Raw genomic sequence first — 51,625 nt, 5'->3', positions numbered from 1 at the left:
AGGGAGCTGGATGCACGCCGCGTCCCGGGTGGACCGGGCAGTGGTGCCGCGGATGCGGCACCTTCCTCGAAGGCGACGGGGCTAACTGCTGCGCCAGGGATTGATGCCCGTCAGGGGCGAGACGCGGAACGGGGCTCGACGCGCAGCGCGAAAGCCCGGTCACGGCGCGTGAGCGGCGAGGGGCGCCCGACGTTGACACGGGTGGCGTGGCGAGCGCAGGCGCCAGTTACGATCCATTGCCAGCGGACCAGGCCGCAGGTCTGAGACGAGGCAGTGGTCAACGCCGGTTCCCGTGTCTGCCGCGCGGTACGGCGCGGGTATCTGGCCGCATGCGCACGCGACGAGATCGCGGCGCGCAGCCAATGCAAGTGCGATGGGTCCGTGAGGTGGTCATCCGGGCTTATCCGGGGGCCATTCATCGGTATTGACGGTCCGGCCGTCACGTCTTGGTGCGCGACGAACCGGTGGCGGATCGCGGGTAGCTGTTGCAGCCAGATCGCGCCCGTGCGGCACCCGCCGCGGTGCCTTCGCGTGCAGGATGAACAAGCGCGGAGACGGTCTGAGGCGAGCCCTGCTCCAGCGGCGCGGAGGCTGTCCGGCTCGCGGATCCGCTTTCCCGCAAACATTCGGTGTCATTGCACAAATCCGGCGCGCAAGCCGGTCATGCCGATGGATCTCGCATCCGTCTTTCAGGGAGGTTTGCGCGGGTCGTGCCCGGCGCGATTTACCACCGGCGCTGTCGCCGGCCAGGCTCATGGGTCCGCGCGGTACCTTCGCCACAGGTCGTTATTTCAACGTTGCTGTTGCGCGCACATCGGCGTCTTGATGGGATAACATGCCTATTCCTGACAGTAAAAGATTCAGAACGATGGGAAAAGGAATCAGGATGCGGTCCGCACTGGATCGACGGGGAAAGGCGTGGACCGTTGAGGCGTTGCAGGCGCTTCATGACGCGCAGCGGGAGATACCGGATCTTGTCTGCGATCATCCGCCGTGCGGATGTGCGGTGCGTTTCGTGCATCGTTACCAGCAGAACCGCTCCAACCGGATCGAGCCAATCGATGTGCCCGCCTACATCGGCCTGACCAGTGATTCCGGGCATGTCGCCGGATGCCGCTATGACGCGCCGGGACGGTTGACGGCTATCGTCGCGCAGTCCGATCCGGATTTCGTGAAGGCACTCGACACCGGCAAACGCGAACTGCGACTGCTCGTGCTTCACAATGGCCTGCGCGGCAAGGGGCTTTCCGGCACGACGCCCGTCCCTCCCGGTTCGGGTACCGGGACGCCGGGCGGGAATGCCACCATCGATGTTGTCCAGTCAGAGAAGAAGCTCTCGGGTTACGTGCGAACGACGGCCGACGTCGTCGCCCTTCGCGCGTTATGCGAATCGGATACGTTCCTGGCGTCGGAACTGATTCTGCGTTTCGGTACGCGACGCATCGCATGGAAGGACTTCTTTTTCGAGCGTGAGCGGTACGACGAAGCGTGGGAGCTGGTGAGGCAGGGCGGGACGAACGCTTTTCCGATCGCACTGGCGGCGACCGTGCGCTCGCACTACGTTCCGTCACCGGGAGACAGGTTCAAGAATGCTTTTCTGAACTGTGACGCGCTCTACCGGAAAACCGCTGCTCCAGACCGTGTCGAGACGTTCGAAGTCAGCATTGCCCATGAAGACGCGAACTGGCTTTTGAGCTTTCCAGTGGGTGCCGCCATCGTCATGTTCGGCATCTGGCGGGCGCAGGACAAGGTGGAAAAGACGGCTAAGGACCCGCGTAATCCGTCCGGGGCCGTCACCTATGTGACGCACAAGTTGATGCTTGAGCCGAAATTCCGGCGCCAGGTTACAGGAGCCGAAGATTGACAGGCAAACGCCATAGCGTTCGTTCATGTCGTAGGCGAACCGGGGCATGGAGCAGGCCATGGCGGTTTATTGGCGCGCGGGCGTTATTCCAAAGCGTCCAGGAAGGAGCGGCGCAAGCATTGAAACTGTGTTCACCCTGCAGTGTTGTGCGTGCGAACACGTAGCGAGATTGCCAAAAATTTTTCGGAAATAGGGGCTTGGTGACAATGATGAGTCGGGGGTCAGAATGGCGCAGGTGGGAGCCACATATTCACGCGCCCGGTACCGTCATGAACAATCAGTTCAACGGACCGACAGCATGGGAGGACTATCTTGCCGCCCTGGAAAATGCGACGCCCGCTATCGAGGCGATTGCCGTCACTGACTATTACGTTACCGATACGTATGAGGCAGTGTGCCGGCACAAGGTTGCAGGCCGCTTGCCGGGGGTGAAGCTCGTTTTCCCGAATGTCGAGCTTCGACTCGACGTTGCCACTGCCAAGGGGGGCTTCGTCAATCTTCACCTGTTTGTGAGTCCCGACGACCCGAAGCATCTGGAGGAACTTCAGCGGCTGCTGTCCCGTCTTCAGTTCAATGTGATGCTGGATCGCTTTGACTGTACGCGATCGGAGCTGATCCGCCTCGGGAAGAAGGCAGATCCGAATATCACTGATGATCGGGCAGCGCTCGCCTACGGAGCTAACCAGTTCAAGGTGAATTTCCAGCAGTTGCGCGAGGTCTTCAGCGAAAGCGGATGGGCAAAGAAGAACATCCTGGTTGCCGTTGCGGGCGGAGCAAACGACGGCACATCCGGCGTTCGTGAGGCGGCCGATCAGACGATCCGGCGCGAGATCGAGCGTTTTGCTCATGTGATCTTCGCCAGCAGCGCTTCGCAGCGAGAATTCTGGCTCGGCCAGCGTGGCCTCGGACCCGCAGAAATCTACGCTCTGTATGGGGGCCTTAAACCGTGCATGCACGGAAGTGACGCGCACAAGCTCGAAGACGTCGCCACTCCATTCGGCGATCGCTTTTCCTGGGTCAAGGGCGGACTGGAGTTTGACTCGCTCCGGCAGGCATGCATCGATCCCGGCGGACGCGCCTATGTCGGCTCGGAGCCTCCGGCGACCGCGACGCCATCGCAGGTCATCGCTCAGATCGAGATACAGGACGCGCCTTGGGTCAATACGCCGGTCATCCCGCTCAATCCAGGACTGGTGGCCATCATCGGCGCGCGCGGGTCCGGCAAGACCGCGCTCGCAGACATGATTGCGGCCGGCTGCGATTCGATTTCCAGCGAAGCGTGGCATGCTAATGAATGGGCGAATCCTTCTTTTCTCGTCCGCGCTCGCGAACTGGTCGGAAACGGGAAGGTGAAGATCAGTTGGGCGGCGGGTGAGCCAAGTGTCCGGAGGCTCGATGGGACCGATGCAGATGGTCCCGCTGTTTACGAGCGGGTGCGCTATCTCTCCCAGCAATTCGTGGAGGAGCTGTGCTCGTCAAACGGATTGACCGACGGGCTCCTGCGGGAAATCGAGCGAGTCATTTTCAACTCGCACCCCGACGAGTCGCGCGATGGGGCATTGGATTTCGAGGAGCTACTCGAACAGCGCGCATCACGGCATCGCCTAGCGCGAGAACGCGAAGCCGAGGCCGTATCTCAGCTTTCCGATCTGATCAATAATGAGCTGGAAAAGGAGAAGCTCCTCTCCGGCTTCGAGAACCAGGCCGCACAGAAGAAAAAGCTGGTTGACGCCTATACGGCAGACCGGGCGAAGCTTGTGTCGGCGGGCAGTGAACGGCGCGCCCAGCGCCACACGGAACTCGGAACAGCCGCAAACGAGCTGCGATCAAAACTACGAAACCTTTCCAGCCAGCGGCAGACATTCCTCGCCATGCAGGACGAGGTGAAGGATCTCCGCGTCAACCAGGCCCCTGACGCTTTGCGCCAGGCTCAGGTGCGGCACCCTCACAGTGGTATGTCGGACGAGCAGTGGGCCTCGTTCCTGCTCGATTACAAAGGTCCGGTGGACGACAATCTTGCCGGCTACGTGAAGTGGGTCGATGGGGAGATCGCATTAGTCAAGGGAGTCGCCCCGGCGCCGGGTGATCCCAACGAGCCCTTCTTCCCGGATGACGCCGATCTCAGCAAGCTGTCGCTCGCGATGCTCGAGGCGGAGATGGCGCGCCTGGAGAAACTGGTCAGCGCCGACAAGGAGACACAGCGGAAATATACGGCGCTATCCGGTCGCATCACGAAGGAGACGGCGGCCTTGCAGGCGCTCAACAACAAGATCAGGGACGCTCAGGGTGCGAAGGATCGTGCGCGCGAACTCCAGAAGGAGCGCGAGCAGGCCTATGGCCGGGCATTCGACGCACTGATCGCCGAACAGACGGTGCTGGGAGAGTTGTACGCGCCGCTTATGGCGCGGCTGGCCGCTGCGTCCGGTACGCTGAAGAAGCTGTCGTTTTCCGTCGCACGGGTGGCGAACGTGGAGGGGTGGGCGGCAGAGGCGGAGGACACCCTCATCGATCTCCGGATGGCAGGTGCATTTCGTGGTAAGGGCACGTTGCTCCAAAAGGCGAACGAGATACTAAAGGGAGCGTGGGAGACGGGTGATTCCGCAGCGGTGCGCGGCGCGATGGCCGAGTTCCGCCGTCTGTATCAGAAGGATCTTCTTGAGCATTCACCGGTGGCACAAAGCGAGCAGGCGGAGTTTCGTGCCTGGTCCAGGCGCTTCGCGCAGTGGCTATTCAGCACGGACCATGTCGAGGTGCGCTACGGAATCGACTATGACGGCGTCGATATCCGCAAGTTGTCTCCTGGCACCCGCGGAATTGTGCTGCTTCTTCTCTATCTGGCGCTTGACGACAGCGATAACCGACCGCTGGTGATTGACCAACCCGAAGAGAATCTCGACCCAAAGTCCGTTTTTGACGAACTCGTTCATCTCTTCGTCGAAGCGAAGGCGTATCGCCAGGTCATCATGGTGACGCACAATGCTAACCTCGTGATCAATACGGATGCAGATCAGATCATCATTGCAGAGTCGGGACCCCATCCGCCAGGAGCGCTTCCGCCCATTACCTACAAATCCGGCGGGCTGGAAAACGCAGAGATCCGGAAAGCGGTGTGCGACATCTTGGAAGGCGGAGAGGGTGCGTTCCAGGAACGGGCCCGCCGCCTGAGAGTGCGCCTTGAACGATGAGATTTGCAGGACGCACTGACACTGGCTACCCACGTCGCCTCAGCGCTGTGAGGAGACGGTCCAGGCTTGCAGGTTGTCTGGCCGGATTTTTTTTGGCGAGTGGCCGTCCGGGGTGGGTATGCGTTACGCGTGTCGTACTCCGGGAGCGCGGTTTCCATCAATAAACCGCAAGTCGCCTCGTTTTCGCCCATTGAGTCGCGAGCTTCGTTTGGTTCCCCCGAAGCCTGATCTTTAACGATGGTGAGGAATGGTGGCGGGGGGCGTCAGAGCTGCTGCTCCCGAAAGCGGACGCGGCATTCCCGCCGCAGGATTCAATGTATTCCGATAAATGGATAAACAAATTCTCATGGTGACGGGCAGTCATGATCGAACCTGTGACTACCTGATTCAGCGTTACCCGAACGTCCGGTTTTTCCGGTTGAACCTTGACCGCATCTCGACCTATCAGATCGTCATCTGTGAACATGGCTTTGAGATCATCGATGACGATTCAACTATCACGACTTCAACATGCCATTCGATCCTGTACCGCAAACCGATCCCGGAGGATCTTGGCGGGATCCTTGAACCCCAGTATCACGCCTTCGCTCATACAGAGATGTTTTCAATGATCGAAGGTATCGTCGAGGGTTTTGAAGGTGTTTGCCTGTCAAAGCCATCAATTATGCGAAGGGCCAACAACAAGATTGTGCAACTGCAGTTGGCCGAAAGAATGGGGCTTAAGCTACCACGAGGGTTGATCACCAATACGGCATCTGCCCTGACCCGACTTGGTAATGGGAAACTCATCGTCAAGCCACTGGCAACCGGCGTCGTTGAATACGACGGACGTAAGGAGTTTGTACAGACCAACCTTCTGGATCCTTCAATCGATACTTCGGGTCTCAGATATGTATCCGCATACTTTCAGGAATATATCAAGAAAGATTACGAATTCCGGGTGACTATTGTTGGAAACGATTGCCACGCTATCAGGATCGACTCACCCGACAAGGTCGATTGGCGAAAACCGGGTAACAACCCCACGTACTCGCTCGAACCGTTACCGCACTTACTCGAGTCGAGAGCAAAGGACTTCATGTGCGCGCTCGGTATGCAGTTCGGCTGTTTCGATTTCATGCTGAAAGATGGGGTGCCGTACTTTCTGGAAATGAATGCCAACGGGCAGTGGGCCTGGCTGGACAACGTGGCGCAAGGCCAGATATCGCGTTCTATGATCCATTTTCTGACGGGAACACACGGGTGAACTTTCTGCTCTATTTCTTCAACCGGATACCCGTATGTCACATATCGTGCGACGACGCATACGGTGCTTACAGGTCTGGTTTGCCACGCCGTTTCTCACTGCTCGTGCTGGTTCTTGGCAGGGCGAAGTTTTACCTGCTAACTTTCTATAAAGGACGCCCTGGTCTGGTCAAGCTTCTCAGATTCAGTGAAATGAGCCTGCTTGATTCGCAGCAGACCATAGACACATTGACGGCGAACTACAGGACCAACACTGGCGCGCTCACGAACGAACAGCTTGAGATTCAGTATGAATTCCTGAAGGAACGATTCAACAATAACGAAGACGCCAAATCTTCATTGGAAGCACGGATTGCAGCACACATCACGAGCTATTTCGCACTGGTCGGCTTTTACGGTTACATACTGACGATGATTTTGCCGATCTCGTCGAGAAGTGCGTGCGTCGCTGGATTCGTCTTTGGAATCGGATGCCTGTTTATGCTCGCGTGCGGCGCTTTTATATGGTCCAGCATGCAGGTCAAGGGCATCGTTCGATCCACCTTCAAGGATCTTGCCGCAGACACCTCGCCTTGCACCCAGGCCGTACTTGCTTATACAAACTGGTATGCGTCAAATCAGGAAGTTCGCGCGCTGGCAAGCGAGGTGAAGAATGTTGAGTCGAATATGATTCTTGCCTTGTGCGTGGCGGTTCCGTTATGGATCGCTGCGCAATTCATCATGTCACACCCAGAGCGAGAGCAACCAACCACAGACGGCGGGTCCGGGATGGGCGCAAAAGTAATAAACGCCAACGGATCATTCGCCACCAAAGAGCTCGCCGCGCTGCTTGCCGAGCTTGGCAAACATTTGTCCGACGGCGGTGAAAAATTCGTGATCGTCAGCGGGCAACATGCCAATCGCAACAGAGACAGGATCGTTGGCATACTGAAGCTTGCCAGTGGCGACGAGAACATTCGTGACATCAGACTGCCACAGTCTGATTGGGGCGATGCGAGCGTAGTAGTGAAACTGGACGAAGGAACCCAATGAAACCATACATATTTAACTATAGTGACTCAGTCAGGACGATTATCCCGGAATCGCCTGATCACCGTCTGCAACAACATCGCCCGAACGCGGGTTCCGTACTGGACAGTACCGTGCTCACGGCCACCGTGGAGCCAGTTGATCCGGATAGTGCCGTTTTGTCTACAGTCATTACCCGTAGTGTCGAGCCAAACGACACGGATCAATTCATGTCGGACTCGACTTACATGACGGAGTCGACCGAACCGGCTGATCCCGACATGATCCGGCTGGATTCAACCATCTTTACGAAGTCGCTTGAACCAGCCGATGAAGATGGCATCTATCCAATAGCCGGCACTACAGACCATTAACTGATTCTGTCGGAATCGAGCCGCGCGCAGTCTGCTGATCGTGCGCGGCATTCCGACTTCGTTGTTTCGTTGCACAAGCGGTCAGTCGAAAATTGGACCGTGACGGAACAGGTCCGTTCCCGTCTGCCAGCAGGGCAACGCAGAGGACAAACTCTGCCGCCGGGTCTGCCATGCCGACAAGGGTGGTGTCCTGCCGGAGCATATTCCTCGCACGATGACGACCCAACGAACGAGTCCTCTATTGCTGTTTCTGCAAAGCGTGTGGGCGTTCCGCAAGCGAGCCGACGATGAGTTCCGCCCATCGCAGGCAGTCGAACACCAGCGACCTCAAGATCGGTTTGGTGCCGTGGACATCGCCCATGTGAGAGCGAAGTGTTTGCATCACATAGGCTCCCTGGTTGAGCGCGCCTTCAAGGTTCTTCCTGAACGGAGAAACCTCCGTTTGTGTCCATCCTAGCGCAGTGAGCTGGCGATCAAGTTCAATCATCACTCCTTTGGCCAGGGCGGCTCGTTTGCACCGTTCCTGGAAGGATGCTTTTGTCGGATCCCCAAGACTTCGCTCTTCGTAGACTTTAGACGTGGCAGCGTCCACTGCACCGCATGCGGCAGAGATGGCGCCGCCCAGGTCGCCGTCGCGCAGGCGTTGCGCTGCCTTCAAAAGGTCCTTGTGGGATTCGCCGGGTGTGTCTGCCAGCGTACTGGTGTCAAACACGTTCAGCGGCACGAGCGTCTGATTCACGAATGACCAGCCCAGTCGGCTCAGATACTCGGAGAGCTTCTCCTGCATCTCTGAGCGTCGTCGAAGTATTTCTTCGACCAGGATTGTCAGAAAGTGGTATCTGGCATCTGAGTCCATCGTTCCGACCTGCTCGTCTATTGCCGACATCAACTGGCCCTTGGTAGCGCCACCCTGCGACTTCTGGACCAGATGAGCAGTGGCCGTGACATCGAATCCGGCAAGACCGGCTATTTCCTTGATGTCATCGAAACGAAACTCCTGCAGGCAGGCCCGAGCCGCAGGCCACGCTCGAATGACGTCATCCATTTGTTTGATCTCCGTGGGTTTTGTCGACACCTGCACGACGGTGAGTCGACGAACCTCAGGAACGATGAAGCTTTTCACGAGCTCCATCGCTTCAACAGCGTTGCCCCGCAGAGGCGTCAACGCTCGCAGTCGTCCAGCCAGGCCGCGCCAACCGATTGTTTCGCAGTACATGCGCAGCGTATTGATTTTCCCGGTGAGTACTGAGTCGATGACGCCTTGGGGTTCAAGGTCGTCGTAGTACTCGTTGAGGCCGAAGTTCATGCCTTCAAGGTCCGAACTTACAGATAGTAGTGCTTCAGCCTGTGCCGCCGGCAGCGCGCGCTCCACGTCACGCTCCGGTTCGCGGTCGCGGAAGTCAATCGTTGGAATGATCTCAAACGGTTCGAAGGAGGCGCGAGGCGCGCTCCAGCTACGCACTTCATCAAGAAGCTGTACGTAGGTTTCGTTTTTCAGGATGCCTTCTCCCGGGCAGACATAGGCGTCCTCTTTCCGGATATCGGTCGTCCAACCGGCGCACCAGCAAGAGGTATCCAGCATCATCTGCAGCGCTGAAGCCACTTCCGGGACTGAAAGTCGAGCTTGCGCAGCCAATGCCGTAACTGGAACCTGTGCCTGCTGGGTTTGCCGATACTGCAGACGAAGAGCGGCATACACACGCTCGATGTTTGACAACAGGCGCTGTGCTGGTTCGGCGTCCAGGAAAGACAGGGCAGACGATCGAACAACATAGTTATCGTTCTCTCGTCTGATCAGATCACCCGCTTCGAGTTGATCAAGCGTGGCGACTTCCGGGTAGTTTTCGGCACGGAACTTGAGCGCGGGCACACCCGCATCCAGGAGCAGCATCTGTTCGAGCAGTCGATTTAACAGTGATCGCTGAGACTCGGGCAGTTGGCTGGCGCTCGCACCACCCTGTACGGTACTTGTGGAGGAGGACGAGTGTATATTCATTGGGGCAGAGCGCATTGCTCAATCCGTAGGTCGAAAGTTTGAATCATTTTATGGCAAGCGGAAGCACGGAGGACAAAGGTGGAAGCTGGTCGAGCAGCAGTTTTAATCGACTGCGCCAGCTGCGTGTATTGTTCCGTATAGCCCTCAATATAGTCAGCCCAGATCTGCATCACGTGGCGATAGGCGGGTTGAATAACACGCCAACGGTTGCAGGCTCCGCTCGGGCGTTCCACTTCCCGCTATCCGAGCAGCGCTCGCAGATTGTCACGAATGAGGCTGGCGATGTCGCCAGCAGATACCCGATGGAAGCGCCCCAGTTCTTCGACGACACTTGCTACATCGCTCGGCTGCGAAGGTCTGTCGCCTGTCCGGGTGAAAGGACCATCAGTTTCCGTCAGTATCCGATCCAGGGGAATCGCCTGCACCATCGGTGCGTGCCTTTCATTGCCAAGCATTGCCGCATTGATAGAGAAGTAGCAGCCTAGCGCCAGCGCGCGCTTCGCCTCGCTTTTTGTTCCCGTGAACCAATGGAGAACGATTTTCCCGCGTTCGGGCGGCAGATATGCTTCGACAAGATCAAGCACTGCCTTGGCTGATCTGACGGTATGCACAGTAATGATCTTGTCGCCTGCCTGCGCGGAACGCTGCAACACGTGCTGGAACACACGCTTCTGCGCGTCGAGCGACTTGTAGAACCGGGGGCCTGCGTCCAACCCGACTTCGCCAACATATCGCGTCTCCGCGAGGTGCCGATCCCAGAGCTCGATCTCGCTTTCACGCTCCGCAACCAGCTGGGGGTGGAGCCCGAGCGCGGCTCGCACATGCTTCGTACGCTGCGCAAGTTCGTGATTGCGAGGCCACGCGCGCGGTGTCGTTGTCACCGCGAGTGTGAACACGCCGGCCGCATCGGCATCGCGAACAGCCGCGGCGTGGTCCGGGTAGAGATCAAGATGGCAATGGAAGTCGACCAGGCCCGTAGTGGCGATCATGCGCGTACCCTTATCAACTTGGCCTCGCCTTGGCACCGTCGATAAGCCGCGCGACTTCGCCCAGGCCCCGCCGGTAGACGTCGGCAAGCTGGTCTAGGTGTGCAGCTTCATCCGCAAGCGAGCCGGGCTTGTGGATCAAGAGGTTCGCGAGCTGGGGCTTGCCCCTCAAGCGCTCGATCGCGTACTGGAACGATCTGACCTGCACTCCCATCGCCTGGCGTGTGTCTAACGGCTGCGCATGAAGATCGGGTACCGTGTACGTCGTCGGATCGTTCCCGCTTCCCCATGCTGCTGTCAACGCTGCGCGACGGATGAGGCATGGCAGGCAATAGCCACATTGCTCGATTCCATGGCCAAGCCATCTGGCTTTGGCGGGGGACGAGCACGACAACGAATCCGTCGCCAGCTTTTTCAGGAGGTCAGGGTTGAGACACGCTGCGGCCATCTCACCCTTCGTCTTGTCCCAGTAAGGGTTCCGAATCTCGCCGTTTATGCCGAGCGCGACGAGCAGGTCGTTCCACCTCGCCATGTAATACGGATGCGTAGTGCGGGTGCTGTTTGATCCCAGTCGCAGGGGGTCCAAAGGCACATTCAACGCGATCAGCCCATTCTCGGGGACACGCAGGACGAAACGGCGCCCAAGCCCGGTACCCGCGAACACCCCGAGAGCGAAGAACAGGAACGACCTGCCGCGTGTGCTGTTCTCGCCGCCGACGCCTTCCACAAGACCATCCACAAAGGTCATGCCGACCCGCAAACGCTCAAAAGATGACTTGACGTAGTGCTTCTTCAAACCTGCGAACAGCTTGTTTTGAGCGTCGCTCGTCGCGCCCTCGCCGAAGTGGCTGACCAGTAGGGGAGTGGCGCCGTCGTCCAGCAGATCGATGGCCCCGATCAAGCTGTCCAATCCACCAGAGAACAGGCTGACGGAATCAAAGGGCGGTGCGATCAGACTCGGATGTGCTGCTTGGGTGATCGTCGCGAACCGATCTGGACGCGCCCTGAACCCGATCGTCCAGCGATCGCCCGTCAGGAAATCCAGAGACTTCTTGAGAGTCGGTGCGGCAGCGGCCCAGCGAGACGGATCGCTTACCGGCACAACCAGTCGTATCTCGCGCGTCCACGAGTCTTGCGACTGCTCGGTGCGAGAGATGCGTGTGTCCGCCGCATGGACATGGGCGGCCAGGACCAGCAGGTCAATGCCGATCTCAGAGGGAAACACGCCGATTTTCTTTAAGCTGGTCAGCGCGCCACCGATGCCATGATTCAAAGCCTTCTCGCCGGCAACGAGTTGCAGGTAGGTCCTCTGTTCGTCGGCACCCGCCGTCACATCGAAGCTATCGTCAGGACCGAAGCGGCCCGCCAGGAGTTGTCTTTTCATTGGTCCGCCTCCGAATCGCCCAGGGCTTGCAGGATTGCAAATGCAGACTCGTATACCGCATCGACGAAACCCTGGATTCGCTCGGGCGTGAGGTTCGGCGTTTCCGCACGTGCTCGACTCAGCGCGTCACTCACCCCGCCGCGGATGAAATCGCGTAACTGCTGTTCGACACGGTGTGCAGCTTGCGTGTCCGCAGGCATGGTCACGGCCTTTGTGCCAATGTCGTTGCAGATGCGCGCTTCTATCGCGTGGGTGGCATACAGTTCGAAGACTGTCTGCATCTGATCCGGCGTGAAGGTGGTCAGATCGGTCAGCCCTTCGCTTGCCAGTTCGACGATGGTTTCAATATACGCCTCGCGGGCGATGCCTTCATCGACAGTGCCCGCGCCTGGACAGACGTAGTCGGCGAGGCCAACGAAGATTTCGGTGAGCGGTCGTCCGGCCAACGACTCCAGGTCGAGTGCCCGCAGCGCCTCACGTATGCCCCTTGCCTGTGCATCGGCGAGAAAGCCGAGGAGCCGTGCACCGGCTCCGCGCGAGGCACCCATGCGTCGGGCCGCCTGGCGCGCGCCGCCGGCCGATGTTGAGACGTATCTTGATACTGCGCGGCCCAGGTTGGCGCGGTCGCTGCCACCAGAACCGGCAAATCGGGTGAAACTGTTCCGAGCACCGGAGAAACGCTGCGGGTCCGCCGTCTTGGGGATGGGTGGCCGGTTCGGCGGCACCGGCGGCGCGGTGCCATCCGCCGGTGGCTGGCCGTTCGGGACTGCGTCATCGCCAGGCGGGGCTGCGGGTGCGCCCGTGCCATCGGCGTCACCCAGCCATGACGGAACAAGCGGTGTTCCGCCACCGGGGCCACCGTAAGCCGTCGAGGTTCCCATTAACGTCCTCGCTTCACATTGTTGAGCGCCGCTTCGGCGCTGGCCTTGAGGCCTGGGTTATTGGTAATGGTGCTCCAGTCTCGCAGCAGCTTCGTCAGGCGAGCGGTGCATTCGCTGTCCTTGATGACGCCTTGCCAGCCACTGACAGCCCAAGGCCCGCACTTGCCATCCGGCAATGCCTCCAGAAAGTCCATCAACCGACTCTGGAGCGCAGGCTGCGCCTTCGCAAGAACGGCGAGGCCATCGATGCCTGCAGGCCTGGTGTCGAAGGCGCCCGTACTCATGATCTTGCTGCGCACGGCCTCGAAGACCTTCTCGGCTTCGGGTTGCACGAGCTGCTTCAACTCGGCTTCGTAGCCCTGGACGGTCATCCTGCCGCCGAACAGCTTCTCGACCACGCCAGCGAGGTGGCCGAGTACCGACACCGGGCCAAAGTAATCCTTCTTGTCCTTTGTGACGAACAAGTAGGCGCGCAGATCGAGTCCTGACAGCTTCGGGGAGAGCTGCGCCCAGTCGCGCACCGTCTCCGACGACTTCCACTCGTTCAGCACGACGTTGTCGGTGGCTGGCGCCGCTTCGGCGGCCTTTTGCCCCTTCGACTCTCGATCCTTGCCGCCAGCCGACACCAGGCTCTGCTCCAGCGTCTCAAGGTCTTCGCACAGGCCTTGCGGATGGACTGCTGCGACGAACGCGATCTGCTCGAACAACCTTGGGATGAATCGTTCTGCGAGCATGAGCTTCGCGAGCACGGGTAGCTTGATGTCGTCGCCAAAACCGCGTGCAGTCGCGGTCCGCTCGCGCAACAGCAGCGTGTTGAGGAAGCGCTTGATCTGGCGCGGGTTGCCCTTCGCGCCGCTTGCTAGGATGGGGCCGATCTGGTCGCTGAGCGCCAGCGCATTGTTCGCCTTCTCGGCCTGCTGGCCGAGTGCGGTCTTGATCGTCGCGGCATCCAGGCCGCCGCTGGTCCACGGCCGTTTCAGTTTCTCCCGCGCTACGGCGATCAGCTTCCCATAGTTCTCGTCGTTCTCCCCGACTTCGGCGCCAGCGAGCAACAACGTGACGTAGATCCGTGTCTCGGTTTCGCCCAGGGCCGGGATGCGGAACGGAACCTGGATGAGCTTTTCGAGATAGTTGCGGGCGTAGTCTCGCGGCCCAGTACTGTCAGGTAGATCGGGAAAGTGCTTGCGCACAGCATATTCGATCATCGCCTCATCAGCCGCGACGACGAACGCGGTTCGCGCGGTGAACACGAACAGCCGGATGGCTTCGAGCGTTTCGATGGCGGTGTCGGGCAGACATCGATCGAGGTCGTCGATCAGGACAACAAGCTGTTTGATTCCTGCATCTTTCAGGAGCTGATCGAATGCCTTGCGGAAGGCCTCCACTTCCTCCGGCACATTCTTGGACTCGCCCGGCTTCAGTACGGCCTTCGCCTCGTCGATGGCTGCCGAGAGGTTTTCTTTCGTGAGGAGCTTGGCAGGGTCTGCCATCAGCCCTTCGAGCGAGCCGATAATGGTTCCGATTTGCTCGGGCGTTGGAATGCCGGTGAATGCAGTCAGGGCTAGGCCGCCGGCCCGCTTGGCGACCTTCAGCCAGTCGATGCGACGGAAGACATCCTTAACGGCCACTGCCGCCTTTTTTAGCGCCGGACGTTTTTCGACCAAGCCTGTGACAATTCCCTCGATCAAGGCGATTTTCGCGTCCTCGAAACCTTGGAAGCGCCATCCGTTGAACTTGAGGCACAGGACATCGTCCTGATCGGCGAAACCAGCCTCGATCATTTCGAGCACGCTGGACTTTCCCGCCCCCCAGTCACCGTGCACGCCGATCGTCACCGGATGGTCGGGCTTCGCGCGAAGCAACCCGATGATCGTAGTAGCAATGGCCTCGTTGTTTAGCAGATCAACTTTGGTTTCGTTATCGGTCAGGATCATTCGTCTCTTCCTTGCTTTTCTAGTCGTTCCTACATCACTTGAGACCCTCTCTTACGTCGGCTAGATATCAACAAAGTCATCTGGTCCGAGATACCTGAGGTCGAGTCGGCCGATATCTTGAGCAACCTGCGCGAGGAGCAAACCGGCTCTCCTGGGATTCAAGGCATGCAGCAGCGTGCCCACCGGAGTACCATCAGCCGCAAGCACGCTGAGCTGACCATTCCAATGATGAACTTGAACGGGAGTGCCTGGTGGCAGCGGTGCCCCAAGCCACTGCACACCAGCCCAGTAGCGCCGATCGGCCCAGACACGATTCGTTTGTGGGATGAAGCTTTGCGCGAACTCTGTCCACATTTTCCTCGTTTCTGGTGTCGGCCAGTCAGGTCTTTCGCGCCACGCCGCCAGGGCCTCCGATTTGAGCCAATGCCGGAGTTCGTGGGCCGTTTGGAAAGTCGCTCCGGTGTCTGTCGCGACCTTGATGGCAGCGCGCCTGGAGTTGAAGCCGGCTTGAATGAGGATCGTGGCCGGGCGATTCATAGTTCCAGTTTCGACTGCGGCCACCGCCAAGCGCAGTTCGTAACCGTCCATCGGCATGCCGTCCACGGTATCGCCGTTTGCTACTGCGCGCACACGTATCGCTTCCATCGCCCAGGGAAGACGATAAACCAATCCTCCCTCGATGAACTGCAGTGTGTCGGATTCTTGGCCGGGGGCGATGCCGGCAAGAGACTCTCCAAACAGCCAGGCGTGCAGGATGTCGCGCCAGTTTGCTGGCATCGGGTCGGGCGTGAAAGGATAGAAGGTGAAGACGCGTTCCGCGAGGGCGGCGACGGCAGCAATCGCCGCCTCGGCGTCGCCTTGAAGGATGGCACCATTGGCCTGAATAAGAAGGCGATTGGCGTCCTCTGCGATCGCATCGAGCGCATGACCGGTCGTCAGTCCGACCCCTGCGAGGAAATAGCCCCGACGGCGCGCTGCTGTCGATTGACTCCAGATAAGCTGCCCTCGGGAGCGAAGACCCGCCTTGAGAGCCTGCTGAGTTTGCTCGTTCTGGCGCAAGAGCCGGCGGTGCCACAAAGAGGACTGAAGCACGTCATCCAGTGCCGCCTCGACGCCTTCGTCGGGGATGTCGTTGTCGCCGATCAAGCTGAGGATGGCGGTGTCGAGCGTTGCGATGTGCCGCTCCCAGTCGGCAAGAGCGCGCTGGCGGTCCTGGGGCTCTTCGTTTGCGATTTCCGGGAACGCCCAGGCAGCGGCATTGTTGACGACGTACTCGATCAGTTGATTGAGGTCGCCGCCAATGCGTGCATGCATGCGCGTCAACAAGGCAGCGACCAGCCTCACCAAGCCACTTTCCATCTCTCTGGCGCCGAGATCGGTGATGAGCGCTTCCCAGTTGCGTCGCTTTTTTGCAATCTCGTCGAACATGGGGAAAAGCACAATGCCCTCGACATCGACATAGGCGCGTCCTGCTCGGCCGATAACATTCTTGAACTCGGAGATTTCGATCCTCTCACCGTTTCGGTGAAGAGAGTTCATGACGACGGCCGTGGCTGATAGATTGAGCCCTTGTGCGAGGGTCGGCGACGAGATGGTCACCCTTAGCACGTTGTCGCGCAGCAAGCGCTCGACCTCCTTGCGATAGGCGGTTGGGAGGGCTCCGTGATGAAGTGCGACGCCGATGCGCAGGCATTTGAGGATCGCGCTGTCTGGCCCGAGCCATTCCTCGCCAAGCGCGATCGCGGTGTTGAGGATCGCGGGATCGGCTTGGAGCAACGAGCGAAGGGCGCCGCGCTCGTGAAGATCGACAATGACGTCGGCGAAGGGTTCGACGCTGCGCCGCTCCGGGCAGAAAATAAGTACGGTCTGGCCATCCTCAATCAGTCGCCAGGCTGTTGCCAGGCAGAGTTCGCGCTGATCTTTGGGAAACAAGGTCGTACGACGGCGCTTCGGCGGAATCCAATTCGGGGGCGTCTCCCCGGTGAGGAAGCGTTGTACCCAGGGGCGTTCGTCGCCGACGCGAAGGTTCAATCGGGCTGTGGGCGACGTCCACACCACCTCGCCGAACCGCAGGCGGGTCGGTCGCCAATCGTTTTTGATCAGTCCGCCAGGATGGTCTCGTCTCAACCAGCCCGCGAAGTCGTCGAGTTGATCGCCATCCGGCAGGATCGCTGAAAGACAAACGATCCGCCGCTGATGCGCGTCCGGACGGCGAAGAAGCCGCTGGATCTGCACCTCGTAGCGAACCTCGCGCTCGTTGAGCCCGATCATGTGTCCTTCATCGAAGACGAGAAGACCGACGTCATCGAGAAGGGCAGGGTTGTTCCGCAGCGCAAAGTCGAGCTTCTCCGGGGTGGCTACCACGATGTCCCTCTCGCCGATCGCATCCTCGTCGAAGCCGCTGACGCCGATGCTGCCGTAGAGCGCCGAGATGGTCTTGCCAAGCGGGCCAAATGTGCGTTGAAGGGTCGCTTCGGTCTGCGCAGACAGCGCTCTCAGCGGAGTGATGAAGACCACTCGCTTCTTGCCGGCGAGGCATCGCAGTATGCACAGTTCGGCGATGCGGGTCTTGCCAGCGCTGGTGGGCAAAGAGACAACCAGATCATCTGACTGGTCAATAGCGCGGTTGGCGGCCTCTATCTGCGAAGGCCAGAGATCTACTTCGGCCTTTGGGCGGCTCTGCAATAGCGCGAGGAACAATACGCGAAGCGCGGGCCAGTCGGCCGCTTCGCCGCCTGCAGGCTGGAACGGAACCCTCTCATGAAAGGTGCTTGACCACAGGTCGGAAAGCAGATGAATCGCGATTCGATTCACCCACCATTGTGGGAGCATGTTCATTTCGCTGCAGACGGAGAGGTTCGTGCGAAGCCGCTCCAGCGCCTGGTCAACCAACGCCCGCTCGCCTCGTTCGAGAGCCAGCAGGAATAGCGACATCCCTGCCATGAATATGTCCGTCAGCGCTTTGTCCAGGCCTTCGAAAAGGATATCTTCGCCGTCGCCGGCCAGGTTGATCCACGCCCCGACCCTGTCGAGTCTGGCCCGCATCCGTGCGGCGATCTCGGTGTCACTGCCTTCACCAGAAGCTCGGAAATCGAGAACAGTGGTTCGCAGCGTACGGAAGTCCCGCCTCATCAGCAACGTCAGGACTCGTTCCGTGGGGGCGAAATTCGCGTCCCCCGCGACGATCGCCAGCAGAGAGTAGGCGCGCGCGGAAAGGTGCGCAAGGTGGTAGCTCGCCGCCGCCATCGCAAAGTGAAAATCGCGATCGGCCTCATCCGGATTACCTTTGGCGATCACCGCCTCGAGGGCCGTCGCGGCTTGCTCGAATGCGATCCGCGCCTGCGCATCCGATCCGCCCAGCTCGCGCAGGCGAAGGCCAAGCCCGAGAAGGACGTAGCCATAAGAATGCAGGTCGTAGCTAAGCTGTGCTGCGAAGGCCGGAGCGTCGGGGGGAAGCACCCCGCCGCGCCAGATGATTGCTCTCGCCTGGCCTCGTGCAATGAGACTTCCACGGAAACCGGCAGTTGCCGCTTCTGTGATGTCTGCCGCAATTGCCTCAGGTGTTGTTGGCATCAGCGATCACCCGGTCATAGACCGCTCCGATGAAATAGGCATGACCCTCGACGCGCAGCCCAACGCCCCATTGGGTGATCGCTCCTGGGTACGCTTGGAGAGCGGCAGTCAACAGGGCGTTCGGCGGACTTCCTGAGAACGTGAAGAGAAGATGCCGGACGTTTTGAGCCGGAATCCCATGCTTGAGCAACGCATCGTCGACGGCGTCGGCAAGCGGTAGATTGCCCAGTTCGAGCAATCGCGCGGAGATGAACGAAAGCGCATGTGCAGAGGGCAGGCCACCATCCTTGTCGAGAGCGGCCCTCGCATCCGTAAGGACCTGAGCCGTCAAGGCGGCACGGCTCTTAGCTTCCGTCTTCAGAAAATGCAGCCTTTGAGTCTGAGCATCCTGGAGGATGCCGATGACGTCATCGCCGCGCATGGCCATGTTGCGATGGTCTTTCCAGCGCAATCGCTTGATTGGCGCGCGATACCCGCTATGCGCGTCGATCCATTCAGTCGCATAAATCTCTCCGAGGTCTCCGGATCGGATTGCTTTGGTGGTCGGTAGCCTGCCTTGAATCAGCGCAGCCGCCGCTGGTTTGCCCAGACGCACAAGTGCCCGTGCGACCTGTTCTTCCGATGCATAGTGCGCCGGAACAATGGCAGCGGTAGCCTGGACGCCCACCGGAAGGTGCTCCGGCTGTCCCGTCATAACTCTGATGAAGTGGTTGCCTACTGGCGTATCGACTGCTAAGCACCAATCGTTGAATTGCGCCATGCCTGCCTGTCCTAGAATTTTTTCTCGACGCCAGAGATCGGATGGACATAGATGAGCCCTCTGGTTTGCGCCTCCTTGACCTTGCGATCGATCATTTCGCGAAGACTCAAATGACCCTCCAGGACAAGGATCAGATCTTCTCCGTCAATGAAGAGAGTCTGGATCTCTTTGCCCATCACGAGGCTGCGGATGACTTCGGGGCTGAAGCCATTCACAGAAATGAACAGGCCGCGCCCGTACAGTTTCCCTGCGACCTTGCCAGCAAACTGATACACGGGTTCATTGCTCGCCGAGCGCTCCTGCCACTTCGCTTCGATCAGATAGTGCTCTCCCTCGAACTTGACCGCGCCATCAATCTGTTCCCCGTGCACGCGGAATGCTTCGGTAGCCTCAAGATTCGAGAGGCGCGAGAGTTCGATCAGGATGCGCTCCAGTGCGTATCCGCGCTGCTGCCGCGAAGTCTTGTTAGCGAGCAGATCGAGGTACTCGGCGCGTAGTTGATCCAGCGATGCCGTCGGTTTCTGTTGTACTGCCTCTTGGGCGGCCCGGCGCTCACGATCAGCCTTGATCTTCGCGTCCCGGATTTCCTGCAGTTGGCGTAGATGCTCGAGGTTTTTGTTCGCGGTGCCCCGGTCGAGCTTGCGCAGCTTGTCGAAGTAATACGGATCAAAGTGCGACCAGTTGAGCAGCGACTGCAGCATCGCACGGAATGGGCCGAGGCCTTGATCAGAGCGTACTGCGAGCGCTGCAAACAGGGCGTCGACAACTTCGGGGCGCTTGAGCGCGTTTTCACCCTCAAGCTGTGGAGGCGCAATCTCTGCCTTGGTGCATCCGTGCTTTTCAAAGAAGCCTACGATGTCCTTGCGAGGCCAGAAGAGCGAAAGGATGCAATCCTTCATGCAGCCCTTGATGTCTGCGGGGAAGCTCATGCGGTGCTCCCCTCGGCGAGCCGGGCAAGGAGTTGTTCAATCACGTCGTTGACTTGACGCTGCCGCAACGCCCGCGCTTCGCGCTGGTCGGGTTCATCGCCTTCGCCCAGCTCGAACTTGGCGACCGATACGGGGCCATCCTTGCGATAGCCCTCCGTCTTCTCGTCGTTGGCGAAGCGGCTGCGCAGGATTGCCAGCGAGGCCTCGATGATGGCGCCATGCTTGCCAGCGCATTCTTTGCGGAAGGCTTCGGCCGCGGCGTCCATGCCTTCGGGCGCGTGCTCGATGCAATAGATCAGATCGTGTGCGTCTTTGCGTTCGAAGCGCTGGTCGAACGCGAAGGACTTTAGGCACGTAAAGCTGACGAGATTGGCATGCTTGATCTTCTCGGTGGCGATGCCGTTGCCGCGCAGCAGCTCCGCCTGGATTTCGGTTACCTGATGCAGGTCGAAGACGATCGACGAGTGCGGGATGTTCAGGGCCGAGATCGTGCCCTCGGTCGGCAGGGGCTGTACCTTGCCGCCGGCGAGATCCGGCGCGTCCGCCAGTAGTTCCCAGGACCATCAGCGCACCGTGTTCGGTGCGGGTCTGCCAACGCCACGAGAGTTTCTTCCCGGCTTCGTTTTCGGCGCGCTCGAAGCCCATCTTCTTAAGGTTGTCCTCCAGCGTGTGATACGCCTCGGTATCGGCCAGGATTTGCAGGTCGATCACGATGTCCACGTCCAGCGTCCCCGCGTGCGCCGGCACCACAGGAGGCCGCGCGGCGACGAGATACCGCGGTGTGAGCCCACCGATCAGGTAGACCGAATCCTTCCACGGTCCGAGACCTCGCAGCAGTGTCACGAGGACACGTTCGCAGTCCACCGTGTATTGGTCGCTGTAACCGTCGAGCGTTGCGGGCTTGGCCATCAGAAGCCGATCCTTGCTTTGCGGAAGTGCTCGGCCATTTCCTTGGAGCGGCCTTCGCCGCGCAACAGGTCGAGATAGATTTGGATGGGGCTGGCGAGCCATAGGCCATCGACTCTGTCGCGAAACAACAGTTCTCCCGATGACTTGGCATCAATGATGCCCAAGTTGGCGCCTTCGTTGACGACGCGCGCGCCTAGGTCACCAATCGCGGCATCGGTGTTCGCACCGGTTAGCGCCCGCACGCGGACCTGGGAGACGTTGGAAAGAAATGGTGCATAACGTTGCGCGGCCGCCTCGTGGCTGACTTCGTACTCGACGTCGTGCATGTCAAAGACTTCACCAATCCGCATCGCCAGCATTTCGGCCTTTGTGCCCGACACATAGTACCGTCGCAAGTTTGGCGAGCGGATAGTGGCAAGCTGCTTGGCCCATGCGTCTAGCAAGGCCGTCGGCTCGCGAAGATGACGCTCCTTGCTGGGGCCTTGCCCACGCGCCACCAGCCAGTCGAAGCGCTCCAGTTCGGTCAACACTTGGGAGGCGGTAGCGGGCGACACAATCGCCTGCTGTGCCAGTTCCGTGACGCCAAACCAGTTCTGATGCTGCACCAACAGTGCGTGGAGCACCTGGGCGCGCCGTCCGGTAAACAGCGTGCGTACCGACTTCGCAAGGGCCTTGGGCGGCGGCTTTTCGATGTAGAGGTACGCACCGGGCGCTGGCAGGTACAGGCTGCCGCCGCTGTCGTAATAGCCGATGCGCTCGCTTCTGAGCAGCTCCTTCGCGCCGGGGGAGAGGGATTCGGCGACGAGGAGCGGCAACGGCGCTTGCCCTTGCCCTGCAGGTCGTCCATGACTCGCTTCCCGAAGTTGCCAGGCCACTTGACGGACATCTCGGGGGAAGACGGATTTTTTGACTTCGATCAGCAAGACAAAGGACTTGCCGGCGACGTGCAGATCGACTTGGGCGTCGTATCCACGGTCGCCGTGCGTTCTCACGGGCTCCCAGTGGTCGAGATCGGCGTCCACTTCCGGAAGCTCCTGTAGCGCGTCCACGAACTGGGTGATGAGCTGTCGTCCGGTCAGAGGAGACTCAAACATAGGCGCCAAGACCTTCTTTACTGTTCAGTAAATATACGCATTATAGTGAATATTCGGTAAAATGCCAATATTTACTGAACAGTGAAAAAAGGCCCCTTCCGGCCCGGCGTAGGTTGAACATCCGGTCGGGCATCTTGGCGTTCCGACGTAGGGTTCGTGGGCTATGCCTCGCGCCTCGCTGACGCCTGCAGCCGACTCGTCTACGCCAGTCAAGAAGACAGAGCCCACCAGTCGACTGCAACTCGATGTCAATCTAGCCAAGACCTTTATGCGCATTAGCGCTCGGGTGGACTCCAATAATCGTCATCCGAATCGATCTGATCCGAACTAGTCCCCGGAATTTGGACAGGAGAGGTTGAGTAGTCGACCCTTTTGACTAACACGGCTTCGACAGTATCGGGAACTACGCGAAGCGGATCTGTTGACCATCCGGTGTCAGCGTGAAATGCACCGAGCGCGCGTCCGAAAATGACGATATTTTTCCCTTCCTCGTGTTGCACGGATCCGAACACGACGGCGTCCAACGGTGGTTGATGTATTGCAGTCAGATATTCGGCTAGGACCTGTGTGGTCAGATATTCGTGTTCTTCCCCAGGACGAATCGGCGTCTTGATACGGTCGTGCAGATGGCGCAAGAGACGAAACAGCATTGCGCGATTGCGGAAATCGTCCTGAAAGTAGCTTAGCGCCATCCCGTGGGATTTCTCGAGGAGCGTGAAGTCGAGAACACGCAGCGGCCGGACGGTTCGAAATTCGACAGAGCTGACCTGTACACCGAGCGGAGGACGGAGTTCGGCGACACAGGTTGGACGTTCGAAGGATCCATAGAAAACCGAAACGCCTTCCGGATTCATCCGCCCAGCCTTCGCGACACTTGGCGGCGGTGCATGCAGTTCGCGGGCCGGGTTGGCGGCAAATTGACGAAGCTGTTCGAGGGACGTTACTTGGCGACCGCGAAAGATTGACTGGTCTGTGAGTTCATAGATGACCGTGGGTTTGCCTTTCGAGTGCCGTTGCCAAGTGCGCAACATGTCGACGTCTTGAAAGAGCTTGGCGAGGAAGTCTCTCGCATCATCATTGAAGAATCTGTATCCCGATTTGACGCCACGCCGGAAATGTTCCCACGCATCATCGGCGTATTCGTCGATGTTCCAGCCGGAACGGATTTCGTAATTTTCAGTGTCATCCCAGTACGGCTCATCGCCATCGCTGGGATCACCGTTGAAATTGTCGGTGAGCACTTCAAGGATCGCCGGTACCACTCGCTCCTCTGCATCCTCTCCGAGGATTTCCGTGACAACGTCGGATAGTGGATCGCCTGAGGTTTCCCCATCGTAGTGCTGGTAAGTGCCCTTGACGAAGTATTCTTCCAGGACATCGTGCACGCGCGTCGTGGCCGTCAACAGATCCCACGTTTTGCGACGTTTCCGACAGAAGTCGCACTCGTCTACTTTCCCTGTTGCTTTTATTTCTTTATCTAAATGGATGTCGTCGAGACATGTCCCACAGATTCTGCTGTCCCGATCAAATTCGTTCAAGGTGTTTTCTGTCATGGCTGAGTGTCGCCCGCTTCGGAGATCCCCTTCTGCAACACAGGCTGATCAGAAGGCCTCAAGCGTTTGCTGCAGCGTCTGGACCCTATCGGACGTCGAGGCTTTGGCGCTTGCGGGGGGGGCGTGGCGAGGAACATAGATTCTACGCCGTCTCTATATAGTAAAGAAAAGCCCGCGAGGGCGATTCGACGGATCGTGAGCTGGGGCAGATTGGGCGTCAGGCATGTGCCGCACTGCCGGCTCGGGTACGGCTCTTCGAGGTCGTGCTGCCCGCTCGCTTCGCGACTGGCCGTGCTTTCTTCGCCACAACGCCCTTCGTCGTGGTTTTGGCTTTGGCGGCCGCCTTCGGCACTGCTTCGGGCTTTGCCAGCGTGAGATGTAGGCCCATCTCCTCGCTTTGGCGGTGTGCGCTGGGAGCCCGTGACCTTGAACATCGCAGCATCTGTTGGCTTTGAGCGGGCCGCGTCGGAAGGAGCCTGACGGTACTCGTGACGGTATTACCTTTGTGCAATGCTTTGCGGTACCCTTTCTCCCCGGGTGTGGTGAGGAAAAGAGGCGTTATCTTCCATTGCAATCGACCGGAAGCCGAGAAGTGCTGGACGGATTTGTCGGCATCGCTGGCGGTATCGTTGCAATGCCAACCCGCGGAAAGGCCGTCTACACAAGGCTCCAGCCCAATGGTTGACAATCGAGTGGGTATGCCGCTCAGGTCCGCTTGCTCGATCCCGTTTCTGTCGTTGGCATGCTTAGGCGATCAATATAGTCGGCCCACTCCTGCATGACCCGGCGACGATCATCGTCAAACGTAGTTCTATCGTAGGCCTTTTGTACATCGCCACGTTTGGCGTGTGCCAGTTGCGCTTCCAGTACATCGATATCCATACCGAGTCGTTCTCGCGCGACGGTGCGAAGCATGCCCCGGAAACCGTGCGTCGCGTGCTTCCCTTGAAAGCCCATCTCTCGCAGTGCTTTGCTCAATGCATCTCGATGTAGATGAGGGGTCTTTTGACGGGCAGGGGACGGAAAGACATAGTGCCCCTTACCGGTAAGTGACTGCAACTCGTTCAGGACGGCGATGGCCTGCTTCGGCAATGGCACGATGTGATCGTGCCGCATTTTCATCCGCTCGGCTGCAACATGCCATTCAGCTGTCTTGAGGTTCACCTCATCCCACGGTACCGCGGCAACCACACCTGGGCGAAGGCCGGTCAGCATGGTGAGCTTGAGGGCGGCGCGGGTAATAGGCGACTTGTAGGCATCGATAGCAAGGACGAGCGGAGCGATGTCCGCAGGCTTGGTGATCGCTGGTATGTGGCCTTTCTTGTGGCGAGGCACAACGCCGCGCAGTGTCAAGGCGGCGCCATCTTCGCGCAGTCCGTTCTGGACGGCGTACGTTACGATGCCACCGACATACTGCCGTGCCTTGGTCGCGAGGTTAGGCGCATGAGCTGCAATCGCTTCAAGTACGGGCTTGACCTCTGGCGTCGCAAGCGTCGAAATGGGCTTGTTGCGGAGTGCGGGAGTCAGGTATTCGCGCACGACAAACTCCGCCTTCCGGTAGGTTTCGTCGGCCCATTCCTTCCGTTTGTAGTCGAGCCAGCGCTGGGCCACGAGATGGAAGGCGCCTTCGGCCACGCGTTTGCGGGCGATGGACTCGGCCTGGCGATATGCAACCGGATCGATGCCTTCGCGTACGAGATTGCGTGCGGTAGTGGCCGACCGTCGCGCATCAGTGAGCGTGATATCGGGGTAGGGGCCGAGGCTGTGGAAGTTCTCCTTGCCTGTGCTCGGTCGTCGATAGCGGAACAGCCAGGTTTTGGTGCCGTTCGGCTGGACCCTCAGGGCGAGTCCGTTTCCATCCGCGAGAAGGTAGGAACGGGCGCGCGCTTTGGCGGCACGGAACACTAACTCTGACTTCGGTTCGACGCGTCTGGGCATGGGTTTGCCCCCGAATCTGGTATACGCAACAGTATACGCAAAAATCGTCGATGTCAGTGGAACGCAGGGGATCTGTAGAGAACAAAAAACCCCGTAAGACGTTGATCTTACGGGGTTTCTCGGACTTCTTCGGCTTGCGCCGGAACAACTGTTGGTGCCCAGGAGAGGACTCGAACCTCCACGGTGTTGCCACCGCTAGGACCTGAACCTAGTGCGTCTACCAATTCCGCCACCTGGGCACGTCTTCAAGCTAGACCGCTATTTTAGCGTGATGATTTAGCGTGTCAATCCCCACCTGCAAACTAACTTCGCTTCAATCAACCGCCCGGATATCTCGTGTAATGAAGGGATACTTCACCGCTCGACAACCGTCCCGCCGACTGCTCATTTCCACCAGGTAATCCGCGCTGATAAACAGAATCGGATCACCTGGCTTCACACAAAAAATAAAGCCGCTCGTAAGCGGCTTTACTTTTGAATCTGGTGCCCAAGAGAGGACTCGAACCTCCACAGTGTTGCCACCGCTAGGACCTGAACCTAGTGCGTCTACCAATTTCGCCACCTGGGCAGGTGATGAACAGCGAAGAACGCCATTATAGCGACAGATTAGAACCTGTCAAGCGTTTCCCAAAACTCGCCTGAACATCGCGATGACGAGCGCGCGCGCGTCGCACGGTAAGCGCCCAGCGACTATTGACGGGCCGCTTGGCGCGCAAGACGGGTGTTAGAATGCCTCGCAGTAGTTCGTTGGCACGGTGCACACGCCCGTCGGACTCAGCCTTGAACGAGCCGGACCCGAGCAGTCTTTTCTGTGCATTTGCAGGTGCAATTCAAGCGCAACTGAAGCGCACCGTAATCGCTTCCTAAGCCGAGCCACATCGCCGACCGACGTCCATGCAACGAGAAAAAATCATCGACAAGCCCTTGAGCAAATTTCCGTATCCGATTCCAAGCCGCGAAGAAATCCTGGGCGTCCTGCGCACGAGTGAAGCGCCGCTTGCAGCGAACGACATCGCCGAAGCCCTGTCGATCAAACGCCAGGAGCGCGAAGGGTTTTTCAAGCGCTTAGGCGCGATGGAGCGCGACGGCCAGATCCGGCTCGATCAGCGCAATCTCTACCAACTGACTCATCCGTCGAACTTCGTCGCGGGCCGCGTGCAAGGCCATCGTGACGGCTACGGCTTTCTGATTCGCGACGACGGCCAGGACGATCTGTTCCTGCCCACCGCCGAAATGCAGAAGGTCATGCACAACGACCGCGTGCTCGCGCGCATTGTCGGCTATGACCGGCGCGGCCGTCCGGAAGGGCATATCGTCGAGGTCACGGATCGCGCCAACAAGCGCGTGATCGGCCGCCTGCTCAACGAGAACGGCGCGCTGATCGTCGCGCCCGAAGACAAGCGCATCGGCCATGACATTCTGATCCAGCAGAACACCAAGAAGGCCAAGGTCGGCCAGGTCGTGGTGGTCGAGCTGACCGATTTCCCGAGCCGTCATTCGCAGCCGCTTGGCCGCGTGGTGGAAGTGCTCGGCGATATCGACGACCCCGGCATGGAAATCGAAATCGCGGTGCGCAAGTACGGTGTGCCGCACGAGTTCAGCCAGGCCGCGCTCGACGAAGCCTCGCGCCTTCCCGACGAAGTGCGCCCGGTCGACGCGCGTCATCGCATCGATCTGCGCGACGTGCCGCTCGTCACGATCGATGGCGAAGACGCCCGCGACTTCGACGACGCTGTGTACTGCGAGCCGGTTCAGGTCGGCCGAGGCGACGGCTTCCGCCTGATCGTCGCGATCGCGGACGTCTCGCACTACGTGCACCCGAAGAGCGGACTCGACGCCGACGCGATCGAACGCAGCACCTCGGTGTATTTCCCGCGCCGCGTGATCCCCATGCTGCCGGAGAAGTTGTCGAACGGTTTGTGCTCGCTGAACCCGCACGTCGACCGTTGCGTGCTGGTGTGCGACATGATCGTCACCGCGCGCGGCGAAGTGAAGGCGTATCAGTTCTACCCCGGCGTGATGCACTCGGCCGCGCGTCTGACTTACACGGAAGTCGCCGCGGTGCTGAAGAACACGAAGGGTCCGGAAGCCACGCGCCGCGCCGCCTTGTTGCCGCAGCTGCAGAATCTGTACGGCGTGTACAAGTCGCTGTTCGCCGCGCGCCAGAAACGCGGTGCGATCGACTTCGATACGACCGAGACGTATATCGTTTGCAATGCGCAGGGCAAGATCGAACAGATCATTCCGCGTACCCGCAACGACGCGCACAAGCTGATCGAGGAATGCATGCTGGCCGCGAACGTCTGCGCGGCCGACTTCCTCAAGCGCAATAAACATCCGGGGCTGTTCCGCGTACACGCCGGACCGACCGCGGAAAAGCTCGAGAATCTGCGTACGTTCCTGCGCGGCATGGGCCTCACGCTGGCCGGCGGCGACAAACCGCACGCGAGCGACTACGCCGCCCTGATGGCGCAGATCCGCGACCGGCCCGACGCGCAGATGCTGCAAACCATGCTGCTACGCTCCATGCAGCAGGCGGTCTACAGCCCGGACAACATCGGCCACTTCGGTCTCGCGTACGAGGCGTATGCGCACTTCACGAGCCCGATTCGCCGTTATCCCGACCTGCTCACGCACCGCGCGATCTACGCGATTCTGCAAGGCCGCAAGTATCAGCCGGAGCCGCCGCAAGGCATCGAGCTGAATACGGCGCTCTCGCCGCGCGCTCGCGCCATGCAGCAGGCCGACGACGAAAAGCGCGGCCGTCAGCGCGGCAACAACGTGGCGATCTGGGAAGAGCTCGGTCTGCATTGCTCGGCCAACGAACGCCGCGCCGACGAAGCCTCGCGTGACGTCGAAGCGTGGCTGAAGTGCTACTTCATGCGCGACAAGCTCGGCGAAGAGTACGGCGGCATGGTCAACGGCGTCACGTCGTTCGGCATTTTCGTGCAACTCGATTCGCTCTTTATCGAAGGCCTCGTGCACGTCACCGAACTCGGCTCGGACTACTTCCAGTACGACGAGATCAAGAACGAGCTGCGCGGCGAGCGCACCGGAATTCGTTATCGTCTGTCGGATCGCGTGCGGGTGCAGGTGAGCCGCGTCGATCTCGATGCACGCAAGATCGACTTCCGGCTCGTGCGCGACACGCCGATCAAGCCGCCTTTGGTGCGTGGGCCGTCGGCCGACAAGTCGTCCGGTGAAAACGGTGGGGCACGCGTGCGTGCGTTGCCGCCGGTCGAAGGTGGCGCGGGAGCGCCGGGCGCGCGCCGCAAGAAGGCTGCGCCCGCGCAAACCGCGGCGGTCAAGGAAGCACGCGCTGCGCGTGGCGCGGCGAAGAAGCACGGCGCCGCGACCAAATCGGTGTCGAAACCGCAGGCACGCAAGAAGCGCTGAAGCCGCCTGCTTGCTTAAACCGCGCGCATCGGGCACGTAGCAACGTGCCCGATGCGCGCGGTCTGCGTTTCATCACCGTCAAGCATTCGAACACAGCAGCCGCAGTGCATCCATATAAGCACGCAAAGCACGCAGGTTCGTATTCATCACAGCAGCGCGCGTCGAACGCGCGCTCAATCAAAGGTTGTATCAGTCATGGCACGTCTCAAGGTTTTATACGGTTTCCACGCAGTGACCGCGCGTATCCGGCACGATGCATCGACGGTCGAAGAGGTCTATTACGACGCGACGCGCAAAGACCGTCGCATGACCGAATTCCTGCACGCGGCGAAAGAAGCCGGCGTGCGTCTGATCGCCGCCGACGAAACGCGTCTGTGGGGCCTCGCGCACACCGAGCGTCACCAGGGCGTGGTCGCGCGCGCGGGCGACATGCCGCTCGCGCAAAACCTGGCCGAACTGCTCGACGGCATCAACGGCTCGCCGCTGATTCTCGTGCTCGACGGCGTGACCGATCCGCACAATCTCGGCGCCTGTTTGCGCGTGGCCGATGCCGCCGGCGCGCACGCGGTGATCGCGCCGCGCGATCGCGCCGTCGGTTTGAACGCGACGGCCGCGAAGGTGGCGAGCGGCGCGGCCGACACCGTGCCGTACATCACCGTGACGAATCTGGCGCGCGCGCTGCGTGAGTTGAAGGATGCAGGGGTGTGGGTCGTCGGCACGGCTGGCGAGGCCACCAAGAGCCTCTACGACACGGAGCTGGACGGTCCGGTGGCACTGGTGATGGGCGCCGAAGGCGAGGGCATGCGGCGTCTCACGCGCGATACCTGCGACGTGGTCATGCAGATCCCGATGGCGGGCACGGTCGAAAGCCTGAACGTCTCGGTGGCGAGTGGCGTGTGCCTGTTCGAAGCGGTGCGTCAACGGGCGGTGAAGAAGTAATCCCGACACGACCGGCGCCAGCCTGCCACTCCGGTAAACTACCGTTTTTTACTGCTCGCCAGCCTTTCCCATGACTCAAGACGAACTCAAGCAACTGGTCGGCCAGGCCGCCGCCGACTACGTGAACGCCACCGTGCCCGAAGGCGCGGTGATCGGTGTCGGCACCGGCTCCACGGCGAACTGTTTCATCGACGCGCTCGCCGCCAACAAGGCGCGCTATCGCGGCGCGGTGTCGAGTTCGCTCGCCACCACCGCGCGGCTGCAATCGCACGGCTTCAAGGTGCTCGACCTCAACGAAATCGATTTGCTGCCGGTGTACGTGGATGGCGCCGACGAGATCGATCACAGCGGCGCGATGATCAAGGGCGGCGGCGGCGCGCTGACGCGCGAGAAGATCGTCGCGTCGGTGTCGGACGTGTTCGTATGCATCGCGGACGCCAGCAAGCTGGTCGAGACGCTCGGCAATTTCCCGCTGCCGATCGAAGTGGTGCCGATGGCGCGTACCGCGATCGGCCGCCGCGTCACGGCGCTCGGTGGCGTGCCGGTAGTGCGCGTCACGAAAGAAGGCGTGCCTTTCATTACCGACAACGGTAACGAAATCATCGACGTCAAGGGTTTGCGTATCAGCGACCCGCGCACGCTGGAAATGCATATCAACGCATGGCCGGGCGTGGTGACGGTGGGCCTGTTCGCCGGCCGTGGCGCGAATCTGTGCCTGCTCGGCACCGACACCGGCGTCGAGACGATCGAGTACAGCAAGGGCTGAGCAACGCTGCCCGAACGTCGCGAGCGGGCCTGGGTCGACCGGCTCGCGCGGACATCGAATGCGGAGCGCGCATCGACATGCCGCGTCGAGTTGCAATAGCGGGCGGCTTGCCTGATTTCCAGCGTCATCCGCTGCAAATACTGCTCCACTGAAGATTCCGTTTGTGCATCGGCCAGCGCCTGTTTTGCAAGACGCTGCGCCAATGCCGAATCGGCACGCAACGTGCCGATCGCATCAGCCAATGCCGTGACATCCCCGGCTTCACCAACCAGCCGTTGCGTCCGTGCCGCACGATCTCGGTCACGCCGCCGGGCGCATGGCAAGTCGAAGCAACGGGACACGCAGGTTCGCAATAGGCGAATCGCGACGTTTATTATTCGCGAGCTGTCACGCGTCGAATGTGGGCACGCGCACGCACAGCAGACGAGGCGCCACATACACTCGTTGCTAAGCCTAAGAGGCGTTAATTAAAAAACGAGGGGATCATGAAAGTGGCGATCGTGCACGACTGGCTCGTCGCGCCGGGCGGGGCGGAGAAGGTGCTTGAGCAGATCATCGAATGCTTTCCCGACGCCGATCTCTTCAGTCTTGTCGATTTCCTCGAAGACCGTCGGCCGCTAGGCGGCAAGCCCGTGACGACTTCATTCATTCAGCGCCTGCCATTCGCGCGACGTCGCTATCGAGCTTATTTGCCACTGATGCCGCTTGCCGTCGAACAATTCGATCTGTCCGGCTACGAGCTAATTATTACGAGTTCTTATGCGCTCGCCAAGGGCGTATTGGTCGGGCCAGATCAGACGCATGTGAGTTATGTGCATTCACCGATGCGCTTCGCGTGGGATCTGCAGCATCAGCACCTACGCGAAGCGAATCTGACGCACGGACCGAAGTCGTGGGCGGCGCGCGCCATGCTCCACTCTCTGCGCGGCTGGGACTCGCACTCGGTGAACGGCGTCGACCGTTTGATCGCGAACTCGCATTTCGTTGCGCGCAGCGTGATGAAAACCTACCGGCGCGATGCGGCCGTGATTCCGCCTCCAGTCGAGCTGCACGAATTCGGCCTGTGCACGCGCAAGGAAGATTTCTATCTGACTGCTTCGCGAATGGTGCCGGACAAGCGCATCGATCTGATTGTCGAAACATTCAATGCCACGCCGCACCGCAAGCTGGTCGTGATCGGCGACGGGCCGGAGATGGCGACGCTTCGCGCCAAGGCTCGTCCGAATGTGACGATCCTCGGCAATCAACCGTTCGAGGTGCTGAAGGACCATCTGCAACGCGCGCGAGCTCTTGTGTTCGCCGCCGAAGAGGACTTCGGCATCGTCGCGCTCGAAGCGCAGGCATGCGGCACGCCGGTCATTGCGTTCGGCAAGGGCGGCGCGCTCGAAACCGTGGTGCCGATCGGCGAAGCGCATCCCACCGGCGTGTATTTCGCCCGCCAGACCGTGGTGTCGATACTCGACGCGATCGAACGCTTCGAGCGTCAGCGCGACCAGATCACGCCGGCGGCCTGCCGCGCGAACGCGGAACGTTTTTCGGCAGCGGTATTCCGGCGCGCCTTCATGGCCGAGGTCACGCGGACGATCGCGTCGGCGGGTTTGCGTCATCGGATTGGAACAGTGGGGCGGGTCGAACCGGATCTCGCCACCCAGGACCTCCGCTGGCCCGGCGAGCCTGTGCAGAAGAGCAGTTGAGGCCGCTGACGTGCGCGAGCGCGATGGCGTCAGCCGGCCCGCGTAGGTTGGCGCGACGTCGCCGGGAAGTGGCAAGTCGTCTCATTATTCGCATATTGCGAAGTTCGCAATATGAGAATAAAATTGGTTCGTCGTACCGCAGTAAGTTGCAAATAGCCGTTCGGACTATGCCGTCCGGTCGGCTATCGGGTTCGATTCGCTCCGTTTAGCCTTGCAGTTGAAGCGCGCATGTTCAGTGCGCGAATATGTGCGAGGACATCGATGCGGGTCATTTCAAAGAAAGCGTTGCTGGACTTTATAAAGAGACATCCGGGGGCGCGCAGTGCGCTATTGACGTGGTATTCACTGGCGCAGGCATGCCTCGCGTATGGCCATAACGACCTGAAGCAGACGTTCGCCGCCGTGGACTACGTGCCGCCTCAATACACCGTTTTCGATGTAGGCGGCAACCGGTTCCGGATCGTTGCGGCGATTCACTACAACAGGCAGTCGTTATTCGTTCGTCATGTACTGACGCATGCGGAATACGACCTTTGGACGAGGAAGAATCTAAACTCATGAATGCCGATCGCCTTCCGGGAGCTTTTCCCGACATCGCTCAAACCTGGGCCGCGCTGCAAACGCAGTTGCCGATCACTCCCATTCGCAACGAGCAGGACTACCAGACCATGGTGCGGCTCGCCAACTCGCTCTCCGATCATCTGAACGGCAACGAGGAGGATCCGCTCTCCGATCTGTTCGCGATCGTGACCGACCTGATCGAAAGCTGGGAAGCGCATAACGTGACGATTCCAAAAGCGGAGCCGCGCGAGGTGTTGCGGCATCTGCTGGAAACGCATGGGCTCAAGCAGAAGGACCTGATAGGTATCGCGTCGCCTACCGTGGTGAGCGATATCCTCGCGGGCCGCCGCGCCATCAGCAAGAAGGTGGCGAAGGCGCTGGCCGTGCGTTTTCATACCGACGTTAGCGCGTTTCTGTAAAAGCCGCGCGGCGCCGGTCTTGTGCCGCGCCGTGCCGTTGTGCTGACCGGCAAGCTCTCTCGCCCCTCACCTCGTCCTTTCCACACCGCGCTGGCGGCATGTTCCAGGCCGTCGGCTTCGGTGCTTGCCGCATTGGCGTCGCTCCTGTTTCTACCGCGCGAATCACGCGTTCGAAGCTCGCGCGTTATTGCTTTGCGCGTCGACCTGCAGTAGCGCGTCAGCGGAATAGACCGTTGCGTCGATTGGTCAACGCATCGCTTCCTGCCATGCACCGCGCATTGCGCGCAAACCGACCCGCCATTTGCGAAGCGCAAGTGCGACGCCGCCGCGCTCGAATGCCAACGACAAGGCGCGCAGGAACCCTGGGTCCGCGCGATCGCCGATCAGCGTCGAGTAGATGACGAACGCCCATCGGCCAGGCGGCGTCAGGTGTTCCCACATGATGAGTCGGAGATTGAATGACGCGTTATAGAAGGCCGCGTCGTTGAAAGTGAAGCGCTGGTCTTCATCGCTGCGCAGGGCGGGGAAGTGCTCCACCAGCAGCGCCGGGTCGTAGATCAGCTTCCAGCCGCGCCGTTGCACGTCGAGACTGAAGGCCATCTCGCAGTGCACTTGTGCGCCGGTGCCGCGCAAGCGGCCGTCGAAGCGCAGCGCGCCGATCGCCTCGCGGCGAAACGACATGTTCACGCCTTTGAGCACCTGGACTTCGCGCGCGTTGCCGTGGCCGATATGGTGATTGCCGATGCTCCGCCCATACCAGCGCACGATGCCCACGCGCGGCTTCTGCCCCTGCGGGATGCCGTTACGTTCATGCACGATGTCGCGTCCGCCCAGGCCGCCGAGCGTCTCATCGCGTTCGAAGGCGCGCGCGATCCGCCCGACCCAGTCGGAATGTGGTGCGGCGTCGTCGTCGGTGAAGCAGAGCACGTCGCCGCTCGCGCTCTCGATGCCGAGGTTGTATGCGGCGACCACGCCCGGTTTGCGCACCAGCACGACCGCGCGGCGCGGATCGGGCCGGTTGGCCTCGCGGGTGCGCAGCCAGTCGAGCGTGGCGTAATCGTCGTGACGTGCGATCACGATGACTTCGTCGGCGCGGCGCTCCTGTGCGTCGAGTGCCGCGAGGCAGCGCGCCAGATCGGCGGTGCGTCGGTAGGTCGGCACGATCACGGAGACTTTCACGAACGGTTTCCGAATTGGCATGATCAGAACGCGTTGCGGCTGACAAAGCCCTTGAAGATCGTGATGAACACGATCTTCATGTCGAACCAGAACGACCAGTTATGGATGTAGAAGAGATCGAACTTGACGCGCGCTTCCATCTTTTCCACCTTGGTGGTGGCGCCGCGATAGCCGTTGACCTGGGCCCAGCCGGTGATGCCGGGCTTGATCCGGTAGCGGTACATGTAGCCGTACACCTGATCCTTGTACAGATCGTCGTGTTCGATCGCATGCGGACGCGGGCCGACCACCGACATCTGGCCGAGCAGCACGTTGAGAAATTGCGGCAGTTCGTCGAGACTGGTGCGGCGCATGAAGCCGCCGAGCTTCGTGACACGGGCGTCGTTGCGCGAGGCCTGGGTGAGCTGGCCCTGCGCTTCATGATGCACGGTCATCGAGCGGAATTTGTAGATCGCGAACGGCTGGCCGTCCACGCCCTTGCGCGTCTGACGAAAGAACACCGGGCCCGGCGAGCCGAGCTTGATGCCGATCGCGAGCACCACGAACACCGGCGCGAGCGCGAGCAGCGCGGCCGCCGCGAACAGGCGGTCGAAGATCAGCTTGGGCCACATCTGCGGCGACGAGAAGGGCGTCGCGCTGAGATTCAGCGTCGGTAAACCGACGACATCGACCAGCGCGTGATTGAAAAGCGAAAGGCTGCGTACATCGGGAATGAAGCGCAGATTCACGAAGTCATGCCGGAACATGCGCGTGAACCGGTAGATCGTATGTTCTTCGGAAAGCGGCAACGCGAGCCACACTTCGTTCACATGGTCCTCGCGCACCTTGGCGGCGAATGCGTTCAGATCGGTCAGGACCGGCACGCGTTTCAGACGCGCGCCGTACTTCCCGGCCGCTTCGATGCTGGTCTCGCAGCTTGTATCGAGCACGCAGACCGGTTTGAAGCCGGCTTGTGGTGCATGTTCGAGATGCGCAAGCAGCGTGCGCGTGAAGCCCGGTGCGCCGACGATCGCGACGGTGCGGTAATTCATCCCGCGGCTCCGCACGATGCGCAGCGCCACATGCACGAGGCACTTGGTGGCGATGATCAGCGCGCCGGAAATCAGCGTCGAGTAACCAAACCACAAGCGCGACACCGCATCCATGCGATGCAGCGTGAAGGCCAGCACGAGCGCGGTGAACACTACGACCATCCACGCGGCGGCAACCCTCGCCAGCATGGAGGGCAGCGGTTTGCCGCGCCAGGTTTCATAGACCCCGAAGCCGGGAAACAGCAACAGGAGGAGCACGCAGTTAAAGGCGATCAGAAGACGTTCGGTGTCCGAGAGCGCAATCGGCGTCGAGAACCGCATCCAGTGAGCGAGCAGCCCTCCCGCAATCACGAAGAGTACGTCGAGGAATCGCGCAGTATTCCTGAACATATTTGACTCTATTCATTAGTCGGACGAACCCGCGCTTTACTCGACGGTTTCAGCCTGGCGCAGACGCGGCAGAAGGCGGTCGAATTCGCGCTTGACGAGGCCATAGCATTCGCAGGCGCGTGCTTCGAGTCCCTTACGGTCGAGCACCTTGATGTGGCCGCGGCTATGATGGATCAGGCCTTCGTCGTGCAACTTGCCGGCCGCTTCGGTAATGCCTTCGCGGCGCACGCCGAGCATGTCGGCGATCAGTTGCTGGGTCACGGTCAGATCGTTCGACGCCACGCGGTCCACTTCGATCAGGAGCCACCGGCACAGTTGCTTGTTCAGCGCGTGATGGCGGTTGCAGGCAGCCGTTTGCGCGACTTGCGTGAGCAGGGCGTGCATGTACAGCAGCATCAGGCGGCGCAGGAAGTCGGAGCGGGCGAACTGCTGCTTGAGCGCCTGTGCGCTCATGCGGTAAGCGAACCCGGCGCATTGCACCTGCACGCGGTTCGGCATGGTTTCGCCGCCCGTGAGCACCGGCACGCCGGTCATGCCTTCGCGGCCGACCGCGGCGATTTCGACCGAGCTGCCGTCTTCCATCGTCGAGAGCATCGAGATGATCGCGGTGGTCGGGAAGTAGACGTGATGAATGCGCTGACCGGAGTCGCACAGCAATTGCTCGGTGCGCAGATGAACCAGTTCGAGATGGGGAGCCAGCGCCTGCCATTCATGGGACGGCAATGCGCCGAGCAAATGGTTACCGTGCAAATCGGATTGAAGTGTCAACATGATCGGTCCTCGCGTGAAAGTCGCGCTCTGCGTGACTTTCTGTTTTTGATCCGATGCCTGCATCCCTTTTAGCGACGTGCTGCCTGGCGAGCAGCGAAGGATGAACAGGACCGGCCCCGTATTGGCCTTGGTGCGCCGCCGCCATTGTTGTCGATCTCTTTGCGGTGACGCGGTGTTGCGCTCTTCTATTAGCGAGGAGCGTGCCAGCGATAGGGAAAACGAGCGCTGGTGCGGGGTAACGCACCAAGGCTTAGCGCCGCGCGAAGCCAAACGTCACTTTTTGTTTCAAATCTGCACAACGTCCTGGCGGCCAGCGTGCGCCTGTCAGGCACTTCCTGTTCCGCGCAAGTCCTTGATGGAATTGGGTTGGCGGGTGCTGGGAGGGGCTCGACGGCACTTGTCTCAGCGTTGAATCAGCCCTTCGACGCACGTTGTCATGCGGCGTCCGGGATGTGCCGGAATTGATTCAGATGTGTTCAACACGCTTGGTTCGGTGCCGTACGGATGATGTTTTTGGCGAGCCAAAAGTCTGAGAAAAACCAACAGTGATTCCGCAGACCAGACAGATGGATACGCGCAGCGCGAGGTTTTACGCGCCTTGCGAAAGGGTGGTTAGAGCAGGGAGACCTTCAGCCGTAGAAGATGGCGGATATCGCATTGACCGCGCGAACTTCGCCCGCGGGCGCCGCGCATGTTGCATCAGCTTTAAACACGGCATTCGATGCGTGAGCAACGAATCTTTCCGGCGGCGTGAGTGGAATGAGCGGTACGACGCAAGACCGGTTCGGCGGCAGATGAAACCAGTCGCGCGCGGCCCTATAGTGTGTGTCAACGATATGAACGAAGCGCACAAAACGCTTCGCTTCGAGCACGAGCTGCCAGCCGTCGCCGTTGCGCTCAGCCGTGACCGTCAAGCCCAGATCGTGGCGCTCGCTCACGCGCCGCTCCGGCAGATGAAACGCTTCCGCAACGATCTGGCCGCTCGCCTGGTCGCGCAGCGTGGCGATCGTCACGTCGTGCGCGCGCGGGCCGAAGCGGTACGCGTGGGTGAAATCGAAGAACTGGCCGAGGCACGCGGCCGCGCTGAGACGCTGCACGCTGTGCGGCGCCAGTTCCACCTCGCAGCTTGCGGAGGCGACCTTGACGCTGCCGTCACGCAGGCAGACCAGTTCCAGTTGCGCGCGCAACGGCTGCGCACGTTCGTTCAGCAGATGAATATCGAGGCCGTTGAGGCCCTCGTCGGTCATGACCATCTGAATGGGTTGGAGTACTTGCGCGAGGCCGTGCAGGGCGCTTTTAGGCCGTCCTGTGGCGTCGATCAAGCCCCAGCCCGCGCCGGGGCGCAAATCCTGAAGCTGCCAGACCAGCGCGCCAGCGCAGGTGGAACCGGTGCGGCGCCATTCGGCGAACACGTCGCCCATCACTTCGGCGACTACCGCGCGCGACAGGTCCAGATAACGCTCGGGGTCTTCGTAGCGCAAGTGCGCCGGCTCGACACCGTATAACGTCTGCAGATAGTGGTCGCGCACGTCGTCGAAATCCCAGCCGGCGCCGGGGTCGCGCGGCACTGCGGCTTTCCAGCGCGGATCGTGCAGATGAATCGTGCCGAGCGCGTCGTGCAGGGTGGCGTCGTCGGGCACGTTCGCGAAGGCGAGGCATTCGGCGGCGAAGCGCACCTGCGAGCGGCGCACGTCGTCGAGCGGACGCTGATAGGCGCCCACGCCGTAGTAGTGAGTGATGCCCTCATTAGTCGAAAATGGCCACGTGCCACCCGAGGGCGAGTTGCTGACATACGGCACGTCGGACCGTTCACGCGCGACGATGGCAGGCAACTGTTCGGTAAAGAGTGATTGCGCGCGCATCGAAGGCGGCAGGCCGAACATGGCCGCCTGCTGGTCGACCTCGCTGCCGCCGCACAGCACCGCGAGCGAAGCGAAGCGTCGTGTGCGCGTCAGGAACTGCGTGGCTTCGCGCTCGATCGACGCGGTGAATGCGGCATCGTTCGGATAGTCGAAATTCGCCAACGCGAAGTCTTGCCAGACCAGCATGCCGTATTCGTCGGCGAGTGCATAAAACGCGTCGGACTCGTACAGCATCGTGCCGCCCACGCGCAGCATGTTCATGCCCGCGTCGCGGGCCAGCGTGAACGCGTGGCGCAGTTGTGCCTCGCTGCCGCCGAGCGTGACGAGGTCCGCGCTGGTCCAGCATGCGCCGCGGCAGAACACCGGCAGGCCATTGAGGTGCAAGGCGAAGGCCATGCCGTCCGCGCCGTGATCCACTTCAATACAGCGGAAACCGACCGAACCCAGCGAGTGCGATGTCGCGTGCCCGTCACCAAGCTGCAACGTCAATGGATATAAAGTGGGCTCGCCGTGGGTGTGTGGCCACCAGCGCTCGGCACCCGGTACGCGTACGCGGCCGGTCAGTGTATATGCATCGCTCCATTGCAAAGACGAAACAGCATCCCCGCATTTAAGCGAGGCGCGGCACGTCGCGTCATCGTGCGGATGAACGAAACGTAGCGTGAGCGAAACAAGGCCGTCGTCGTGATCGAGCCGGCTCGACACGTCGACGGTGTCGAATGCATGGGGCGCGTCACTCAGCAGTTCAACGGGACGCCACGGGCCGACCGCTTGCACAGAAGGACACCAGCCAGGCATATGGCCGAGCAGGGTGGTGCGCACGTTGCGCAAGGTGGGCGGCGACACGAGCCGTGGACGCCAGCGCGCGCGTGAACGTTTCGCCGTCAACGCCGGGGTGAGAGAGCGGAAGCACAACGCGAGCGTCGCGCTGCCGTTCAGTTCGATGTCGAGATCGTGCGCGACGAACATCGAATCGGAGTCGAGTTGCTTGACGCCGTCGAGCCACACTTCGGCGATGGTGGCGAGGCCATGCAGACGCAAGCGGCGTTCGCCGGTGCCTTCGAGTGAGAGGCGATACCAGTGGTCGTCGAAGGCAAGTGGTGGTGGATGCGCGATGTCCAGGAGACCTGCGGCACGGCGCGCGCTCGCGACGGTGCCGGGCACTTGCGCGGCGAGCCAGCCGTGCGCGGGTAAATCGGCGGGCGACGCGCACGCACCCGCCGGCGTGCTGACACATTGCCAGCCGATGTCGAGGCGCCGCGGCCAGAGCGTCTGCGATGCTTGTGCCGATGTGACATCGACATCGGCGTGCGCGGCTTCGTGAGGCGCGGCCACGAGCACGCCGCTCGCGCCCCCTTCATCAGGCACCAGGTCTATCGTCAGTGCATCCACGGCAAGTTCCCGAGAAGTCCGCGAAGCCGCGCACGGCGCGTCACAGCACCAGCGCGGCGAGCGGTGGCAGCGTCTTTTCGTAAGCGCTTTCGATCACGTCGAAGCAGTCGTCGCACAGATCGCGGCGCCCGCGGGCAATCGCCCGCACGAGCCGGAACTGCATCACCATCGACTCCGACGCGATGCTTTGCGCCGCCGCCGGAATCGCTGCCGGCACCTCGAAGCCTTGCGCGGAGAGCCACAACAGATACTTCGAGAGAAACTCGAAGTTCGCGCCGAGCTGCCGCATCAGGTTGAACGAGTACGGGTGGAAGAACTTTTCGCCACGTTCGAACAGCGTCTCGAGATGCGCGGGAAACGCGGCACGCCATTGCGAAATCGGATTCGTCAGCGGCCGGCGCCCGAGATGCGCGCACAGCAGTTCCGCCGACGCTTCGGCCAGCGCGGTGCCTTCGAGCGCGGGCCGCGCCTGTTTGGCGAATTCCACGTACGGAAACAGCAGATCGGGCTGCTGCTGGAACTGCGGCAGCTTGCGAAACACGCCGTCGTAGTCTTCACCGTCGAGCAGGTGATAGCCGGTGTTGTGGAAATAGCCGAGACGGCGCGCGTCCGGATCGATGAAGTCGATGCCCACCGTGGTTTTTGGATGCTCACGCCGGTACGACGTGGCGCGCGTGTTCGGCAGGTAATAGCCATCCACTTCCACCAGCACGGTATGGCCGCGCAAGGTCTGCGCGAGCACGCGCGCTTCAAGCGAATCGTAGATGGCCAGTTCCTGCACCTGGGTGCCGTAGAGCCGGTCGAGGTCTTCGAGCGGAAACTTGAAGAACGTGAACTGGTCGCCTTCGAAATCCTGCGTGACGGTAAAGCCGAGCGCGGCGCGCGGGTCGAGCCCGAAGCCGTGCAGCAGTTCGATCCACAGATCGACGTAGCAGTTGGTCTCCTGCCACACGCGCTCGCCCTGATGCAGCGCATGCGGCGCATGCTCGCGCAAACGCGCGGCGGGCGCGGCAACGGCGCCGCCCGCGGCGGCCAGATCGACGCGCCGGTTCAGCAGGAAAGCGCCGTGCGCGCCGTTCGGTACGGGTGTCAGCGACGGATTCATACGCACTCTCCGGTGCCGTGCTCCGCTTCGTCGGAAGCCGGTTGCATGGTGGCGAGGCCATGCGCCACGCGCGCTTCGGTATCGCCCCACAGCAGCGCGCGCACATCGCCCGGCCACGCGTTCACATCGAGCCCATGATGACGGAATAGCGCGAGTGTGATCCGTTCCATGCCGAAACCGACACAACCCGTATGCGCCACCGCGCCGTCTTCGCACGCGATCTTCCAGATCGCGCCGAAGTGTTCCATGTGATAGTTGAACGACAGGCAAGCCGTCTTGCCGCGCGGATCGGCCACCGGAATCAGCAGTTCGAATTTGAGCGCCTGGGCACGCTGGCTATCGGCGACGATCTTGCCGCCGCGGCCGAAGAACGGATCGTTGGCGAGATCCACTTCGACCGGCAATTGCAGCAGCTGCACCAGCAGCGAGCCGCGTTCGATCCACATCTGCCGGAACGCCATCACCTGTTCGGCGCTGCCGAGGCGCACGTATTCGCGCTGGCGGAACATCTGCATGCGGCCGGGATCGAGCGACGGCTCGTGACGGAAGCAATACGACAGCACGTCGATCGTGCGGCCGTTAGCGGGCAATGGACCGCGGCGCGCCATCACCGGATAGATCGGATAGCAGGCGGCCGGTGTGAGCACGACACGGGTCGGCTTCTGCTGCGCCATCCAGTCGTCGCTGCGATCGTCGTCGCGTTCCGTCATGGCGTCGTCGAGCGCGCGCAACAGGCGCTGGTGGCCCATGTCGTTGCCGCAGAACGAGTGGATCGTGCCGGCCAGATTCGGGAAGCTCTTCAGATACTCGCTGTCTTCGAAGTCGGTGCGGCGCATGGCGGGCGGAAAGCGCAGCACTTCCGGCTGCTGGTCCGCGCCCAGATGCGTGATCGCCACGTTCAGGCGATCCACCACGTCTTCGAAAACCTGACTGCGGCCGTACAGGCCGTTTTCGCCGGTGTCGATCAACAGGCCCGCGGCCAGCAGTTCATCGCGAAAGCTCGGCGCTTGAGCTGCCTGAGCGGCGGCGGCAAGAGCGGCGGTATCGGTCATCGTGTTCATATCAGGCTCTCCCCGGGGCGGCAGGACGTTGCGCGAGCAACAGGCTCGCGGTGTTCTGCGCGATACGGTCGTTATTGATCATCAGCGGCGCGGAGTGCAGGTCGCGCAAATGGCGCCCGACGCTGTACGGTGTGCCGTTCTTGTAGCCCGCCATGCCGCAGATCATCAGCACTTCGTGCACGACCTGCAGCGCAGTGGTGGAGATGCTCGTCTTCAGCGTGTTCATGTCGGACGCGAAGCCGAGCATGGCCGCGAGCGGCGCATCGGCCTGCGAGCCGCCGTGGCGTGCGAGATGAGCGGCGCGTGCCGCCTCCAGCGCGACCGCGAGACGCGCCTGCATCATCTGCAACAGACCGACCGCTTCAGCGAGGCGCAAACCGGATGGGGGAACCACACCAGGCTTCGAACGCGCTTGTGCGCGGAAGAACGCTTTCGCGCGATTCACGGCGTCGCTGGCCACGCCGGTCCAAACCGAGGCCCACAGCGTGTGCGAGACCGGCAGCATGGTTTGATCGGCGATCTCGGCGAAGGGCGTCGGCAGAATCTGTTCGGCCAGTCCCGTGGCGACGAGCCGGAAGCCCTCGCTGCAGGTGCCGCGCATGCCCATCGAATCCCAGCCGCCGCGTTTTTCCAGTTGCGTATCGGCACGCAGCGCGACGATCAGTACCTGATCGGCGGCCGCCGACTCGGCGGTGCGGCGCGCGGTGACGAGAATGCCGTCGGCATGCGCGCCGTAGGAAATCGTCGGTGCGAGCTTTTCGATGCGAAAGCGCGCAGCGTCGAGTTCGACCGAGCAGGCGCTAGTGCGCATATTGCCGCCGATGGTTTCCTCGGAAGTGGCCGACGCCAGCAGCCACTGATGCTCGACCAGTTGCGTGAGCAACTGCCGATGCCATACTGCGTCGCTGCCATGCGCCTCGATGCACGCCACCTGGATCTGATGCATCGCATACACCATCGCGGTGGAGGCGCAGCCTTGCGCGAGCGTTTCGCAGATCGCGCCGACGTCCGCGAGCGACAGGCCCGCGCCGCCGAATGCGGCCGGCACCATCGCCGAGAGCAGGCGCTCGTGCTTGAGCGCGTCGAACGCTTCGCTCGGGAAGCGCGCTTCGCGATCCACCGAGTCCGCGAACTGCGCGGCTACCGCCGCACAGCGTTGCGCGGCCGCGCGCCAGCCGGGTTCGGTTTCGACGGCAGTCAGCACGACCGATGCGTCGGGAGCTTCTACCGCATCGCGCGCCTGCGTAGCGGCGGCTGCCGCCGCCGCGTCCAGCAGCGGGGCGTTCATGCTGCCGCCTTCGCCTGTTGCAGCTCAGTGACCGCGGCGGCCATCGAATCGATGCTGGAGAACAGGCGCCGTGTCAACAGACGGTCCGGAATTTCAATCCCGAATTCATCTTCGATTGCCAGCATCAGATGCACGGTCGCGAGCGAGGAGAGGCCCGCGGCGTACAGGTCGGCGTCATCGGCCAGGGTGTCCGCCGGGACATCCAGGCGAGCCGATTCGGAAAGGATGCGTCGCAATGCGTTTTTCATGGTGTGGTCCCCTGTTGTTTAACGGTATTGATTGTTGCGGACATCGATCCAACGCACGTGATCGTTATTCGTGTTCATTGCCGCAGCGCACGCCGGCGGAGTCCATATGCCGGGTGCGGCGCGTTCACATTGACCGCGTGCGCTTTCGGGCGGCTTTCTGCATGCCGCGCCCCGATGTCTCCGTATTTAAGAATTGTCAAAGCCCAGCGTCAGTGCGATGGCGCACGGAACCACGAGTTTCGCGGACGTACCGTGTAGCCATCAGAACGGGCCGGCTCAGACAGCCAGGTCGTAGAAGCCGGCGCGCGATGCCGGCCTCATTGAACTTACTGACCGCTGGGGAACGTGATGAACTGGAAAACGCTGGAGTTCGATCAGCTTTCGGCTCGCGAGTTGTATCTGATCTTGCGGGCGCGCAGCGCGGTGTTCGTGGTCGAGCAATCGCATGTCTGTCTCGACGCCGATGGCCGTGACGAAAACGCGTTGCATGTGTTCGCCGTGGAGGACATGGCGCGGTCGATGCCGATTCTTGCCTACGCGCGCCTGCAACCCGGCGACGCGGAAGATCCGGAGATCACCATCGACAAGGTGCTGACGAGCCCGCTGCGACGCGGCGACGGCACCGCCGAACTATTGCTCGAACGCGTGCTGCAGGCGATTGTCGACCGTTGGCCGGGCCATGCCGCGCGTGTCAGCGCGCCGCTCGGGTTGCGCGGCTTCTACGAACAATTCGGCTTTCGCAAGACGGAAGGGCCCTATCTCGAACACGGCGTGCCCTTCATCGGCCTGACGCGCCAGGTGCGCGGCAGCCAGCCGCTTTTCGGCGGGCGGCGCCGTGAGCGCGACAGCGCGGCGCTCGTCAATACGTTCGAGTTGCTGTGATCAGTGCGCGCTCGTTACGCCTTCCAGCGCACAGGTTGCACTTCCGAAGCTGACGCCACGCGAGAGCGATGTGCCCGCGGCCGCGCAGGCCGCGCGCGCTTCTCCTGTCACGTGCTGCTCGTTGCGCGCTCGACGTTCGCGCTGCGCACGTCGCATGGCAACGGACTACGCTGTCTGTTTCTAATGACGCGTACGACATGCATTCGCCTTTGAATCGGACTCCGAGACAATGTGGCGGGACGTACATATCAATCATGCAACGTTTGTTGTAATGGCTTGAAAGCGGGGACCTGGTGAGGAGCGCAGCGTGAGGTCAGTAAAGCGTGCGCGCGGGTTCCGTCTATTCGGGGGAAGCGTTATGCATGCGCGAGGATTGTCCAGCGCACAGACGCTTACGGGGGAGCGCGTAGTGAACAGTCAATCCGAGTTGGACCGCATCAACCGAGTTGCATGGAATTCGTCGGACGCCGAGCGCGTTTTCATGCTCGACAAGACCTACTCCGACCCCGGCGAACGGGCTGCCTTTGCCTGGCTCGCGCAGCGATGCTCGGGTGAGCCCTTGCTCGATATCGGAATCGGCACCGGCCGCACGATTCCGTTGATGACGGCGATCTCCGACGACTACACCGGCGTCGACTACACACAAAAGCTGCTCGATCTCGCGAAGGCGCGCTATCCCGAACGCGACCTTCGGCATATGGACGCGCGTGACATGTCCGCGCTGCCTTCGGACCATTACGGGCTCGCGCAATTCAGCTGGAACGGGATCGACTGCGTCGACTATGACGATCGCGTGAGGATTCTCGAAGAGATGTATCGCGTGGTGCGGCCCGGCGGTTATGTGCTGTTTTCGTCGCACAACCGCGGCGGCCCCGGCTACGGCGAAAACATCTGGCAACTGCTGCCGAAATTTACGTTCAATCCGCTCAGACTCGGCTGGCGCACGCTACGCTCGGCGCGGCGTTTACAGCTCGGCACGCTGAACTATGTGCGCAACGCAAAGCTGAATCACGACTACGGCAGCTATGCGGTCAACACCGCGGCGGCCCATAACTTCGGCATTGTGATTGTCTACACGACGCTGCGCGAGCAGCGCCGGCAACTGGCGCAGGTCGGCTTGCAATGCGACGCGGTGTTCGACAGTTCCGTGGGCAACCTCATTGCCGACGATGTGGAAGCGAGCGACGCGTGGTGGTTTCACTTCATCGCGCACAAACCGCTCGCCGCTTGCCGCTTCGATTGACGGCGGCGACTGGACGAAGGCCTGGCTTTACACGTAGCACGCAGGGCAACATAGAAAACAATGCGCCGGACCAGCTTGACCGGACAGGGGACTCGCACATGAATCGCATCGTAGAACCAGGCAATCCGCTTGCGTCGACCGGGGGCGTCAGCGAAACGGCCACGCGTTTATCCGTGCAGCCGGTGATTCTCGCAGGCGGCTCGGGCACACGATCGCGGCCGTTGTCGCGCGAGCGCAATCCGAAGCCGTTGACCGGCCTGATGGGCGACGAGTCGCTGCTCGAAACCACGTTGAGCCGCCTCGACGCGTCATTCGCCGCGGCGCAACGCACGATGCCGGCATTCGGCACGCGCTCCATGGCAGTGCCGCTGGTGGTCTGCCGCGAGGATCTGCACCTGCAAACGCTCGAACGCCTGGAGCGGCTCGAACGATCGGGCCGGCCAGTGCGCATGGTGCTCGAGCCGATGTCGCGCAATACCGCGCCCGCGCTGACCGTCGCCGCGCTCGCCGCGCGCGCGGCGGCTGTGGAGGGCGACGATCCGCTCATCGTGGCGTTGCCGGCGGACCATCTGATTGCCGATCACATTGCGTTCGGCGCGGCGCTCGCCGAGGCGCTCGAACACGCGGCGCGCGGCGCGATCGTCACGCTCGGCGTGCCGCCGAAGCGCGCGGATACCGGCTACGGCTATATCCGCACGGGAGCGGCGCTCGGCACGCGGGGCGCGCGCGCCATCGAGCGGTTCGTCGAGAAGCCCGATCCGGAACTGGCCGAGCGCTATGTCGCTTGCGGCAATTACTGGTGGAACAGCGGCATGTTCGTGGTGCGCGCTTCGGTGTGGCTTGCGGCGATCAAGCGCTGCCAGCCGGCGATCGCCGAGGCCTGCGCGGCCGCGTTCGAACGGGCCACGGTCGACGGTGGCGGCGCGCTGCATCTCGCGCGCGATGCGTTCGCCCTGTGCCCGTCCGATTCGATCGACTACGCGGTGATGGAGCGCGTCGCCACCGACGCGCGGTTGGTCGGCGTCGCCGTGCCGTTCGCCGCGGATTGGTCGGACGCGGGCGCCTGGGATCCGGTGGCGCGCGTCAAGCGCGGCGAGGAATGCTTCCTGCTCACGGAGAACCAGTCGACGTACATTCCGCTCGGCGTCACGCACCGGCTCGAGAATCCGGGCAAGACGCCGCTTGAAATGATCGAAGTGCAATCAGGCGGCTATTTCGGCGAGGACGACATCGTGCGCTTCGACGACCAGTACGGTCGCGTTCAGGAGACCGGCCATGCAGGCAACGGTACTTCACGCTGAGGCGCCGCGCGCCTCGCAGGCGGCTTTCGACGAGCGGCGCTTTCGCCACGCGTTGGGACGCTTTGCGACCGGCGTCGTGGTGATCTCGACCGGCAGCGGCGACAGTTTGCACGCGATGACCGCCAACGCCTTCATGTCGGGTTCGCTCAAGCCGCCGCTGATCGTCGTCTCGGTCGGGCACCGGGCGCGCATGCACGAGCGTCTGATGGACAGCGCGCTGTTCGGCGTGAGCGTGTTGTCCGAGGCGCAGGAGCCGCATAGCCGCCACTTCGCCGGCGAGCCGCAGAGCTTGCTCGCGCCGCGTTTCGCGGCGGTCGACGGACTGCCGGACGTGGTGCTGCTCGACCACGCGGCGGCGCGTTTCGCGGCGCGCGTGGTGGACCGGCATCCTTGCGGCGACCATACGCTGTTCGTCGGCGAGGTGCTGGTGTTCTCGCTCGATGAACACGCGCCCCTGATTTTTTTCGGCGGCCGTTACGGGTCGGTGACGGCGCCGGGCTCCATTCAGAGCTCGACGTCGGCTTCGACGCAGGACTCGCCACCGCTTGCCGCGAGCACTCGCTGATGCGAACGTCATTCGTCGTTTCCCGCCAGGTCCTATCCGCCGAGGCAGGGTGGATCAGACAAATCGCCTCGCAACGTGCGTCTTCGCACTATGCAAATTCTGCAATGCAGGCACGCTTGAGACGCAAGCTTATGGCCCGTCAAAATATGCGGCGTTACAAGGAAGAAACAATTCTTCAGAGGGATAACCCTGTCAGGAAGTTTCCCAACTGGCGCAACCGTTTTGAAGCTAGCAACGTATCGTAGAAGAACTAAGTGACATCAATAAAACGACGTAAAAGGGCCGCTTGATCAACAGGCTACGCGGGGGCAAACACCGCTTCGGGGAGAGTGTCATGGAACAGGCAAACAAAGATCGATCGCTCGTGAGCAAAGTCATGGATGGACTGGTCACGGGCATCGTCGAAGAGAAATACGGCGCCATACTGCCACCGCAGGATGTGCTGTCGAAGGAGTTCGACGTCAGCCGCACCGTCATGCGCGAGGCGCTGTCGATGCTGCTCGCGCGCGACATGCTGGACGTGCGACCGAAAATCGGCACGCGCATCCGGTCGATGAGCGATTGGCGCATGATCGACGAAGACGTCGTGAACTGGCGTTTTCGCGCGAAACCCGATCCGCTGTTTCTGCGCGACGTGATCGAGTTTCGCATCCTGATCGAACCGCGCGCCTCGGCGCAGGCGGCCGCGCGCGGCAGCGCGGCGGATATTGCCGCGATCCGCGAGGCGTTCGAGGCGTTCCGCACGATCCGGCCGGGCGAGCCGGGCTATCAGGAAGCGGACGAACTGTTCCACACCCGCATCGTGGTGGCGAGCGGCAATCAGTTCTTCAAGCAGATGGCGGCGATCATTCGCGGCGCGCTGTCGACCGTCAATCCCATCGTCACCGACAGGGACGGACTGTGGGAAACCGCGGTGAATTCCCATCAACGCGTGGTCGAAGCGATCGAACGGCGCGATCCGAAGGAAGCGGAAATCGCTTCGCTCGCAATGATCGACTACACCGCGGAAGAGGTCAGCGGCCACTTTTCAGCGGACCCGCCGGCGCACGACTGAGCGTCGCCGCCGCGGCGGCATGCTGGGTCTTTGGTATTTCCTTGCGAGACTGTGGGGCAGAAGGCGCGAGTTCACGTCCACGCGAGAGCGTGCGGCATGCGCGACAATAGCGCCTGTTCTGAACTGCATGGACTCGAAGGAACGATGACAATCGCAACGCAGGAAATCCCCTCGGGCGGCACGATCCGTTGGGGAATCGTCGGGACGGGCCGCATTGCCCGTCGCTTCGCACAAGGTCTCGCTCATGTGCCGCACGCGCAACTGACCGCGCTGTGGTCACGCCGCGCGGAACCGGCTATGGCTTTCGCCGGGGAATTCGGCGGCGAGGTGTGCGCGAGTTTCGACGCGCTGCTCGCCAGCGGGATCGACGCGCTCTATATCGCCACCGTCCAGGACAGTCACGCCGACTACGCGATCGCCGCGCTGCAAGCCGGTCTGCACGTGCTGTGCGAAAAACCCGCCACCATCAATCAGCCGCAGCTCGAGCGCGTGCTCGATGCCGCGCGCGCCGCGCAACGGCTGTTCATGGAAGCCATGAAGCCACCCTTTTATCCGCTCTACAGAAAGTTGCGCGCGCATCTAGACGCCGATCCGATCGGCGCAGTCGGCCTGGTGCGGGCCGGCTGTTCGGTGCCGGGCGTGCCGGACGATCACCCGTCGCTGTCGTTCGAGCATGCGGGCGGGGCGCTGCTCGACATCGGCATCTACGAGATGTTTCTCGCCGTCGACTGGCTCGGCGCGCCGCGTGAGGTGCAGACGCTCGGGCGGCTCGGGACGACGGGCGTCGATACGTTCGCGAGCCTCAACAGTCAGCACGAGGGCGGCATCGCCCAGCTGTTTTGTGGGCTCGATCTGCACGGCAAGGGCGATGCACTGCTGATGGCGAAAGGGGGCCACGTCACGATTCACGAGCCGTGGTGGAATCCGTCGCGCGCGACGATCCGTTATACCGACGCGCGCGTGGTCGAACTCGACGAGCCGTTCGAAGGCGGCGGCCTGAACTACGAGACCGCGCACTTCTGCGAGTTGATCCGGACGGGGCAGGTGGAAAGCCCGGTGATGCCGCATAGCAAGTCGTTGCAGATGATCGCGATGGCTGACGCGGCGCGCGCGGCGCTCGGGCTGAAGTTCGCGGGCGAATGAGGGCGGGTTGAGCATGCGTCGAGGCGCGCGAGCCAGTACAGCCGCCGTGCCAGCCTGCTATTCCGCGATCGCGATCCGCTGCCGCTGTGGCCGCGTTGCGTCCAGCAGCGGTGGTAGGATTTGCGCGGGCATGCGGAAAGAAAAACGCTGCACGTGCCCGCTGCTTTCGAATTCCTTCCACTGGAGCCGCCTGCCATGCGCATGCTCGGAAAACTATGGCGCGACAACAAGAGCCTCGTCGCGTTTCTCTTCCTGATGGTGCTGTTTCGCAGCGCCGTGGCCGACTGGAACGTCGTGCCGAGCGGCTCGATGCTGCCGACCATCCGCGAGGGCGACCGGATCTTCGTCGACAAGATGGCCTACGATCTGCGCGTGCCGCTCACGCACATCGCGATCGCGCATCTGCACGATCCGCAGCGCGGCGATATCGTGACGATCGATTCGTCGGCGGCGCATGAGCTGATGGTCAAGCGTCTGATCGGCTTGCCCGGCGACAGCGTGGCGATGCGCGAGAACGTGTTGTATGTGAACGGTGTACGCGCCGACTACCAGCCGCTGAAGCTCAAACCGCTGCCCGGCGACGCCGCGTCGCCCGGCGATTATCTGACCGAGCGCTTCGACGGCGTCGCGCATACCGTGCGGCTCGCGCCGCAAGCGCCGAGCCCGCGCGACTCGTTCGGGCCGGTGATCGTGCCGCCCGGCGAGTATCTGATGCTCGGCGACAATCGCGACGACAGCGCCGATTCGCGTTACTTCGGCTTCTTTCCGCGCAAGGAATTGATGGGCCGCACGCGTCACGTCGCGTTTTCGCTCGACCCGGATCATTACTACGCGCCGCGCTTGGAGCGCTTCGGTGCGCCGCTGGATTCGGCGTCGCCGGTCGCCAGCCGTTAAGTCAGATGCGCCGGGTGCTCAGTGGCGCGACGGCAGCGCAAGGCGCCGTTCGTACCAGCGCTGTGCGCTTTCGAGCACCTGGCACAGCACCCAGTAGACCGCGGCCGCGGCGAGATACAGCGGCAGCGGTTGATAGGTCGAAGCGATGATTTCCTGCGCGCTGCGCAGCAGTTCGGTCATGGTGATCACCGACACCAGCGAGGTGTCCTTGATCAGGCTGATCAGGCTGTTCGACAAACTCGGCACGGCAATGCGCAAGGCCTGCGGCGCGATCACGTAGCGCAGCGTCTGGCGGCGCGAGAGCCCTAGACTATAGGCGGCGAGCCACTGGCCCTGGTGAATTCCCAGGATCGCGCCGCGCATGCTCTCCGACAGATAGGCCGCCACATTCGCCGACAAGGCGATCACGCCGGCCGGCGTCGGATCGAGTGAAATGCCGAAACTCGGCAAGCCGTAATAGATCACGAAAATCTGCACCAGCAGTGGCGTGCCGCGCATCACGCTCACGTAAATGCGCGCGATCCAGTTCAGCACGCGGTTGTGGCTGACGCCCATCAACGCGAGCAAGGCGCCGGCAATCAAGCCGAAGATCATCGACAGAACCGCGAACTTGACCGTCAGGACGGCGCCCTGCGCGAGCACGGGAAGCGATTGGACGAGCAGGGAAGTGGTGGACATGAGCTTGGCGGTGGTCGGGTTGGCGCGCAAAAGCGCACATCATAAACATTGCTGTATAAGCGCGAAGGGGGGGGGGGGGGGCCCCCCCCCAACCCCCCGGGGGCATCGCCCGCCCACCCAACCCCCGGGGCGGGGGGGCGGCGGCGGTTT

Annotated in this window: 40 protein-coding genes and 2 tRNA genes; 19 read left to right on the top strand and 23 right to left on the bottom strand. The window is 61.5% G+C overall.

Annotated elements, in window-relative coordinates; translation table 11 throughout:
* Positions 1-886 precede the first annotated feature (886 nt).
* The 5 genes from PQR32_RS37230 (at position 887) to PQR32_RS37210 (ending at position 7,676) form a co-directional block, all read left to right on the top strand.
* On the top strand, positions 887-1,864 hold the full coding sequence (locus tag PQR32_RS37230; RefSeq protein ID WP_408239455.1) for a hypothetical protein: 978 nt from the start codon (positions 887-889) through the stop codon (positions 1,862-1,864).
* A 206-nt stretch (positions 1,865-2,070) separates the two neighbouring features.
* Complete coding sequence (locus PQR32_RS37225) at positions 2,071-5,049, top strand: TrlF family AAA-like ATPase (protein ID WP_408239458.1); 2,979 nt, start codon at positions 2,071-2,073, stop codon at positions 5,047-5,049.
* Positions 5,050-5,377: 328 nt separating this feature from the next.
* Complete coding sequence (locus tag PQR32_RS37220; RefSeq protein WP_408239452.1) at positions 5,378-6,295, top strand: MvdC/MvdD family ATP grasp protein; 918 nt, start codon at positions 5,378-5,380, stop codon at positions 6,293-6,295.
* Complete coding sequence (locus PQR32_RS37215; protein WP_408239449.1) at positions 6,292-7,326, top strand: hypothetical protein; 1,035 nt, start codon at positions 6,292-6,294, stop codon at positions 7,324-7,326. Before PQR32_RS37220 ends, PQR32_RS37215 begins: the two co-directional genes overlap by 4 nt.
* Complete coding sequence (locus PQR32_RS37210; protein WP_408239446.1) at positions 7,323-7,676, top strand: hypothetical protein; 354 nt, start codon at positions 7,323-7,325, stop codon at positions 7,674-7,676. Before PQR32_RS37215 ends, PQR32_RS37210 begins: the two co-directional genes overlap by 4 nt.
* Positions 7,677-7,914: 238 nt before the next feature.
* On the opposite strand, the gene PQR32_RS37205 is transcribed toward PQR32_RS37210, so the two are convergent.
* The 9 genes from PQR32_RS37205 to PQR32_RS37165 form a co-directional block, all read right to left on the bottom strand.
* Positions 7,915-9,567 (bottom strand): hypothetical protein, encoded by a 1,653-nt coding sequence (locus PQR32_RS37205; protein ID WP_408239443.1) that lies wholly within the window; start codon positions 9,565-9,567, stop codon positions 7,915-7,917.
* 344 nt (positions 9,568-9,911) lie between these two features.
* Positions 9,912-10,661: a Qat anti-phage system TatD family nuclease QatD gene (gene qatD / locus PQR32_RS37200; protein WP_408239440.1), complete on the bottom strand. Its 750-nt coding sequence runs from the start codon at positions 10,659-10,661 to the stop codon at positions 9,912-9,914.
* Between the two features lie 13 nt (positions 10,662-10,674).
* Positions 10,675-12,042 carry a Qat anti-phage system QueC-like protein QatC gene (gene qatC / locus PQR32_RS37195; RefSeq protein WP_408239437.1) on the bottom strand — a complete coding sequence of 456 codons (1,368 nt, stop codon included), beginning with the start codon at positions 12,040-12,042 and terminating at the stop codon, positions 10,675-10,677.
* Positions 12,039-12,923 (bottom strand): Qat anti-phage system associated protein QatB, encoded by an 885-nt coding sequence (gene qatB / locus PQR32_RS37190; protein ID WP_408239434.1) that lies wholly within the window; start codon positions 12,921-12,923, stop codon positions 12,039-12,041. The genes qatC and qatB overlap by 4 nt, the downstream gene beginning before the upstream one ends.
* The gene (qatA, locus tag PQR32_RS37185) at positions 12,923-14,857 is read right to left on the bottom strand and encodes a Qat anti-phage system ATPase QatA (protein ID WP_408239431.1); all 1,935 of its coding nucleotides are present in this window, start codon (positions 14,855-14,857) and stop codon (positions 12,923-12,925) included. The genes qatB and qatA overlap by 1 nt, the downstream gene beginning before the upstream one ends.
* Before the next feature lie 60 nt (positions 14,858-14,917).
* Complete coding sequence (locus PQR32_RS37180; protein WP_408239428.1) at positions 14,918-18,430, bottom strand: DEAD/DEAH box helicase; 3,513 nt, start codon at positions 18,428-18,430, stop codon at positions 14,918-14,920.
* Complete coding sequence (locus PQR32_RS37175) at positions 18,414-19,190, bottom strand: Hachiman antiphage defense system protein HamA (protein WP_408239425.1); 777 nt, start codon at positions 19,188-19,190, stop codon at positions 18,414-18,416. The genes PQR32_RS37180 and PQR32_RS37175 overlap by 17 nt, the downstream gene beginning before the upstream one ends.
* Before the next feature lie 11 nt (positions 19,191-19,201).
* A complete protein-coding gene (locus PQR32_RS37170) occupies positions 19,202-20,119 on the bottom strand; it encodes a restriction endonuclease (protein WP_408239422.1) in 918 nt (305 codons plus the stop codon).
* Positions 20,116-20,385 (bottom strand): hypothetical protein, encoded by a 270-nt coding sequence (locus PQR32_RS37165; RefSeq protein ID WP_408239419.1) that lies wholly within the window; start codon positions 20,383-20,385, stop codon positions 20,116-20,118. The genes PQR32_RS37170 and PQR32_RS37165 overlap by 4 nt, the downstream gene beginning before the upstream one ends.
* A 108-nt stretch (positions 20,386-20,493) precedes the next feature.
* On the opposite strand from PQR32_RS37165, the gene PQR32_RS37160 reads away from it, so the two are divergent.
* Positions 20,494-20,670, top strand: a complete 177-nt coding sequence (locus tag PQR32_RS37160) for a hypothetical protein (protein WP_408239416.1) — start codon at positions 20,494-20,496, stop codon at positions 20,668-20,670.
* 357 nt (positions 20,671-21,027) lie between these two features.
* Here the strand turns inward: PQR32_RS37160 and PQR32_RS37155 are convergent, their stop codons facing one another.
* The 5 genes from PQR32_RS37155 to PQR32_RS37135 all read right to left on the bottom strand — a co-directional run bounded on the left by PQR32_RS37155 (position 21,028) and on the right by PQR32_RS37135 (position 26,181).
* Complete coding sequence (locus PQR32_RS37155) at positions 21,028-22,122, bottom strand: hypothetical protein (protein WP_408239413.1); 1,095 nt, start codon at positions 22,120-22,122, stop codon at positions 21,028-21,030.
* 275 nt (positions 22,123-22,397) lie between these two features.
* Positions 22,398-23,675: an RES family NAD+ phosphorylase gene (locus tag PQR32_RS37150; protein WP_408239410.1), complete on the bottom strand. Its 1,278-nt coding sequence runs from the start codon at positions 23,673-23,675 to the stop codon at positions 22,398-22,400.
* Positions 23,676-24,380: 705 nt separating this feature from the next.
* On the bottom strand, positions 24,381-25,613 hold the full coding sequence (locus PQR32_RS37145; RefSeq protein WP_408239407.1) for a tyrosine-type recombinase/integrase: 1,233 nt from the start codon (positions 25,611-25,613) through the stop codon (positions 24,381-24,383).
* A 152-nt stretch (positions 25,614-25,765) separates the two neighbouring features.
* Positions 25,766-25,852, bottom strand: a tRNA-Leu gene (locus PQR32_RS37140).
* Positions 25,853-26,094: 242 nt separating this feature from the next.
* Positions 26,095-26,181: transfer RNA gene (locus PQR32_RS37135), tRNA-Leu, on the bottom strand.
* A 326-nt stretch (positions 26,182-26,507) separates the two neighbouring features.
* Here PQR32_RS37135 and rnr point away from each other — a divergent pair.
* The 6 genes from rnr to PQR32_RS37105 all read left to right on the top strand — a co-directional run bounded on the left by rnr (position 26,508) and on the right by PQR32_RS37105 (position 33,388).
* The gene (rnr, locus tag PQR32_RS37130; protein WP_408239405.1) at positions 26,508-29,009 is read left to right on the top strand and encodes a ribonuclease R; all 2,502 of its coding nucleotides are present in this window, start codon (positions 26,508-26,510) and stop codon (positions 29,007-29,009) included.
* A 195-nt stretch (positions 29,010-29,204) separates the two neighbouring features.
* Positions 29,205-29,948: a 23S rRNA (guanosine(2251)-2'-O)-methyltransferase RlmB gene (gene rlmB, locus PQR32_RS37125; protein ID WP_408239402.1), complete on the top strand. Its 744-nt coding sequence runs from the start codon at positions 29,205-29,207 to the stop codon at positions 29,946-29,948.
* 70 nt (positions 29,949-30,018) lie between these two features.
* Positions 30,019-30,714 (top strand): ribose-5-phosphate isomerase RpiA, encoded by a 696-nt coding sequence (rpiA, locus tag PQR32_RS37120; RefSeq protein WP_408239399.1) that lies wholly within the window; start codon positions 30,019-30,021, stop codon positions 30,712-30,714.
* Between the two features lie 485 nt (positions 30,715-31,199).
* The gene (locus PQR32_RS37115; protein WP_408239396.1) at positions 31,200-32,408 is read left to right on the top strand and encodes a glycosyltransferase family 4 protein; all 1,209 of its coding nucleotides are present in this window, start codon (positions 31,200-31,202) and stop codon (positions 32,406-32,408) included.
* A gap of 261 nt (positions 32,409-32,669) precedes the next feature.
* A complete protein-coding gene (locus PQR32_RS37110) occupies positions 32,670-32,969 on the top strand; it encodes a type II toxin-antitoxin system HigB family toxin (RefSeq protein ID WP_408239393.1) in 300 nt (99 codons plus the stop codon).
* A complete protein-coding gene (locus PQR32_RS37105; protein WP_408239390.1) occupies positions 32,966-33,388 on the top strand; it encodes a helix-turn-helix domain-containing protein in 423 nt (140 codons plus the stop codon). The genes PQR32_RS37110 and PQR32_RS37105 overlap by 4 nt, the downstream gene beginning before the upstream one ends.
* A 246-nt stretch (positions 33,389-33,634) precedes the next feature.
* Here the strand turns inward: PQR32_RS37105 and PQR32_RS37100 are convergent, their stop codons facing one another.
* From PQR32_RS37100 to PQR32_RS37065, 8 genes are all read right to left on the bottom strand, one after another.
* Positions 33,635-34,588, bottom strand: coding sequence for a glycosyltransferase family 2 protein (locus PQR32_RS37100; protein ID WP_408239387.1), 954 nt, complete (start codon positions 34,586-34,588; stop codon positions 33,635-33,637).
* Positions 34,589-34,590: 2 nt separating this feature from the next.
* Complete coding sequence (locus tag PQR32_RS37095) at positions 34,591-35,988, bottom strand: undecaprenyl-phosphate glucose phosphotransferase (RefSeq protein WP_408239384.1); 1,398 nt, start codon at positions 35,986-35,988, stop codon at positions 34,591-34,593.
* 36 nt (positions 35,989-36,024) lie between these two features.
* On the bottom strand, positions 36,025-36,759 hold the full coding sequence (locus PQR32_RS37090) for a Crp/Fnr family transcriptional regulator (RefSeq protein ID WP_006048767.1): 735 nt from the start codon (positions 36,757-36,759) through the stop codon (positions 36,025-36,027).
* A gap of 629 nt (positions 36,760-37,388) precedes the next feature.
* Positions 37,389-40,013: a glycosyl hydrolase 2 galactose-binding domain-containing protein gene (locus PQR32_RS37085; protein ID WP_408239381.1), complete on the bottom strand. Its 2,625-nt coding sequence runs from the start codon at positions 40,011-40,013 to the stop codon at positions 37,389-37,391.
* Between the two features lie 40 nt (positions 40,014-40,053).
* On the bottom strand, positions 40,054-41,118 hold the full coding sequence (locus PQR32_RS37080) for a DUF1839 family protein (protein ID WP_408239378.1): 1,065 nt from the start codon (positions 41,116-41,118) through the stop codon (positions 40,054-40,056).
* Positions 41,115-42,179, bottom strand: coding sequence for an amino acid--[acyl-carrier-protein] ligase (locus PQR32_RS37075; RefSeq protein ID WP_408239375.1), 1,065 nt, complete (start codon positions 42,177-42,179; stop codon positions 41,115-41,117). Before PQR32_RS37075 ends, PQR32_RS37080 begins: the two co-directional genes overlap by 4 nt.
* A 1-nt stretch (position 42,180) precedes the next feature.
* Complete coding sequence (locus PQR32_RS37070; protein WP_408239372.1) at positions 42,181-43,467, bottom strand: acyl-CoA dehydrogenase family protein; 1,287 nt, start codon at positions 43,465-43,467, stop codon at positions 42,181-42,183.
* Positions 43,464-43,715 (bottom strand): acyl carrier protein, encoded by a 252-nt coding sequence (locus PQR32_RS37065; RefSeq protein ID WP_408239369.1) that lies wholly within the window; start codon positions 43,713-43,715, stop codon positions 43,464-43,466. The genes PQR32_RS37070 and PQR32_RS37065 overlap by 4 nt, the downstream gene beginning before the upstream one ends.
* Before the next feature lie 348 nt (positions 43,716-44,063).
* On the opposite strand from PQR32_RS37065, the gene PQR32_RS37060 reads away from it, so the two are divergent.
* From PQR32_RS37060 to lepB, 7 genes are all read left to right on the top strand, one after another.
* The gene (locus PQR32_RS37060) at positions 44,064-44,597 is read left to right on the top strand and encodes a GNAT family N-acetyltransferase (RefSeq protein ID WP_408239366.1); all 534 of its coding nucleotides are present in this window, start codon (positions 44,064-44,066) and stop codon (positions 44,595-44,597) included.
* Positions 44,598-45,006: 409 nt separating this feature from the next.
* Positions 45,007-45,840 (top strand): class I SAM-dependent methyltransferase, encoded by an 834-nt coding sequence (locus PQR32_RS37055; protein WP_408239363.1) that lies wholly within the window; start codon positions 45,007-45,009, stop codon positions 45,838-45,840.
* Positions 45,841-45,938: 98 nt separating this feature from the next.
* The gene (locus tag PQR32_RS37050) at positions 45,939-47,141 is read left to right on the top strand and encodes a sugar phosphate nucleotidyltransferase (protein WP_408239360.1); all 1,203 of its coding nucleotides are present in this window, start codon (positions 45,939-45,941) and stop codon (positions 47,139-47,141) included.
* On the top strand, positions 47,116-47,706 hold the full coding sequence (locus PQR32_RS37045) for a flavin reductase family protein (protein ID WP_408239357.1): 591 nt from the start codon (positions 47,116-47,118) through the stop codon (positions 47,704-47,706). The genes PQR32_RS37050 and PQR32_RS37045 overlap by 26 nt, the downstream gene beginning before the upstream one ends.
* A gap of 334 nt (positions 47,707-48,040) precedes the next feature.
* Complete coding sequence (locus PQR32_RS37040) at positions 48,041-48,760, top strand: FadR/GntR family transcriptional regulator (protein ID WP_408239354.1); 720 nt, start codon at positions 48,041-48,043, stop codon at positions 48,758-48,760.
* A gap of 144 nt (positions 48,761-48,904) precedes the next feature.
* On the top strand, positions 48,905-49,903 hold the full coding sequence (locus tag PQR32_RS37035; RefSeq protein WP_408239351.1) for a Gfo/Idh/MocA family protein: 999 nt from the start codon (positions 48,905-48,907) through the stop codon (positions 49,901-49,903).
* 195 nt (positions 49,904-50,098) lie between these two features.
* Complete coding sequence (gene lepB / locus PQR32_RS37030) at positions 50,099-50,797, top strand: signal peptidase I (protein WP_408239348.1); 699 nt, start codon at positions 50,099-50,101, stop codon at positions 50,795-50,797.
* Positions 50,798-50,815: 18 nt separating this feature from the next.
* On the opposite strand, the gene PQR32_RS37025 is transcribed toward lepB, so the two are convergent.
* On the bottom strand, positions 50,816-51,475 hold the full coding sequence (locus PQR32_RS37025) for an amino acid ABC transporter permease (RefSeq protein ID WP_408239345.1): 660 nt from the start codon (positions 51,473-51,475) through the stop codon (positions 50,816-50,818).
* Between the last annotated feature and the right edge of the window lie 150 nt (positions 51,476-51,625).

This window comes from Paraburkholderia dipogonis (genome assembly GCF_046027395.1).
GTDB lineage: Bacteria > Pseudomonadota > Gammaproteobacteria > Burkholderiales > Burkholderiaceae > Paraburkholderia > Paraburkholderia dipogonis_A.
The sequence above is the reverse complement of the archived record's forward strand: the minus strand, read 5'-3'. Positions and strand labels throughout refer to the sequence as shown.

Bases quoted from the DNA above. Each gene is read 5' to 3' on its own strand.
- PQR32_RS37225 (WP_408239458.1), top strand. From the start codon at position 2,071: ATGATGAGTCGGGGGTCAGAATGGCGCAGGTGGGAGCCACATATTCAC.
- PQR32_RS37155 (WP_408239413.1), bottom strand. From the start codon at position 22,122: ATGTTTGAGTCTCCTCTGACCGGACGACAGCTCATCACCCAGTTCGTG.
- PQR32_RS37145 (WP_408239407.1), bottom strand. From the start codon at position 25,613: ATGCCCAGACGCGTCGAACCGAAGTCAGAGTTAGTGTTCCGTGCCGCC.
- PQR32_RS37035 (WP_408239351.1), top strand. From the start codon at position 48,905: ATGACAATCGCAACGCAGGAAATCCCCTCGGGCGGCACGATCCGTTGG.
- PQR32_RS37175 (WP_408239425.1), bottom strand. From the start codon at position 19,190: ATGGCGCAATTCAACGATTGGTGCTTAGCAGTCGATACGCCAGTAGGC.
- PQR32_RS37180 (WP_408239428.1), bottom strand. From the start codon at position 18,430: ATGCCAACAACACCTGAGGCAATTGCGGCAGACATCACAGAAGCGGCA.
- qatC (WP_408239437.1), bottom strand. From the start codon at position 12,042: ATGAAAAGACAACTCCTGGCGGGCCGCTTCGGTCCTGACGATAGCTTC.
- qatB (WP_408239434.1), bottom strand. From the start codon at position 12,923: ATGGGAACCTCGACGGCTTACGGTGGCCCCGGTGGCGGAACACCGCTT.
- qatA (WP_408239431.1), bottom strand. From the start codon at position 14,857: ATGATCCTGACCGATAACGAAACCAAAGTTGATCTGCTAAACAACGAG.
- PQR32_RS37025 (WP_408239345.1), bottom strand. From the start codon at position 51,475: ATGTCCACCACTTCCCTGCTCGTCCAATCGCTTCCCGTGCTCGCGCAG.
- PQR32_RS37090 (WP_006048767.1), bottom strand. From the start codon at position 36,759: ATGTTGACACTTCAATCCGATTTGCACGGTAACCATTTGCTCGGCGCA.
- rpiA (WP_408239399.1), top strand. From the start codon at position 30,019: ATGACTCAAGACGAACTCAAGCAACTGGTCGGCCAGGCCGCCGCCGAC.
- PQR32_RS37165 (WP_408239419.1), bottom strand. From the start codon at position 20,385: ATGGACGCCGCGGCCGAAGCCTTCCGCAAAGAATGCGCTGGCAAGCAT.
- qatD (WP_408239440.1), bottom strand. From the start codon at position 10,661: ATGATCGCCACTACGGGCCTGGTCGACTTCCATTGCCATCTTGATCTC.
- rlmB (WP_408239402.1), top strand. From the start codon at position 29,205: ATGGCACGTCTCAAGGTTTTATACGGTTTCCACGCAGTGACCGCGCGT.
- PQR32_RS37160 (WP_408239416.1), top strand. From the start codon at position 20,494: ATGCTTGATCTTCTCGGTGGCGATGCCGTTGCCGCGCAGCAGCTCCGC.
- PQR32_RS37100 (WP_408239387.1), bottom strand. From the start codon at position 34,588: ATGCCAATTCGGAAACCGTTCGTGAAAGTCTCCGTGATCGTGCCGACC.
- PQR32_RS37110 (WP_408239393.1), top strand. From the start codon at position 32,670: ATGCGGGTCATTTCAAAGAAAGCGTTGCTGGACTTTATAAAGAGACAT.
- PQR32_RS37105 (WP_408239390.1), top strand. From the start codon at position 32,966: ATGAATGCCGATCGCCTTCCGGGAGCTTTTCCCGACATCGCTCAAACC.
- PQR32_RS37045 (WP_408239357.1), top strand. From the start codon at position 47,116: ATGCAGGCAACGGTACTTCACGCTGAGGCGCCGCGCGCCTCGCAGGCG.
- PQR32_RS37230 (WP_408239455.1), top strand. From the start codon at position 887: ATGCGGTCCGCACTGGATCGACGGGGAAAGGCGTGGACCGTTGAGGCG.
- PQR32_RS37075 (WP_408239375.1), bottom strand. From the start codon at position 42,179: ATGAACACGATGACCGATACCGCCGCTCTTGCCGCCGCCGCTCAGGCA.
- PQR32_RS37205 (WP_408239443.1), bottom strand. From the start codon at position 9,567: ATGCTGCTCCTGGATGCGGGTGTGCCCGCGCTCAAGTTCCGTGCCGAA.
- rnr (WP_408239405.1), top strand. From the start codon at position 26,508: ATGCAACGAGAAAAAATCATCGACAAGCCCTTGAGCAAATTTCCGTAT.
- PQR32_RS37150 (WP_408239410.1), bottom strand. From the start codon at position 23,675: ATGACAGAAAACACCTTGAACGAATTTGATCGGGACAGCAGAATCTGT.
- PQR32_RS37220 (WP_408239452.1), top strand. From the start codon at position 5,378: ATGGATAAACAAATTCTCATGGTGACGGGCAGTCATGATCGAACCTGT.
- PQR32_RS37170 (WP_408239422.1), bottom strand. From the start codon at position 20,119: ATGAGCTTCCCCGCAGACATCAAGGGCTGCATGAAGGATTGCATCCTT.
- lepB (WP_408239348.1), top strand. From the start codon at position 50,099: ATGCGCATGCTCGGAAAACTATGGCGCGACAACAAGAGCCTCGTCGCG.
- PQR32_RS37115 (WP_408239396.1), top strand. From the start codon at position 31,200: ATGAAAGTGGCGATCGTGCACGACTGGCTCGTCGCGCCGGGCGGGGCG.
- PQR32_RS37040 (WP_408239354.1), top strand. From the start codon at position 48,041: ATGGAACAGGCAAACAAAGATCGATCGCTCGTGAGCAAAGTCATGGAT.
- PQR32_RS37080 (WP_408239378.1), bottom strand. From the start codon at position 41,118: ATGAATCCGTCGCTGACACCCGTACCGAACGGCGCGCACGGCGCTTTC.
- PQR32_RS37210 (WP_408239446.1), top strand. From the start codon at position 7,323: ATGAAACCATACATATTTAACTATAGTGACTCAGTCAGGACGATTATC.
- PQR32_RS37050 (WP_408239360.1), top strand. From the start codon at position 45,939: ATGAATCGCATCGTAGAACCAGGCAATCCGCTTGCGTCGACCGGGGGC.
- PQR32_RS37065 (WP_408239369.1), bottom strand. From the start codon at position 43,715: ATGAAAAACGCATTGCGACGCATCCTTTCCGAATCGGCTCGCCTGGAT.
- PQR32_RS37095 (WP_408239384.1), bottom strand. From the start codon at position 35,988: ATGTTCAGGAATACTGCGCGATTCCTCGACGTACTCTTCGTGATTGCG.
- PQR32_RS37070 (WP_408239372.1), bottom strand. From the start codon at position 43,467: ATGAACGCCCCGCTGCTGGACGCGGCGGCGGCAGCCGCCGCTACGCAG.
- PQR32_RS37060 (WP_408239366.1), top strand. From the start codon at position 44,064: ATGAACTGGAAAACGCTGGAGTTCGATCAGCTTTCGGCTCGCGAGTTG.